The sequence below is a fragment of the Muricoccus nepalensis genome (genome assembly GCF_006438825.1).
Lineage (GTDB): Bacteria > Pseudomonadota > Alphaproteobacteria > Acetobacterales > Acetobacteraceae > Roseomonas > Roseomonas nepalensis.
On sequence record NZ_RCZP01000001.1, the window covers coordinates 449272 to 503008 of the forward strand.

The window sequence follows — 53737 nt, forward strand, 5'->3', positions numbered from 1 at the left end:
AGCGTCGTGACGTTCTAACTACTCCGCCGCGGCGGCGGCCTCCTCGGCGTCCGGCGCGACCATCATGGCGTTGGCGACCGCGTTCGCCTGGTCGCGGATGCGCTTCTCGATGCTGTCGGCCAGCGTCGGGTTGTCGCGGAGGAACTGCTTGGCGTTCTCGCGGCCCTGGCCGATGCGCTGGCTGTCGGCGGAGAACCAGGCGCCGGACTTCTCGACCACGCCGGCCTTAACGCCGAGGTCGATGAGCTCGCCGACCTTGGAGACGCCCTCGCCGTACATGATGTCGAACTCGACCTGCCGGAACGGCGGGGCCATCTTGTTCTTCACCACCTTCACGCGGGTCTGGTTGCCGACGACTTCCTCGCGGTCCTTGATCTGGCCGATGCGGCGGATCTCCATGCGGATGGAGGCGTAGAACTTCAGGGCGTTGCCGCCCGTGGTCGTCTCCGGGTTGCCGAACATGACGCCGATCTTCAGCCGGATCTGGTTGAGGAAGATCATCATGCAGTTGGAGCGGCTGATGGAGCCGGTCAGCTTGCGCAGCGCCTGGGACATGAGGCGGGCGTGGAGGCCGACGTGGCTGTCGCCCATCTCGCCCTCGAGCTCAGCGCGGGGGACGAGGGCGGCGACGGAGTCGATTACCAGGACGTCGATCGCGCCGGAGCGGACGAGGGTGTCGGCGATCTCGAGGGCCTGCTCGCCGGCGTCGGGCTGGGAGATGAGGAGGTTGTCGATGTCGACCCCGAGCTTGCGGGCGTAGGTGGGGTCGAGGGCGTGCTCGGCGTCGATGAAGGCGCAGGTGCCGCCCAGCTTCTGGGCCTCGGCGATGCACTGGAGGGCGAGGGTGGTCTTGCCCGAGGATTCCGGGCCGTAGATCTCGACCACGCGGCCCTTGGGGAGGCCGCCGATGCCGAGGGCCAAGTCGAGGCCGAGGGAGCCGGTGGAGATGACCTCCACCTCCTCGTTAATCTGCTTGCCTCCCATCCGCATGATGGAGCCCTTCCCGAAGGAACGCTCGATCTGGGAGAGAGCGGCCTCGAGAGCCTTGTTCTTTTCCATACTGGAAGTGCCCCTTGCGTTCGGTGGACGCGGTGTTTGCGTGCCACCGGCGGATGAGTGGATGGGTTGTTACACCACCGCCTCACGCGCTTGTTAAACGGCCGGGGCGGTTGCGCACAAGCGCCAAACGCCGCCCCGGTCCGTGATGTTCATATTATGTTCAGGGTTCCGGAATCAAGGGGAACGGCGTGGTTCAGGGGAGGCCCGCGACGGTTTCGACGAGCTCGGCGGGGCGGTAGGGCTTGGGGAGGAAGGTGGGGCGGGGGTGGAGGGGGGGGAGGCCCCTGCCCTGCCCCGCTGCGCCTTCCCCGCCCGGGGCCGGGCCCGTGTCGGGGGCGGCGAGCTCGTCGCGGAGCGAGGCCTCGGCGTAGCCGCTGACGAGGACGACGGGCAGGCCGGGGCGGCGGGCGCGGAGGGCGCGGGCGAGGGCGAGGCCGTCCATGCCGGGCATGGTGATGTCGGTGACGAGGGCATCGGGCTCGAGGCCGTCGTCCACGAGCTCGAGGGCGGTGTCGCCGTCCTCGGCCTGGGTGACCTGGTGCCCCGCGCGCTCGAGGGCGACGGCGGAGAGGCGGCGGAGGGGGGCCTCGTCGTCCACGAGGAGGATGCGGAGGCTCCTGGTGCGGGGCGTGGGCGGGGCGGCGCGGTTGAAGTTGGCGGGCTCGGGGCCGGGCGGGGGGGCGGCGGTCGCGGCGGGCGCCGCCGGCTCGGCCTCGTGGCGCGGAAGGGCGATGCGGAAGCGGGTGCGGCCCGGGCGGCTCTCGATCTGCAGGGCGCCGCCGGACTGGCGGACGATGCCGTGGACGGTGGCGAGGCCGAGTCCGGTGCCGCCCTGGGCGGCGCGGGTGGTGAAGAAGGGCTCGACGATGCGCTGGAGGACCTCGGGCGGCATGCCGGGGCCGGTGTCCGTCACCTCCAGCACCACCCAGCGGCCGGGCGGGAGGGGGTCGGGGATGCCCGGTTCCTCGCGCAGCGCGACGGCGGTGTCAGTCGCGATGGTGAGGCGGGCCTCGCCTTCCGGCAGGGCGGCCATGGCGTCGCGGGCGTTGGTGGCGAGGTTGAGGAGGACCTGGTCGAGCTGGACGGGGTCGACGCGGACGCGGCGGCCGAGGGCGTTGGGGCGAAGCTCGAGGGCGACGCGGGTGCCGAGGAGGCTGCGGAGCATCGGCGTCATGGCGGTGACGGTGTCGTCGAGGTTCACGACGCGGGGCTCGAGCTGCTGGCGGCGGGCGAAGGCGAGGAGGCGGCGGACGAGGGCGGCGCCGCGGCCGGCGGCGTCGAGGGCGGGCTGGAGGTCGGCGGCCGCCCCGGGCGCGGCGACGCGCGCCTGGTCGACCGCGGAGACGATGATCGAGAGAAGGTTGTTGATGTCGTGCGCGATGCCGCCCGCGAGCTGGCCGACGGCGCGCAGGCGCTCGCCGGCGGCGGCCTCCTCGCGGCGGCGCGCGCGCTCGGAGAGGTCCTCGACGAGGAGGAGGCGGGGGCCGTTTGGCAGGGGGGCGAGGCGGAGGGCGGCGAGGGTGGGCGCCTGGCCCTCGGGGCGGGCGAGCTCGGCCTCGAGGGCGGGGGCGCCGGGGGCGTCGAGCCAGGCGAGGAGGGCGGCGCGGTGGTCGGTGCCGACGAGGCTGGCGACGGGGGTTCCCGGGCGGAGCGGCACGGCGGGGCCGAGGAGGCGGCGGAGCGCCGGGTTGGCGTGGAGGAGCGCGTCGGCCTCGTCCAGGAGGGCGGCGCCCTGGGGGAGCGCGTCGAGGATCGCGAGGAGGCCGGATTCCGGCGCCCGCACCGACCGAGAGAGTCCGAGCGCGCGCCGGATGCTGTCCACCATGGGCGCATGCTTACCGCACGCGGGGGTTGTGTCCACGGGGGACGATGCGGGGGCGGAGCGATTTTGCCGGGGTGTGCGCCGGGTGTGCGCCGTGGGCCGGGCCGCTGCGGCGGGTTCGGCCAAGGCTTCGGCGCGGGCCTCGACTTTGGTCCGGCGGCGGCCAACCTTTGGCCGGGTCACGGCCCCCCGGAGTTCCCTCATGCACGACACGCCCACGGCGCCCCGCCCCGACCTCGACCTGCTGGGGGAGCTGGAGCGGAAGGTTCTCTGGCTGGCGACCTGGATGATCCACAACGCCAACCACCTGCGGGAGACGGGCGACGGGCTGAAGGTGGGGGGGCACCAGGCCTCCTCCGCCTCGATGGCGACGATCCTGACGGCCCTCTACCTTGCGGTGCTGCGGCCGGAGGACCGGGTGGCGGTGAAGCCGCACGCCTCGCCGGTCTTCCACGCGATCCAGTACCTGCTCGGCCGGCAGACGCGGGAGAAGCTAGAGAACTTCCGGGGCTTCGGGGGGGCGCAGTCCTACCCGTCGCGCACGAAGGACACGGACGGGGTGGACTTCTCGACGGGCTCGGTCGGGCTCGGCGTCGCGCAGACGCTCTTCTCCTCCCTCACTCAGGACTACCTGCGGGCGCGGGGCTGGGGCGGGGACGGGCCGGAGGGGCGCATGGTGGCGCTTCTCGGCGACGCGGAGATGGACGAGGGGAACATCTTCGAGGCCCTGATGGAGGGCTGGAAGCACGGGCTGCGCAACACCTGGTGGGTGGTGGACTACAACCGGCAGAGCCTCGACGCCGTGGTGCGGGAGGGGCTGTGGTCGCGCCTGGAGGCGACCTTCCGCAACTTCGGCTGGGACGTGGTGGTGCTGCGGCACGGCACCCTGCAGCGGGCCGCCTTCGCGGAGCCGGGCGGGGAGCGGCTGCGGGACTGGATCGAGGCCTGCCCCAATCCCCTCTACTCCGCGCTGACCTTCCAGGGGGGCGCGGCCTGGCGGCGGCGGCTGCTGGACGACCTCGGCGACCAGGGGGAGGTCTCGGCGCTGATCGGCCGGCGCTCGGACGAGGAGCTGGCGGCGCTGATGGGCAACCTTGCCGGGCACGACCTGCCGATGCTGCTCGACGCCTTCGAGGCGGCGCGCGGGCACGACCGGCCGACCTGCTTCATCGCCTACACCATCAAGGGATCGGGCCTGCCGCTGGCGGGGCACAAGGACAACCACGCGGGGCTGATGAACCCCGAGCAGATGGAGCGCTTCCGGCGCGGGATGCGCGTGCGCGAGGGGCACGAGTGGGACCGCTTCGAGGGGCTGGACGCGCCGCCCGCGCGACTGGAGAGGTTCCTGGCGGACGTGCCCTTCGCCCGGAGGGAGGCGCTGCCGGCGGCGCCCGCGGTCCCGGTGCCCGCGGCGCTGGCGGTGCCGATCGCGGCCTCGATGTCGACGCAGGCGGGCTTCGGGCTGCTGATGCACGAGATCGCCAAGGGGGAGACGGCGCTGGCCGCGCGGATCGTCACGGCCTCGCCCGACGTCACGGTCTCGACCAACCTCGGGGCCTGGGTGAACCGGCGGGGGCTCTTCGCGAAGGAGGAGATGGCGGACCTGTTCCGCAAGGAGCGGATCCCGTCGACCTTCAACTGGACCTTCTCGCCGTCGGGCCAGCACATGGAGCTCGGCATCGCCGAGATGAACCTCTTTACCATGCTGTCCGCGCTCGGCCTCGCGCACGACACCTTCGGGGAGCGGCTGCTGCCGGTGGGCACGCTCTACGATCCCTTCATCGAGCGCGCGCTCGATGCGATGAACTACGCCTGCTACCAGGGGGCGCGCTTCATCGTCGTCGCGACGCCGTCCGGCACCACGCTCGCGCCCGAGGGCGGCGCGCACCAGTCGATCCGGACCCCGCTGATCGGCCTGGCGCAGGACGGGCTCGACAGCTTCGAGCCGGCCTATGTGGACGAGCTGGCCGTCATCCTGCGCCACGCCCTCGCGCGGATGCAGGAGCCGGAGGGGGCCTCGGCCTATCTCCGCCTCTCCACGCGCGTCGTCGAGCAGCCGCGGCGGGCGATGACGCCGGCGCTGGCCGCGGACATCCTGGCGGGCGGCTACTGGATGCGCGAGCCCGGGCCGAACCCCTCCGTGGTGATCGCCTATGCCGGCACGCTGGCGCCGGAGGCGATCGAGGCGGTGGGGCTGATGGCGGAGGACCGGCGGGACGTCGGGCTGCTCGCGGTCACCTCGGCGGACCGGCTGCACGCGGGCTGGACGGCGGCGCAGCGGGCCCGCGAGGGCGGGGAGGCGGCGGAAAGCCATGCCGAGCGGTTGCTGGCCCCCCTGCCCCCGCACTGCCGGCTGGTGACGGTGCTGGACGGGCATCCCGCGACGCTCTCCTGGCTGGGTTCCGTGCACGGGCACCGCGCGCGGGCGCTCGGCGTTGAGCGCTTCGGGCAGACGGGGACGATCGCCGAGCTGCGGCGGCACTACGGCATCGACGCGCAGGGGATCGCGGCGGCGGCGCAGGCGGTGGCGCCGGGGCGGCCGATCCGGCACCTGCGCGTGGCTTGGTGAGAGGCGTGCGCGGCGCCCCACGTCCGGCGCTTTCCCCGGGCCGGGCGCCGGCCTAGCGTCAGGGGAAAGCGGGGGGAACGGGCATGCGGCGGGTGGCTTGGCTGGCGGGGCTGCTCGCCCTCTCGGCGCCGGCGGCGGCGCAGGTGACGCGGTTCGAGGTGACGGAGGACGTGCCGGCCTTCGAGGGGCGCGCCTTCGGGGCGGCGGGGAGCTACCGGCGGGTGACGGGGCGGGCGACGATCGCCCTCGACCCCGCGGACCCGCGCAACGCCGTCATCGCGGATCTGGCGGCGGCGCCGCGCAACGCGGCGGGGCGGGTGGAGGCGGTGGCGGACGTCGTCATCCTGCGGCCGGAGGACCCGCGGCGCGCGAGCGGCACGCTGCTGCTCGACGTGCCGAACCGCGGGCGCAAGCTCGCGCCGCAATTGTTCGACGACGCGCCGCAGCCGGGCGCGAACAACCTGGCGGCCGCCGCGGACGCGGGGATCGGCTTCCTGGCGGGGCGCGGCGCCACGGTGGCCTGGGTGGGGTGGCAGGCGGACATCCCCTCGGCGCCGGGGCAGCTCGCCCTCGCGGCGCCGGTGCTGCGGGGCGTGACGGGGACCGTGCGGGAGGAGTTCGTCTTCGACCACCGGCGGAACCCCGCGACGGCGACGCTCGCCTGGCCGCTGGCCGAGCCCGCGACTTTATCCGTGACGGTGCGGCAGGCCTGGGCGGACCCGCGCGCGACGCCGCCGGGGCTGGCCGTGCGCGCGCTGGACGCGCGGCGGATCGAGATCTCGCGGGCGGAGGCGGGTTTTGACGCCGCGGCGCTGCACGAGGTGACCTATGTGGCGCGCGACCCGGTGGTGCTGGGGATGGGCTTCGCCGCGGTCCGCGACGTCGTCGCCTTCCTGCGGTGGGACGCCACGGACGCGAACCCGCTGCTGGCGGGGGGGCGGCCGCTGGTGCACCGCGCGATCGGCTTCGGCGTGTCGCAGTCGGGGCGCTTCCTGCGCGACTTCCTCCACCTCGGCTTCAACGAGGACACGGCGGGGCGGATCGTCTTCGACGGGATGATGCCGCATGTGGCGGGCGCGCGGCGGATGGCGACGAACCTCCGCTTCGGCCAGCCCGGGCGCAACCCGCGCCACCCGCAGGACCCGGCCTGGCCGGCCGACGCCTTCCCCTTCAGCTACGCGGTGCTGGAGGACCCGCTCTCTGGCCGGCGGGACGGGCTGATGGGGCGCTGCCGGCTGAGCGGCACCTGCCCGCGCGTGATGCAGACGGACAGCGAGCACGAGTGGTGGGCGTCGCGCGCCTCGCTGCTCGTGACGGACACGGCGGGGAACCACCTCGACCTGCCGCCGGACGTGCGCGCCTACATGATGGCGGGGACGCCGCACTTCGCCGAGCCCGGGGAGGCGGACGGAGGCGGCGCGGCGATCGAGGCGATGGCGCTGCCGCGGAACCCCATGCACGCGGGGCCGCCGATGCGCGCGCTGCTGGCCGCGATGGAGGCCTGGCTGGCGGAGGGGCGGGAGCCGCCCGCGAGCCGGGTGCCGATGCGCGCCCACGGCACGCTGGTGCCGGCGGCGGCGGCGATGCCGGCGGTCATTCCCGGCCTGCCCTATGCCGGGATCCACACGGCCGCGGCCCTCTCCGACCACGCCGCGGTGCCGCCGCGCGAGATCGGGCGCTACCCCGTCTTCGTGCCGCGGCTGGACGGGGACGGGATGGCGGTGGCGGGGGTGCGGGCGCTGCCGCTCGCGGTGCCGCGCGCGAGCCTCACCGGGTGGAACCCGCGGGCGGCGGGCTTCGGGGCGGGCGCCCTCTACCCGCTGCAGGGCGCGAGGGTGCCGCTGGCGCCGACGCGGGAGGCGCGGCTGGCGGCGGGGGACCCGCGCCCGTCGCTGGCCGAGCGCTACGCGGACGGGGCGGGCTATGCCGCGGCGGTGGAGCGGGCGGCGGCGGAGGCGGTGGCCGAGCGGCTGCTGCTGCTCGAGGACGCGGCGCGGCTGGTCGCGCGGGCGCGGCTGGAAGGGGCGGCCCCGCCCCGCTGAGGCGGGCGGGGCGGCCCGGGGTCGCCGGGCGTCAGGGGCCGGGGTTCAGGGGTCAGGGGGTCGGGTCCCAGACCGCCACCTTCTCGCGCGGGACGATGCGGACGGCCTCGAGGTCGCCCTCGTCGAAGAGGAACTCGGCGAGCTGGTAGGGCGGGCCGTTCAGCCAGCGCGAGAGCTTGCGGGGGTCGGCCGCGCTCTCGTCGGTGGCCCAGGTCTGGGCCTCGCCGAGGGGGCGGGGCGTGACGACGCGGTCGATCCGCACGGCCGCGACGCTGCGGGTGCCGATGTCGGTGCAGCGCCAGAGGGCGCGGCCCGTGGAGAAGGCGGTGCCGATCCCGAACGCGGCGCCGTCGGACCGAACGAGGCGGGGCTGGCGCACCTGGGCGGCGCCGGCGAGGGCGATGCGGGCGATGCGCTGGAGCTCCGCGGGCGGCAGGGAGAGGCCGAGGTCGGGCGTCGTCGCCAGCAGGGTGGCGGCCGCCTCGATCTCCGCGTCGCTGACCGTGGGAGGCAGGTTCATGGCGGGGCTCCTGCGAGGTGGCCCCGGGGCGGCGCGGGCTGGCGCCGGAGGCCCGGGCGCCGCGGCCTTGCCCGGGGTCGGGTGGCGGACGGCCCCATCCTGGCGGGTTGCGGGCCGGTCGTGAACCGGCGGGGGCGGCGGGACGGCCCGGCGCGGGTGGATTGGCCCGGCAGCGGGTGTCCGGGGCGGGTGTCCGGGGCGGGTGTCCGGCGGGGTCCCGGGGGCGGCGTGGCGGCCACGGTGCTGGCCGCCCGGTGGTGCCGGGGGCGGGGTTTTGGCGAAAGGGGCGGTTTGGGCGGGGCGGCCGGGCGGGGCGTGCCGGTCAGGCCGGGGCGCGGCCCGCCTGGCCCTGGGCCAGCCCGCGCAGGCCCGGCTTGCCCGGCGCGTAGGGGGCGCCGGCCCAGCGCGCCTCGGGCTCCAGCAGGGGGGGCCGGCTGGCCTGGGCCGCGGCGCCCCCGGCGCGGGCGATCATCGCCGCGCGGGAGTTGACGCCGAGCTTGGCGAAGATGCGGCGCAGGTGGGTCGCCACCGTCCAGGCGCTGATGTCGAGCATCGCGCCGATGCACTTGTTGGGCAGGCCGTTGGCCACGAGGCGGATGATCTCCGCCTCGCGCGGGCTGAGGCGCACGTCGTCCGCCAGGCGCCGCCGCGTCAGCGCGTAGCGGAAGCCGTCGAGGTCGAAGCTCACCAGCGTCTCCTGCCCGTCCTCCTCGGCCGCCGGGGCGGGCGAGAGGGCGAGGCTGTCCAGCGCTTCCACGATCGTGTCGAGGATGGAGCGGGCCGGCCGGTCGGGCGCCGGCGCCTCCGCGGCGGGGAGGGCGATGGTGCCCTGCGGTTGCGCCATGGCTTTCCCTCCTTCGTTCTTCCCCGGCGGGGCCTTGCCCCGCGGCCGCCACCCGCCCGGGTGCTTTCCGGTCCGGACCATCCTGGCCCCGCGCCGGGGCCGCAAGAAACAATGACAGGGTTTCCGAGCCGGCAACTGTGCGTTGTGTCACGCGGCGGTTCCTAGTCGCTCATCCGTGCGAAGCACCCTTGGGCGAGACGCGGGCGTGTTCCCCGGCACGTGCGTCTCGCGCCGGCCCGCCGCGGCACGCTTTCATGCCCCGATCGAACCCAGCGGAGGCGGTGATGAGCACGGGGACCATGTACGAGCTTCAGGGCGAGTTCAGCCCGCTGCACGAGCGGCCGGATCCGGAATTCGGCCGCTTCCTGCGGCGCGCCTTCAAGACGCTGGCGCCGATGGCGGCGCGCCTGGTGGTGGGCGCGATCCCCGGCGTGGGCGCCGTCGCCGGGCCGCTCGCGGGGAACCTCGTGCGCTCCCTCACGCGCGAGCAGCAGGAGCAGCTCGAGGCCGCGCTGCACGAGCTGGGCTCGGGCGCGAGCGGCGAGGCCTATGGCGAGTTCGGGGAGTTCGGGGAGCAGGAAGGCGAGCTCAGCCCGGAGACGATGTACGGCGAGATGTCGGGCGAGATGACCCACGAGTTCGGCGGCGCCCCGGAGTGGAGCGGCGAGGCCGAGTTCGGCCAGGAGATGGCGGGCCTCGGCGAGTTCGGGGAGTTCGGCGAGGGCGGGTCGCAGCCGGAGGGCGAGATGGGCTTCGGCGGCGCGGGCGGCGAGATGGCGCTGATGGAGCAGATCGCGCACGAGGCCGCGGCGGCCCATAACGGGGTGGCGGCCGAGGCGCTGGCGGGAAGCCTGGTGCCGCTGGCCACGCGGCTCGCCCGCGCGGGCGCCCCGGCGCTCCGCCGCGCGACGCCCGCGCTGGCGATGGCGGCGGGGCGGCTGGCGGGGGCGATGCGGCGCAACCCGGCCACGCGCCCTCTGGTGCGCGTGCTGCCCTACGTGCTGACGCGCACGGCGCAGGCGATGGCGCGCGGGGCCGGCATGGGCCAGCCGATGCCGCCGCAGCGCGCGGTGCGGATCATGGCCGGGCAGACCTACCGCGTGTTCAGCAAGCCGGACATCGCGATCAGCATCCTCGTCCGCAGCGGCCGGCGCCCGCGCGTGACGATGCGGCGCGGCTACTGAGCGCCCCTCCTCAACGTAGCGCCCCCCAACGCCTTGCCCTGGGCAGGAGCCATGCCGAGCCTCGCCGCCACCATCGACCGAGAGGCGGCCGTCCCGCCGGGCGGCGCGGACGGGCGGGCGGGCGAGGCGGACCAGCTCGCGCGCTGGATCCGCCTGCAGTCCCCGACCGCGCTGCGCCACGCCGCGGCGCTGCGGCCCTTTCTGCGGGACGAGTTCGGCAGCGGGCCGGCGGCGCCGAGCGACGGGCACCTGGAGGCCGCCAACGCCCTGACCGGCGATCTCCGCCGCAACGTGCTCGCGATGTCGCGCGAGATCGCGCGCGCGGCCGCCGCCCCGGCGCCGGACCGCGCCGCGCTGGCCCGGCTGCTCGCCTCGCGCGAGGCGATGCTGAACTGGGTGCGGCGCGCCGAGGACATCTGGGGGTTCTACCTCGCGCTGTTCGGGCAGCGGCAGTCGCGCTTCGGGCCCATGCTGCTCGCCTGCGACCGCATCGCGCTGGACTGCTACCAGTACGTCTACACGGGGATTGGGCGCGCGAAGCCCGTCCCCTCCCCCGCGCCGTTCTGCTACATGGAGACGGGTCTTGGCCCGGCGACCTGGCGGCGCGGCATCGCCATGGCGAAGCTGGGGCGGCGGCCCAATCCCTTCCCGCTGATCCAGCTTCCGCACCACCGGCTGGTCAATCCCTGGACGCTCGGCGCCGTGCTGCACGAGAGCGGGCACAACCTGCAGTCCGACCTCGGGCTGTGGCAGGCCGTGCCGCTGGCGATCGCGCGGCGGCTGCTCGAGGCGGGGATCTCCCCGGCCGTCGCGCGGGTCTGGGCGCGCTGGCACCAGGAGACCTGGGCGGACCTCGTCGCGGTGCTGCTGGGGGGGCCGGAGATCGTGGCCTCGCTGATGGACGTCACCGCGCGCTCGGCCCGCAGCACGCAGCGCTTCGACCCCGCCGGCGTGCACCCGACGCCCTGGCTGCGCATCCCCATCAACATCGAGCTCCTGCGCCGGATGGGCTTCGAGGAGCGCGCGCGCGGGTTCCGGCAGGCCTGGGAGCGGCTCTACCCGCCGCCGCCGCCCGGCGCGATCCCGCGCGCGCTGCTGGAGAGCTTTCCCCGGGCCTGCGAGGCGGCGGTGGACGCGATCGCCTTCCAGCCCTTCCCGCAGCTCGGCGGGCGGAGCCTCGCGGGCTCCGTGCGCTTCGAGGCGCGCGACCAGGGGCTGGTGGAGGAGGCGGCGCGGCGCCTGGCGGAGAGCCGCGACCCCGGCATCGTGCCCGCGGTCTTCCTTGTCGGCGCCGCGCGGCATGCGCTCGACCGGCGCTGGGCGGCGCCCGGCACCATCGCGGGCAACTTCTACCGCGCGCTGGTCCGGAGATAGGCCGATGACGCTCGCGGGCGCCTTCGAGGCCGTGCTGCAGGCGCTGGAGGAGCTCCGCGCCTGCGCGGGGGAGCGCCTGCACTGGGCGGTGCTGCACGCGCGGCCCCAGGGCGGGGAGCACGTGCTGGCGGGGCGCTACGAGGACGGGGCGACGGAGATGCTCGCCCTGGCGGAGGAGGCCGAGGCGGCGGCGCTTCGCGGGGAGGCGGCGGCGGGGCTGGGCGCGGCGCTCGACCTCGGCGGGACCGCGGCGGCGCTGGTCGCGCTGCAGCGGGGCGTGCGGGGCCTGTCGCGGCGCCTGCACGGCCTGGCCTCGCCCGAGGCGCACGCCGCGCTGCAGGCGCTGGCGGGCAGCGAGGAGGGGCGGGACTGGGGTCCCTGGGCGCGCAGCGTGGCCGAGGCGCTGGGGCGCTGCCGCGAGCCGCTCGCGCGGCTGGAGGACCGCCTCGCGGGGGCCTGGGAGGAATGGGCGGAGCTCGCCCTCGCGGCCGCGGCCGAGCCGCGGGGCGCGCGGCGGCCCCGGGCGGCGGGGCGGGGCCCGCCGGGAACACGGCCACCCGGGCGCGGTCCGTCCGGGCGGGATACGGGGGCGCCCGCTTCGCCGGCGCCGGGATCATCATCAGGAGGGCAGCCCCATGTCGAGTAACACCAGCGGCGCGCCGGCGCCGGCCCCCCTCGGGTGGGACGAGCGCTCCGCCGCCGCGCTCGAGACCATGGCCTACATCGCCTCCACGCCAGCCGGCACGGGCGGGCTGCTGGCGGCGGGTGGCTCGCTCGACCTCGCGCGGCTGGCGCAGCAGAGTATGGCGCGGGTGCTGGGCCTCTCGGCGGGCGGCGATCCGCGGCGCGCGCTGGCGCGGCTGGCCGAGGTGTTCCCGGAGACGACGGAGCGGGGGGAGAGCGCGATCGGCTACCGCCCGCTCGGCGCGCAGCCGGTGGAGGGGCCGGCGGGGGCGCTGGTGGCGGGCGCCCAGGCCGTCTTCGTGCAGCAGGCGCAGGACCTCCGCCAGGGCATCAACGCCCTGCTGGACCGGCTGGAGCCGGTGGTGACCGACCCGGACGAGGAGGCGATCGAGAGCCTGGTGGCCGCGTACCGGCGCACCTTGGACATGGTGGTGGAGGAGTACGGCCGCGAGGGCGGCGGGGCGCCCGACCGCATCGAGCTCGGCGCCGCGCACCTGGGCAAGCTTCGCGGGGCGCTGGAGCGGGCGCTGGGGCTCTCCGAGGCCTTCGACCCCGACCGGCTGGACCTGGCGCTGCTGGAGAAGGAGGGCGTGGGGGAGACGATGCGGATGCTGCAGTCCCAGACGGACCAGCTCACCCAGGACCTGCGCCACCGCTACGTGGACAACGTGCTGGGCGGCGTCGGTACGCTCTTCGCGCGGCTCACCTGGACCGTGCGCGCCATCGCCCCTTCCGTCGCGCAGGCGCGGACGGAGTTCGACGCGCTGCGGATCGACGAGGCGGACCGGCTGCTGATCACGTTGAACAGCAGCAAGACGATGAACGCCGAGCTGCTGCTGCGCTGGTGTGAATCCGCCGCCGCGGGCTGGACCCAGGCCATGGCCGAGGGGCGCCGGATCAGCATCGGGCTGGTGCGGGCGGAGGCGGAGAGGCTGGCCGAGACGCTGGACGCGCTGCGGCGCCGGGTGGCCGGCCTGCCCGGCGGCGGGCGGATCGCGGCGGCCCTGCAGGAGCTGGGCGAGCACGTGGCGGCCGTCGCGGAGCTGGCGCAGGGGATCGAGGACAAGGGGAGCGGCGCGGGCACGGGGCGGGCGGCGCCGGGCCAGCGGCACGGCGCGCCGCCGCCGGGAGGCGCGGCGGCCCGGGCGGCTGCCTCGGCCCGGCCGGTCGTGCCGGCCCGCGGCAAGGCGGGTGGGCGGCCGCCGCCCGGCGCGGGCAACGGCCATCCTGACCCGCGGGTCGCCTCCTCCTCCTCCGAGCCGCCCGCCGGCGGCACGACGCCCTGAGCCGGGCGGTCCCTGCAACAGAAGCCCCGGAGACCAGGGCCATGCCCCTACAGAACGGCAAGCAGCAGTTCCTGACGGAGAGGAAGTACCAGCTCTCCCAACGGCAGATCGCGGCCTTCCGCCAGAAGCTGATCGACGAGAACGCCTCCGTGCTGGTGGCGAACCCGCAGCTCGCGGATGTGCTGAACGGCATGGTCAACTCCATGCTCGGCGCGCTGGAGGCGGAGGCGGACGCGGCGGCGCCGCCCGACAACGGGCTGGCCGGGCTGATCGGCATCGGGCCGGACGCCGGGACCGACCTCGGCCAGGCGCGGGTCACGCCCTCCGTGAAGCCCTATGACGAGCAGATGACGGCCGAGCGCGGCAGCGCCATGGCGGACTTCTACTACGTCCACCAGGCCGGGGAGATGGCGGGCACCTTCCGCGCGGTGATGACGCTGCAGGAGCTGTTCAAGGGCGGCGTGGTGCGGCTCTCGGACGGGCCGGGCGCCTACCGGCTGTACCAGTTCGACCGCAAGCAGGTGCTGCGCTACACCCAGCAGGAGCGGCTGCAGGCCTATCTGCGCGCCTTCGGCTACCGCGCGCCGGTGCACGGGATGGCGCCGGGCGCGACCGTGCCCCCCGCCCGCTGGGCGAGCCCGAACACGGAGTTCCACGGGCTGTTCAACGCCTTCGTCGCCGAGGTCGCGCGGTTCTTCCGCGACAAGCGCATCTCCGAGGTCGTGCGCGACCGCGCCAACGACCCGAGCTTCGGGAGCATCGCCACCGTCCGTCGCGCGGGGCTGGACCTGCGCTACAACGTCAAGAACTTCTCCTACGGGCATCTGAGCGTGCTGCGCGTGGAGACCTTGCAGCTGCTGGAGGAGGCCTTCGAGATCCTCCAGGCCGAGGACGTGCGCGCCCTGTTCGGCGCCGAGAATGCCTGGGACGTGGTGGAGGACGTGATGCGTCGCTACCACAAGGAGGCGATCAACGTCTCGCCGCGGAGCCGCATGGCGGTGGCGGGGCGGGACATCCTGCGCTGGCTGTCCCAGCCCTTCATCCTGACCGCGACGCGCGCGCAGTTTGAGGCGCTGGCGCAGGACATCGCCGAGGCCGCGGAGGAGTGGCTGGCGAGCGCGCAGACGGTGGGGGTCGCCGTCGCGGTGCCGGACGCGGTGCGCGGCACGGGCGGCCCGCGCGGCCCGCGCGCCCTGCTGGCGGGGTAGCGCGCCGTGCCGCTGGACGGGGCGCCGCGCGGGCCGGGCTCCTGGTCCGGGCCGGGCGCGGGGCCGGGGGCAGGCATGGGCGCGGGCGGGGTGGTCGACGCGCACTGCCACGCCGGCCCGGCGGACGGCCTGACCGATCCCTGGAACACCGACGCGCCGCTGGAGGACTACCTGCGGCGCGCGCGGGCGGCGGGGATCGCGCGCACGGTGGTGTTCCCGGCCTTCGACAGCGACTACCGCGTGGCCAACGCGCGGCTCGCCGGCATCGTCCGCCGCCACGCGCCGCGGCTGATCGGCTTCGCCTTCGTGCACTGCCGGCGCGACAAGGGGCGAATCGGCGACATGGTGGCCGAGGCGGTGCGCGAGCACGGCTTCCGCGGCATCAAGGTGCACGGCTACGAGGCGATGCTGACGCGCGAGGCCTGCGAGGCGGCGCGCGCCTTCCGCATCCCCGTGCTGTTCGACGTCGTCGGGCGGGCGGAGGTGATGGACATGATCGCCCCGCAGTACCCGGACGTGGACTTCATCGTGCCGCATCTCGGCAGCTTCGTGGACGACTGGCGCGCGCAGCAGCGGGTGGTGGACCAGATCGCGCGGCACCCGAACGTCTACGCCGACACCTCGGGTGTGCGGCGCTTCGACTACGTGGTGCAGGCGATCCGGCGCGCGGGGCCGGGCAAGGTGATCTTCGGGTCCGACGGGCCCTGGCTGCACCCCGGGCTCGAGCTGCACAAGGTGAAGCTGCTGGGTCTGCCGCCGGCCGCGGAGGCGCAGGTGCTGGGCGGCACCATCCGGCGCCTGCTGGCGCGGCACCGCGGGGGAGCGGGTCGGAGGGTTCCGCCGGGCTCTTCCTATGGCGAGGCGTTGGCGTGAGGGGTGGGCGATGAGGGGGGGTGAGCGCGCGCGGGTTTTGCGGGGTGGGGGTGGCGGGGGTGCAAGGCGCGCTTCCCTGCCTTGGCGGGTGTGGCGCGAGCGTTGCGCGCGGTGGTCGGGCCGGTGGTGCATCGGGGGGGCCGGCGTGACGGGCGGGGCGTCCCGGGTCTGAGGGGTGCCGGGCGGGCGCTTCGCTTTCTTGTTCGCGTCGTGCGACCGGTGCGGCGGTCGTGGATCATGCTTGGGGGGTGCTGCCCTTTCTCGCCGCCCCGAGACGCGGTGCGGGACGGCATGCGGCGGGAAACCGATCCATTCCGGCTCCCGTTGGCGAAGGCCGTCAGGGCCGTTTCCGCTTGCACAGGGCGATCAACGCGCAAGCTCAGGCGGGTGGGCGGCTGCGGGCGCGCCAGACGAAGGCGATGATCTCGGCGACGGCCTGGTAGTGCTCGGCCGGGATCTCGGTCTCGACGGGGAGCTTGAAGAGGGCGCGGGCGAGCGGCGGGTTGGAGACGAGGGGGACGCCGGCCTCGCGCGCCTTCTCGCGGATGCGGGCGGCCACCTCGTCGGCGCCCTTGGCGAGGATGGTGGGGGCGGCGGAGGAGCCTTCCTCGTAGCCGAGGGCGACGGCGTAGTGGGTCGGGTTCGTGATGACGACGGCCGCGCGCGGGACGGCGGCGAGCATGCGCTGGCGCGAGCGCTGCTGCCGAATGGCCTTCTGCTTCGCCTTGACGTGCGGGTCGCCCTCGCTGTCCTTCGCCTCCTCCTTCATGTCCTGGCGGCTCATCCGCAGGCGGCGGTGGTGGCGGAAATGGGCGAGGAAGACGTCCGCCCCGGCGAGCAGCCCGAAGGCGGCGAGGGTGGCCGCGACGAGGCGGAGCCCCTGGTCCGAGACGATGCCGAGCAGGGCCGAGGCAGGCTGGTGGATCACCGCCTCCAGCAGTTCGGGCGCGGCGCCCGCGTGCCAGATGGCGGCGCCGACGAGGGCCATCTTGAGCACGGTCTTGAGGAACTGGAGCAACTGCTCGGCGCCGAGGAGGCGCTTGAGGCCGGCGAGCGGCGAGAGGCGCGAGAGCTGCGGGGCGAGGCCCTTGGCGGAGACCAGGCCGCGGGTCTGGAGGAGGGTCGTCGCGACCGCGCCCAGGGCGGCGGCGGCGAGGACCGGCAGGAGGACGAGGGCCGAGGGGGCGAGCACGTCGAGCGCCTGGCGGGCGGTCAGCTCGTGGCCGCGTTCCAGGATGCCGCGGAGGGCGCGGAGGAGGTCCCGCCCCATGGAGGGCAGCGCCATGCAGGCGGCGAGGACGGCGAAAAGGAGGGCAGCGAAGCCGGAGGCCTCGTGCGAGTTGGGGACCTGGCCTTCCTCGCGCGCCTTCTCGAGGCGCCGGGAACTGGCGGCCTCCTGGCGGTCCTCGGCATCGCCCTCTTCCTCGGCCATGGGCTACCGGAGGCCCGGGAGGTTGGACCAGCCGGCCTGCAGCGCCTCGTGGAAGCTGGCGAGGAGGGCGGGGCCGACGAGGGCGAGCAGGGCCAGCCCGGCGAGGATCTGCCCGGGCGCCGCGACGAAGAAGACCTGCACGGCGGGCGCCACGCGCGCGACGAGGGCCATGGCGAGGTTGATCGTGACGGCCGCGAGGACGAAGGGGCCGGCGAGGCGGAGGGCGAGGGAGAGCATGGCCGCCCCGGCTTCCGCGATCTCGCCCGCGGCCTCGGCGGCGGGCCAGGGGGAGCCGGGGGGGAGGAGCGCGTAGGAATCGGCGAGCGCGCGCAGCGGCAGCGCGTGCAGGCCGCTGGAGAGGACCAGCACCGCGGCGGCGAGCGTGCCGAGGCGGCCGAGTGCCGAGGCGCCGCCGCCCAGCGCCGGGTCCGGCACGAGGATGGCCGCGAGCCCGAGCAGGGTGGCGCCCATCTGGAGGGCGACGGAGAGGGCGAGCGCCACCAGCCGCGCGAGGCCGCCGATCCAGAGGCCCGTCGCGACCTCCAGCGAGAGCAGGCGGACGGTCTCGGCGGCGGAATCGGGGGCGGCGGGGAGGCCGGGCGCGAGGACCGGGAGCAGCAGGGGCACGAGGGCGAGGGCGACGGCGAGGCGCACCGAGGCGGGGACGTCCCCCTCCCCCAGACCCGGAAGGATCATCGCGGCGGCGCCGAGGCGCGACAGGAGAAGCACGGCCTGGAAGGCGAGCGCCGGCAGGGCCTCGAGGAAGGCAGCCTCGCTCACGGCATGCCGCCGAGCGCGACCATCCGGTCGAAGAGGGTGACGGTCCAGGCGCGCAGGACCTCCACCATGAAGGGGCCGAGGAGGAGCATGCCGCCGCCGGCGACGGCGAGCTTAGGCAGGAAGGCGAGCGAGGCCTCCTGGATCTGGGTCAGGGCCTGGACGACCGAGACGGCGAGGCCCACGACGAGCAGCGCAATCAGCAGCGGCGCGCCCATCTGCAGGCAGATCCACAGCGCGTCGCGCATGGACTGCGCGACGAGTTCGACTTCCATCCGGCCCTCCTGGCCTTGTGCGTCGGGATGCGGGCTAGATCGGCATCCGCATGACTTCCTGGTACGCGGAGACCACGCGGTCGCGGACGGCGACGGCGGTTTGCAGGGCCATCTCGGCCCGCGTGACGGCGAGGACCGTCTCGGTGACGCCGACCTGGCCGGTGAGGGCGCCGGCGCTGGCGGCGTCGGCCTTGCGGCCGGCGTCGACCGCGCCCTCGATCGCGCGCTGGAGGACGCCGCCGAAGCCTTCCCCGCCGCCCGCGGCGGGGGTCGCGGCCGCGCCGCGGTAGGCGGCGACCGCGGCCGCGGCGCCGATGGGCGCGGGCATCAGCGCAGCGACTCGATCGTGCGGGTGAGCATGCCGCGCGTGGCCTCGAGCACGGAGAGGTTCGCGCTGTAGGAGCGCTGGGCCTCGCGCATGTCCATGACTTCGATGAGGCTGTCGACGTTCGGGGTCTTCACGTAGCCCTGGGCGTCGGCGGCGGGGTGCGAGGGGTCGAAGCGCTTGGGGAACTCGCCCTGCGCCTGGCCGATGCGGGCGACGTTCACGGTCTGCGTGCCCGTCGCGCGGTCGAGGCGGTTGGCGAAGCTGACGGTGCGGCGCCGGTACGGGTCGGCGCCCGGCGTCTCCCCCGTGCTGTCGCGGTTGGCGAGGTTCTCCGCGACCACGCGGAGGCGCGCGGACTGCGCCGCCATGCCGGCGGCGGAGATGCGGAGCGCCCGGTCCATGTCCATGCCGTTGATCCCCTTCCTGGCTAGCCGTTGCGGCCGAGGGCCGTGCGGAACATGCCCATCCATCGCCGGTGCAGGCCCATGGCGAGGGCGTGGGCGGTATCGGTGTCGGCGACCTTGAGCGCCTGCTCGTCGAGGGAGACGGCGTTGCCGTCGGGCGAGACCTCGGCCGCGGGGTCGGGGCGGGTGCCGGCGGTGGCGCCGCTGCTGGCGAGGTGGCGCGGGTCGGTGCGCGCCAGGCCGTCCGCCGCGCCGGCGCGGGCGAGGTGGGCCGCGAAGGGCGTCAGGTCGCGGGCGCGGTAGTTGGGCGTGTCCGCGTTCGAGATGTTGCGGGCCAGCACCTCCTGCCGGCGGTCGAGCCAGCGGAGGCGGGCCTCGGCGAGGTCGATCGGGCTTCGGGCGGCCGCCGCGAGAGGGCTGATTCGGTCCATGCCCGGCATTATCCGCCGGCTTCCCTGACGCTTCCTTAACGGGACGCGGGGCGGCGTTAACGAAGCGGAAGGGTTCGCGGTGCCAGACTGGGGGCATGACGAGCACGCCGCAAAAAGCCGTTCTCGCCGCCGTCGACGAGTTGCACGGCGTGCTGAGCCTTGCCGAGGTCCTTCTCCTGACCGGGAGAAGCCTCGACCTTCAGGGACTGGACAAGGAGGTGGAGACGATCTGCTCCGCCGCCGCCGCCCTGCCGCCGGAGGAGGGGCGCATCGCGCTCCCCGCCCTCGCGGACCTTCTCAAGCAGGTGGACGGGCTGCATGGCCGGCTTAGCGCGCGATGAGCGCCGCGGGCCGGGGGGGGGCGCATGAACGACGCCATGGGGCAGTGGGTGACCGTCGCGGGCGCGCTGGCGGTCGTGCTGGGGCTGCTCTGGCTGGTGGCCCGGCTGGCGCGGCGGGGCGGGCTGGCGGCATCGGGGCCGCGCCGGGTGCGGGTGGTGGAGGCGACGCCGCTCGACACGCGGCGGCGGGCGGTGATCCTGCGCGTGGACGGGCGCGAGGCGCTGGTGCTCACGGGCGGGCCGCAGGACGTCTTCGTCGGCTGGCTCTGACGGCCGGCTTCCTGCTGCTGCCCGGCGTGGCGCTCGCGCAGTCGGTGTCGCTCGACCTCGGCGCCTCCGGCTCGGGCAGCACGGCGCGGCTGGTTCAGCTGACGGCGCTCATCGGGCTGCTGTCGCTGGCCCCTTCCCTGCTGGTCATGGCGACGGCCTTCGCGCGGATCGTCATCGTGCTGTCGCTGCTGCGCAGCGCGATCGGCGCGCAGGGCATCCCGCCGAACCCCGTTCTCATCGGGCTCGCGCTGTTCCTCACCTTCTTCGTCATGCAGCCCGTGATCGAGGCCTCCTGGGCGCAGGGGCTGCAGCCGATGATCGCGGGGCAGATGGCTGAGCTGGATGGGCTCGCGGCCTCGGCGGATCCGTTCCGGAAGTTCATGGCGGCGAACGCGCGGGACTCGGACCTCGCGCTGTTCCTCGACCTGGCGCGGCTGCCGGCCCCGGAGAGCCCGGAGGCGACGCCCTGGCGGGCGCTCGTGCCAGCCTTCATGGTCAGCGAGCTGAAGCGGGGCTTCGAGATCGGCTTCCTCATGTTCCTGCCGTTCCTCGTCATCGACCTCGTCGCGGCGTCGCTGCTGATGTCGCTGGGCATGATGATGCTGCCGCCGAGCGTCGTGGCGCTGCCGTTCAAGATCATCTTCTTCGTGATGGTCGACGGGTGGCGGCTGGTGTCGGCGAGCCTCGTGCAGGGCTTCGCCGGGCAGTAGGCGGCGGGGGGCGGGATTCTCCCCGGATCAGCCGCGCGGCGGAAGGTGCTTCGCGATGTAGGGCGGCAGGTTGAAGGCGCCCGCGTGGATTTCCGGCGTCCAGTAGCCGGTGGTGCCGAGAATGCCGGCGCGTTCCGCGCGTCGCCGGATTTCTTCCGTGGGGACGGCGCGCAGGGCGGGATCCTTCCCGGACCAGCCGAGGGTCATGAGGCCGCCGACATAGGTGGGCACGGCGGCAACGTAGGCGGCGATGTCGGGGAAGGACTTGGCGCGGCGGAGGGAGGTCTCGGCCAGCTCCTCGGCCTGCATGGCGGGGACGCCGCACTGGTTCACGACCACGCCGCGGTCCGTCAGGAGACGGGCGGCGTTGGCGTAGAACTCGTCGGTGAAGAGGGCCTCGCCGACGCCGATCGGGTCCGTGCTGTCGACGATGACGACGTCGAAGGAGCCGGCCTCGGCGCGGCGGACGTAGTCGATGCCGTCGGCCACCAGCACCTCGGCGCGGGGGTCGTTCCACGCGTCTCCGGCGATGGCCGGCAGGAACTCCTTGGCGAGGCGGATGACCTCGCCGTCGATCTCCACCATCACCGCGCGCTCGATGTTGCGGTGCTGGAGGACGCGCCGGAGCACGCCGCCGTCGCCGGCGCCGATGATGAGGACGCGCCGGGCGTCGCCGTGGGCGAGCAGCGGCACGTGGGCGAGCATCTCCTGGTAGACGAACTCGTCCATCTCGGTGATCTGCACGGCGCCGTCGAGCAGCATGACCCGGCCGTGCGTCTCGGACTCGAAGATGAGGATGTCCTGGAAGTCGGAGCGCGCCCGGGCGAGCTCGCGCACGACGCGGAAGCGCTGGCCCCAACCGGCGTAGAGGGTCTCGTTCACCCAGATGTCGGTCGTCATTCGCGCGCTCCGGACAAGAAGAAGGGGCGGACCCTGGGATCCGCCCCCGGTCAGGTCAGGTTGTGGCCAGGTGTCAGGCCTGCATGCCGCGGCGGTGTTCCGCCAGCTGCACCCGCTCCGGCAGGAAGCCGCGCTTGAGCACGGGGATCGCCAGGTAGGGGTCGCAGGCGCCGCAGACGAAGATGTCGAGCGCGGCGTAGGCCTTCTCGGGCCAGGTGTGGATCGAGACGTGGCTCTCGGCCAGCACCAGCACGCCGCTCACCCCGCCGTTGGGCTGGAAGTGGTGGAAGTGGCCGTGCAGGATCGTGGCCCCCGTCTCGATCGCGGCGTCGCGCAGGATCTCGTCGATATGCGCGGGGTCGTCGAGATTCGTCGCCCCCCACAGATCGATGATCAGGTGAGTGCCGGCGAAGCGAATGCCGTTCTTCTCGACGAAGTAATCCTTCGTCTCTTCCGTCTGCAGGGCTTCGCTCGGGCTGAAATCCGAAACCATCCCCAGCGGAGCAACAAGAGTGTCCATGAGCGGGCCCCCCAATCCTCGACCGGCGATGACCAGGGCGATCGGGAATTCGATCAGGTCAACGGGGGGCGCATATGAGGCACGGTGCCCCCCCACGCAAGCGAAATTACGATTTTTCCGGCCGAAAAAAACGCGGCGCCCCCCCGCGTCCGGCGCGCAGCTCAGCGCGAAACTGCGGCCGCGGTCCGGAAGGCCTCCAGCCCTGCGGGAATTCCCCGGAAAAGGTCCAGTTCGCGGGTGAGGCGGGGGAGGTCGGCCAGCCCTTGCACGGGGTCGGTGGTGAGCAGGCGGAAGGCCTCGGCGAGCGGCCCGGTGCCGAGCTGCGCGCCCCATTGCTGGCGGAGCGCGGCGAGGCGCGCGGCGTCGCGCGCGAGGGTGGCGAAGGCGGCGGCGCGGAGGACCTCGCGTGGGGTGGAGGGGTCCTCGGGCCGGGCGGCAGCGAGGGCGGCCGCGGCGTCGGCGGCGCTGGCCCAGTCCTGCCGCTCGGCCAGGAGGGCCGCCAGGGCGGGCAGGCCGGGCGTGCCGAGGCCGCGGAGGATGGCCGCGGCGCCTTCCGCGTCCCCCAGGCGGCCCTTCGCCCGGGCGGCGAGCAGGCCGCGCGCGACCGCCTCGTCGGGCCGGCCGGGCATCGTCTCGAGCGCGGCCAGGGTGCCCGGCGCGTCGCCGGCGGCGAAGCGGAGCGCGGCGAGCTGGGTGGCCAGCGCCGGGCGCTGGGCGGCGGGCGCGCGGTCGTAGGCGCGCTGGGCGAGCGCCGCGCCGCGCTCGGGCAGGTCCATGGCGGCGAGGCGCTCGGCCAGGCCGGAGAGGGCCTCGGTCGCGCGGGAATCGCGGGGGATGAGGGACTCGTTGGCCTCGAAGAGGGCGACGGCGATCGTCGGCTGCTCGGTGGCCAGGGCCTGGAGGAGCGCGGTCTCCTGCGCGGCGCGGAGGGCCTCGGCGCGTTCGGGGAAGGCCTCGCCGGTCTCGCGCAGGAGGTCGAGCGCGGCGCGGTTGTCGCCGGCGGCCTGGCGGAGGCTGGCGATGCGGAGGCGCGTGCCGAACTCCTCGCCGTCGCCGCGCCAGGCGAAGAGGCCGGCCTCGAGCGCGGCGGCGGCGCGGGCGGGGTCGAGGGCGCCGGCGGCGAGGCGGAGCTCCACGGAGCGGCGGATGGCCCGGGCGCGGGCGAGGCGGTCCCTCCCCTCCCCCACCGCGGCGTAGAGGGCGAGGGCCTCGGCCTGGCGGCCCTCCGCCTCGGCGAGGCGGGCGCGGGCGTAGGCGAGGTCGGGGCGCTCGCCGGCCGCGCGGAGGAGGCGGCGGGCGGAGACGAGGTCGCCGCCCTCGAGCAGGGCCTCGGCGGCCATGGGGAGGAGGCGGGCGCGGACCGGCTCGGGGTAGGTGAGGACGAGGGGGAGCGTCGCCGCGAAGCCGGGGGCCGCGTCGGGCTCGCCTTTCATGGTGGCGAGCACCGCGCGCCAGAGGGTGAGCTCGTCGCTGGCGGGCAGGCTGGGGGCGAGGAGGCCCTGGGCCTCGGCCGGGCGGTTCGCGAGGAGGGCGGCGGCGCCGTGGACGAGGAGCGCCTGGGGGTCGGTGGGGGCGCGCGAATCCTCCTGGAAGGAGAGTCGCATCATCGCCTGGGCCTCGTGGGCCATGCCGAGGGCGAGCATCCCCTCGGCCGCCGCGCGGCGAATGGGCAGGCGGGCAAGCGGGGGCGCGTTGGCCAGGCTGCCGGTCTGGGCGCGCAGGCGCTCCTGCGCGGCGCCCGGGTCCAGGGCGGGGAGCTCCATCAGGCGCGACATGGAGGCGGCTTCCGTCGCGTCGGGAAGGGTCGCGACGCCGGTGACGCCGGAGAGGAGGAAGCGGTCGCCCGCGCGGCGAAGGGCGGCCGTGTCGGCGCGGGCGAGGGCCGCGACGCCGAGCTGGGTGGGGAGGATGTCGAGCTGGGCGAGGCTGCGCGCCGTGCCGACGGCCTGGCCAGGCTCGCGGACGGTGCCGAGGAGGAGGGGAAGGCCGGTCTCCGGGTCGGCGACGGGCACCGGGCGGCCGGGGGCGGCGACGCGCATCACGAGGCGGCCGCCCTCGGCTTCCGCGAGGATGGAGCGCTCGCGCTCCGGCGCCGGGACGGGGGTGAGGATCCAGCGGCCGCCGTCGCGGCGCGCGCGGAGGGCGCCGGGCGCGGCGAGCGGGAGGCGGAGGATGGTCGCCTCGGGCTGGGTCTCGACGGTCAGGCCGGCGAAGACGGGGTCGTTGCGGAGGGCGGCCGTGTCGAGCTCGTGCGGCTGGTCGAGCACGAGCAGGAGTGTGTCGCCGCGGCGGAGGATGGCGAGGCCGGTCTCGGCCGGCAGGGGCAGGACCAGGGCGCGGGCGCCGCCGTCCGCCGCCACGCGGAGCGGCGTGCCGGTGGGCGCGGGCGGGGGGACGGCGACGGGCGCGGCGGGCGCCGGCTCGGGCACCGGGGCGGGTGCGAAGGGCTGGGCGACGGGGGTGGCGGGCGGCGCGGGCGCGGCGGCCTCCACCGCGGGCGGCGGGGCGGCGGCCGGGCGCGCGGTCGCGCGGGTCGCCGAGGGCGCGGGGCCGTCCATCAGGTCGAGGACGAGGCGGTTGCCGCTGCGCTGGGCGCGGAGGTGGGAGCCGGGGCGGAGGGTGAGCAGCAGGCCGTCCGCGTTGGCCTCGAGGCCCCGGAGGTTGCGGGGCAGCCGGCGGCCGGCGGGCAGGTCGAGCGCGTGGTCGGGGCCGAGGCGCACGAAGGTGCCCCTCGGCCATTCCTCGATCTGGTAGGGGATGGTCGGCGCGGCGAGGTCCAGCACCACCCGGCCGTGGCCGGGCTGGTCGCTCAGGCGCACCCCCACGCGCTCCGCCAGGGCGGGCGAGGCGAGGAGGAGGAGCGCGAGGCCGGCCGCCGCGCCGCGCATCAGTCGAAGCTCGCCAGCAGCGCGTCGATCTCCGCCTGGGAGGAGGCGGCGGCGACGGGCTGGGGGCCGTTGGCCAGGCGCTCGCCCTCCGTGCGGGCGGGGGCGCTGCGGGCCGGGAGCGAGGCGGCCGGGGCGTAGCGGCCCGTGGTCTCGCGCACGCGCTGCTCGATCTGCTTCAGCGCGTTCACCACCTTGCCGATGCGCTGGCCGGTGATGTCCTGGAAGGCGCAGGCCTCGTAGATGCGGGTGACGCAGACGGCGACGGTGTCGGCGGCCTCCGGGGCGAGGGTCGGCTGGAGGTTCTCGAGCGTCTCGCAGACGTCGAGGATCTCGTTGGCGGCGTTGGCGGTGCTCTTGACCACCTCGTCCAGCTCGTCGGTGGCGGCGGGGAGGTGCGTGGCGTCCACGTTCTCCACGCGCATCGCCGCGATCTCCTCCTTGGCGGCGGAGACGAGGCGGCCGAGGGCTTCCAGCTCCTGCAGGAGGGTCGCTTCGGTCTTGTTGAGGCCGGACATGACGTTCAGGGCGATCTGGGCTCGGTCCACCTTAAGCATGGGCCATCACCTTCTCGATCTTCTCGCGGAGCGTCTCGGCGTTGAAGGGCTTGACGATGTAGTTCGAGACGCCGGCGGCCCGCGCGGCGACGACGTTCTCGGTCTTGCTCTCGGCCGTGATCATGATGAAGGGGATCGGCTTCAGGCGGGCGTCGGCGCGCACCTCCTTCAGGAGGTCGAGGCCGGTCATCGGCTCCATGTTCCAGTCGGAGATGATGAGGCCGAAGTTGCCGGCGCGCAGCTTGGAGAGCGCCTCCTGGCCGTCGGTCGCCTCCTCGACGTTGTTGAAGTCGAGCTGCTTCAGGAGGTTTCGGATGATGCGCAGCATCGTCTTGTAGTCGTCGACGATGAGCACGTTGGTGTTCTTGTCCATCGTAATGGCTCTCCTTTCAGTCCGTACGATTTGTCGCGGCGCGGAGCCGGGCCAGCTCCGCGGTCAGGCTTCTTGCCCGATCGGGCCGCATGGCGCCGATCACGGGGGCGGCCTTCGCCTCCCGCATGCGGTTCACGATCTGGACGAGCACGGGCATCTCCAGGTCGTCGAATACGGTGGCGGCGTCGCGCGGGCGCATCGCCTCGTAGGTCTTGACCAGCCCGCGCCAGCCGGCCTCCTCGCGCTCGCCGCGGCCGCGCTCGAGGGCCTCAAGGCGGGACTGCAGGGCGGCCATCTCCTCGAGGCGCGCGGTCAGGCGGCGCTCGGCCGCGGCGAGGACGGATTCGCGGGCGGCGAAGGCGGCCTCGCGCGCCTCGATCTCGGCGCGGCGCTCGCGCAGGCGGCCGAGCAGCGCGCGCTCCGCCTGGTCGACCGGGTCGGGCGGCGGCGGGGGCGCGGGGGCGGCGGCCGGCGCGGGCGCGGCGGGGGGCGGCGGGGCCGGGGTGGAGGCCGCGGCGCCGGAGACGATCGCGCCGCCGTCGGGGACCGCGCGGATGAGGGCCTGCGCCTTCACCAGCGCGAGGCCGGCGCAGGTGGCGAGGATCACGGGGAGGAGGCGCGGCTTGCGGCCGACCAGCCCCGCGCCCAGGCGGCGCCGGAGGGTGGGAAGAGGGCTCAACGGGCCATCCTCAGCGCCTGAAGGAGGTCGCGCTCGGCCTGGCTGCGCGGCGCTTCCTCGGAGGGCGCGGCGACGACGCCCGGGACCGGCGCGAGGGGGCGGCCCTGGCGGACGCCGGCCTCGAGGCGGTCGGCGAGGCTCTCGGCGCGCTCCACGAGGAAGCGGAGGTCCTCGCGAAGGGCCTCGGCGGCGGCGGTCTGGCGGGCCTGGACCTCGAGGGAGGCGCGGAGCGCGGCGAGCACCGACTGCGCGCCGCGGGCGGCGGCCTCGAAGCCCTCGGCGCCGTCGTTTAGCGCGGCGCGGTCGCGGCGGATGGCGGCCAAGCCGCGCTCGAGCCGGACGGCGAAGGGGATGGCGGCGAGGAGGAGGAGCAGGAGCGCGCCCTGCAGCAGCCACTCGATCACGCCCAGGCTGGCGAGGCTCATGCCGGCTCCTCCGACTTCATCCGCTTCAGCTCTCGCTCGATCCGGACGGCGAGGCGGTTCTCGCGGCGCCCGAGCATAGCCTCGAAGAGGGGGACCTCGCCGCAGCGCAGCAGGACGGGGGCGCCAGGGCCGACGTTCAGGGTGAGGCGGTCGCCTGCCTTGAGGTTGACGATGGTCGAGAGCGGCAGGGGCTGGTCGTCGAGGACGACGTCGAGCGCGACCTCGGTGTGGCGGAGCTCGTCGGCGAGGTGGTTCTCCCAGATGGAGTCGCGGCCGAACTTCTCGCCCATGAACTGCTGGAGCAGGAGCTCGCGCACGGGCTCGAGCGTCGCGTAGGGGAGGAGCAGCTCCATGCGGCCGCCGCGGTCCTCCATCTCGATGCGGAGCTTTACGAGGATCGACGCGTTCGACATGCGGGAGATGGTGGCAAAGCGCGGGTTCACCTCCAGGCGCTCGAACTGGAACTCGACGGGGCAGAGCGGCTGGAAGGCGGCGGAGACGTCGCGCAGGACGACGCTGATGAGCCGCTCGACGAGGGTGCGCTCGATCGTGGTGTATGGACGGCCCTCGATCCGCATAGCGGCGGTACCGCGTCGGCCGCCGAGGAGCACGTCCACCACGGAGTAGATCATCGCGGAGTCGACGACCATCAGCCCGTAGTTGTCCCACTCCTTCGCCTTGGTGACGGCGAGCATGGCGGGCAGCGGGATGGAGTTGAGGTAGTCGCCGAAGCGGAGCGAGGTGATGCCGTCGATCGAGACCTCGACATTGTCGGAGGTGAAGTTGCGAAGCGTGGTGCTCATCAGCCGCACCAGCCGGTCGAAGACGATCTCGAGCATCGGCAGGCGCTCGTAGGAGACGAGGCCGCTGCTGATGATCTGCTCGATGCCGGACTTGGCCTCGCCCTGCGGGCTGTCGTCGAAGCCGAGGAGGCTGTCGATCTCGGCCTGGTTGAGGACGCGGGCAGCGTCGGCGCCGCCGACGGCGGGGGCGCCGCCGACGGCGGGGGCGCCGCCCTCCGCGTCCCCCTCCTGCTCCTCCTCCTCGAGGGAGGCGCCCCAGGCGGCGGCGAGGTCCTCGTCCTCGGTGCTCATCGGCCGGCGCTCACTGGACGATGAGTTCGACGAAGAGGACGTCGAGCACCTTGCCCGGACCGACGGCGAGGCCGGCACGGTTCCGGAGCTCCTCGCGCAGGCGGTAGGTGCCCTGGCTGCCGCGCAGCTCCTCCGGGCGCATCTCGCGGAGGTAGGTCTGGAAGAGGTCCAGCAGGCGGGGCATCGCGGCGTTGACGGCGGCGGTGTCGCCCTCGGCGGAGAGCTCGAGCTTCGCGCGGAGGCGGATGAAGGTCGCGCGGCGGCCCGTCACGTTGAGGTTGGTCAGGATCTCCGGCATGTCCATGAAGACGGGCGGGCCGGCGGGGCGCGGGGCGGCGGCGGGCGCCGCGCCGTGTCCGGCGGCCGCCCCGTGGCCGGCGGAGGCGCCGTGGCCGGCGGCGGGGGCGCCGTGGGCGGCCGCGGGGGCGACGTGGCCTTCCGCGTGGTCGGCGGACTTGCCGAAGGGCAGGAGGCCGCTGAACCAGAGGCCGGCGCCCGCGCCGCCGAGCACGAGCGGGACGAGGGCGATGAGGATGAGCTTCTTCTTGCCGCCCTTCTTGGGGGCTTCCTCCGCCTCGCTGACCGTGGTTGCCGCGCTGGACATCGCTGCCGGGTGCTTCCTGCCGTTCCGATGGGGGGATCATGGGGGGGCGGCCCTTAAGAAAGGCTTTCGGGCGGCGGGGATGGGCGCCCGGGCGGCAGATTTTGCCCGGGCCCCGGCAGGGATGGCGCCGCCGGGCCCGGGAAAGGGGTGGCACGGGGGTTGCGCAAAGGGTTTCGAAACCCTGGCGCCGCATGATGGCGCTCCCGACGGCAGGAGGCAGGCGGCAGCGATGGACAATCCCGGCTACATCGCGCTCTCGCGGCTGGTGGCGCAGAACAGGGCCACGGCCGTGCTGGCCCATAACATGGCGAACGCGGAGACGCCGGGCTTCCGGGCGTCGCGCCCCGTCTTCGCGGACCACCTGGAGCGCCAGCGTGGGCTGCGGCCGGCGCCAGGCGGCGAGTCCCTCCACTTCACGCAGGACCGCTCGACCTGGCGGGACGAGCAGGCGGGGCCGGTGCAGACCACGGGCAACCCGCTCGACGTCGCGATCTCCGGCGAGGGGCTCTTCTCCGTCCAGACGCCGCGCGGGGAGCGCTACACGCGGGCGGGGCGGTTCAGCCTCGGCCCCGAGGGCGGCATCGTCGACATGGAGGGCAACGCGCTGCTCGACGCGGCGGGGAACCCGCTGCGGGTCTCGCCGAACGACACGCGGCTGACGATTCGCGGCGACGGTACGCTGTCGAGCGAGAACGGCGAGATCGGGCGGATCCGCGTGGTGCGCTTCGCCGAGCCGCAGCGGATGCAGGCGGAGGGCGACCGGCTGCTGGCGGCGGCGCCCGGCCAGGCGCCGGAGCCGATCGAGCGGCCGGCGGTGGTCCAGGGGGCGCTCGAGGGCAGCAACGTGCGGCCGGTGATCGAGCTGACGCGGCTGACGACCGAGATGAGGGAGTTCCAGTTCATGGCGCAGTTCGTCGAGAAGGAGGGCGAGCGGGTCTCGTCCGCCGTCGAGCGCATCCTGCGGAAGCGCGGCTGATGCGGCGCGGGCGGGCGGTGGGCCGGGCGGCGCGGGCGGAGGGGGCTCCGGGCCTGCGCCGGGGCACCGGGTGGGCTTCATCACATCACGGCCGGCGCCTGCCGGCCTGGGAGTACTAGGCGATGCGCGCGCTCTGGACGGCCGGCACGGGCATGATGGCCCAGCAGACCAACGTCGAGGTCATCTCCAACAACATCGCGAACATGAGCACCACAGGCTTCAAGCGCCGGCGCGCGGAGTTCCAGGACCTCATGTACCAGAACATGCGGCGGGTGGGGTCGCAGTCGTCGGACACGGGCAGCACGCTGCCGTCCGGCGCGCAGGTGGGGCTCGGCGTGCGGGCGGCGGGGGTCTACCGCATCCACGAGCAGGGCAGCCTGCAGCAGACCGAGAACAAGTTCGACGTGGCCATCCGCGGCAACGGCTTCCTGCAGGTGCAGCTTCCCTCGGGCGAGACGGCCTACACGCGGGACGGCACGCTCGGCCTCTCGCCGGAGGGCGTGATCGTGACGGCGGAGGGCTTCCCGGTGCTGCCGGGCGTGACGGTGCCGCCGAACGCGCGGGACGTGACGATCAACGGCAACGGCGAGGTGCTGGTGAAGCTTGACGGGCAGACGGCGCCGCAGAACGTGGGGCAGTTCCAGCTCGCGATCTTCGCCAACGAGGGGGGGCTGGAGGCGGTGGGCGACAACCTGCTGATGGCTTCCAACTCGTCGGGCGCGGCGCAGCAGGGGGCGCCGGGCTCGCCCGGCTACGGCAACCTGATGCAGGGCTTCATCGAGACCTCGAACGTCAACGTCGTGCAGGAGATCACGAGCCTGATCACGGCGCAGCGGGCCTACGAGATGAACAGCAAGGTCATCACCGCGAGCGACGAGATGCTCAGCACCGTCGCGCGGCTGCGGTGACGGCCGTGCGGGGCGCCCTTCTCGCGCTGCCGCTGCTCGCGGCGCTGCTCCTGCCGGGGGCGGCGCGGGCGGATCTGGCGATGCTGCGGCCGCACGCGGTGGTGGAGGACGCGGCGATCCGGCTGTCGGACCTCTTCGAGGACGCGGGGCCGAACGCCGGGCGGGTCGTGGGGCCGGCGCCGGCGCCGGGGCGGCGGATCGTGGTGGAGACGGCTCAGCTCTATGCCATCGCCCGCGCTCACGGCGTGATGTGGCGGCCGCTCACGGCCGCCGACACGGTGGTGGTGGAGAGGCCGGGGCGCGCGGTGCCGCGCGACGAGGTGGCGGACCTGCTGCGGGGCGAGTTCGGGCGGCTCGGGCTCGATCCCGCGGCCGAGCTCGAGATGCCGGGCTTCCAGCCGCCGATGGTGCCGCTGTCCTCCTTCACGCAGCTCTCGCTCGAGCAGCCCGCCTTCGAGGCGGCGACGAATCGCTTCTCGGCGACGCTGGTGGTGGTGGCGGAGGGGATGCCGACGCTGCGGATGCGGATCGCGGGGCGGGCGGTGGCGACGGCGGCGGTGGTGGTGGCGACGCGGCGGCTCGGGCTCGGCGACGTGGTGCGGGCGGAGGACCTGCGGCTGGTGCGGCAGCGCTCCGAACGGGTCCGGCCGGGGGTCGCGACCGACCTCGGGCAGGTCGTGGGCAAGGCGCTCCGGCGGCCGGTGGCGGAGGGGCTTCCCTTCGCGCTCGTCGACCTCTCGGCGCCGGCGGTGATCGAGCGGAACGCGATGGTGCTGATGATGATCGACGGGCCCGGCATCAGCATGACGGCCCAGGGGCGCGCGATGGCCTCGGCCGCGCGCGGCGAGACGGTGCCCGTGATGAACCTTGCCTCGCGCAGCGTGGTGGAGGCGGAGGCGCTCGGCCCTGGGCGGGTGCGGGTGGCCTTCGGCAGTGTTCCGGTCAGCCGGTGAGGAAAAAATCCATGCGGATCGCCTGCCTGTTCCTGGGGGTTCTTCTGTCGGGCTGCGGCTCGGTCGAGCGGCTGGCGCGGATCGGGCACCCGCCGGACCTCGCGCCGATCGCGGACCCGACGCGCAGCCCGGACTACCGTCCCGTCTCCATGCCGATGCCCGCGCCGCAGGACGCGCGCAACCTGGCGGCGAACAGCCTCTGGCGGCCGGGCAGCCGGACCTTCCTGCGCGACCAGCGGGCGGCGGCGGTGGGGGACCTGATCACGGTGCTCGTCGCGATCAAGGACACGGCGCAGCTCTCCAACTCCTCCGAGCGGTCGCGCGACAACTCGGAGAACATGGGGATCCCGCGGCTGCTGGGGCTCGATTCGAGCTACATGCGGTTCCTGCCGAACAGCATCGACCCGTCGCGGCTGGTGCAGGCGAACTCGGCGAACAGCTCCTCGGGCGAGGGAAAGATCCAGCGCAACGAGGCGGTGACGATGCGGATCGCGGCGACGGTGAACCAGGTGCTGCCGAACGGGAACCTCGTCGTCGGCGGGCGGCAGCAGGTGCGGGTGAACGCGGAGATGCGGGACCTGACCATCGCGGGGATCATCCGGCCGCAGGACATCGCGAGCGACAACACGGTGCAGCATGACCGGCTGGCCGAGGCGCGGATCGCCTATGGCGGGCGGGGCACGGTGAGCGACGTGCAGCAGCCGCGCTACGGGCAGCAGGTGCTGGACACGATCCTGCCGTTCTAGGATGGGGACGGGATGTGGCGATCGTTCCCCTTACCCCTCGCGCATCCTCTGGCGCGGCGAGACGCGTGCCTTCGTCAACGGGGTGACGAACGCGTGTGCGGAGTGGAAGCCGCCCGCGCGTTTTGCTGGGAAGTTTGGAGGCATCACAGCGTGCCGATCCACTTGTGTGTCTCGAGGGTATTTCTGGGGGATCAGGGAATAGGCGCTTCGGTCCGGTGTCTAGACCCGGACGACCACGAAGCAGGGGAACCCGGCGATGATGACGACGCTCAACGATGGTCCTTTCGGACTCGGCAAGGGTCGGCTCGCGGCGGTAGGCAGGCTGGCGCTGGTCGCCTTGCCGCTCCTCATGGCTGCCGGTTCCACCCCGCATCCGTCGGGGGCCGAGGCCATGGCTCCCGTTCCGTCCCAGGGGCGCGACGCCGCCATGGCCCGGATGGATCCGCCATGGACCTGGGCCGAGAGGTACTATTTCACCAGCTAGTCAGGATGCTGGCCTTCTCAGCCGGTGGAGCTCCCTCCCGGCTACCCCGTGCATGGTGCCAAGACGTCCGGCTTGAACCGGCGGTGATGGGACGGCAGCCGCCCAAGAACATGGGTTCTCCGGCGGCTGTGTCGCCAGCCACCGCGGGAAGGCTGGCGGCGCTCAGGCCTTTCTCATCTGCCGGCGGACCTCGTCGGCCAGCGGGTGCAGGGCGGTCGCCGGCAGCGCGCCCACCAGGCTGTAGCCGTTCCCCTCGGACGACCAGGTGAAGGCACCGACCGCGCCGCGGGCGTGGTGGGCCATGGAGGTGTCCCGATCCACCGCCATGCCGCGCGTGAGCAGCACCAGCCGCGTGCCGTGATCGTTGTCGAACATGAACATCGCGGCCGGGCCCTGCGGGGTCGGGACCACGCGCCCGCCCATGAGCCGGTAGCCGGCGGCGGAGAGGTCGGGTGGCGTGACCGGCCGGCCGAGCCGCTCGGAGGCCCAGGCCACCAGCTCGGCCCGGCTGCTCGCGCGCAGCTCGACCGGCCGCTCGCGATCGGACGCGTAGACGGCGTAGCTGTCGGCCGCCTGCTGGGACAGCGCGGCGATGCCCTGGGTTGGTTCCTGCACGGCCGGCGCCGCCAGGCCGTGCAGGCCCCAGCCGCCGGCGCCCCCGAGGCCGAGCATCAGCAGGGCGGCCGCGGCCGCGCGCCAGCCGGCCAGGGCGGGGCGGCGCCGCGCCGCGACGAGGCGCCCGATCGCCATTCCGGGCGGCAGCGGCTCCTCGGCGACGGGCGCCAGCGCCTCCCGCAGGGCCGCGCGCTGGAGTCGGTAGCCCGCGACGCGGGCCGCGACCTCGGGATGCAGGGCGAGATAGGCCTCGACCTCGGCCTGCCGCGACGCGTCGAGGCGCCGGTCCACCAGCCCGTGCAGATCGTCCTCGGTGACCGGGCGCGTGCTCATTTGACCCTCCGAAGATGCGGGGTGCCGGCCGCTTCGGCGGCGGGCGCGCCCTCCATGGCCAGCCGCAGCCTCTCCCTCCCCCGGGACAGGCGCGACATCACCGTGCCGATGGGGATCTTCAGCGCCTCGGCCACCTCGGCGTAGGAAAGATCCTCGACCGACACGAGCAGGACGACGCTGCGCTGCTCCTCCGGCAGCGCCTGCAGCGCGCGCAGGAGGTCCCGGTGCTGCCATGCCTGCTCCTGGGCGGGCGTGCCGGCGCCGACGCCGTCGGCGGCCTCCAGCGGCAGGTGCGGGCCGCGTCGGCTGGACTGGCGCATCCGGTTGACGGCGAGGTTGTGCACGATGGCGAAGAGCCAGCTGCGCGCGCTGCCGTCGGCCCGGCGCTGGTGCCAGCGGCCCACGGCGCGCTCCAGCCCGTCCTGCACGAGGTCGTCGGCGGCGGCGCGGTCGCGCAGCAGGGCGCGGGCGTAGCGGCGGAGGGCGGGGATGAGCGGCTCGATGAGCTGCGCCATGTCGTTCATGGGGAGGCGGTCCCGGCCGGGGCGAGGGCCCGCCCGGCGGCGCCCGGACGGGCCCGCCGCATCAGGGCTGCTGCACCTGCACGGGGGCGCCCAGCCCGTCCGCGCCGCCCGGGGCGATGACGAGGTAGCGGCGCCCCGTCCGCCCGTCCTGCGGCGCCCCGCCCCCCAGCACCTGCCGGATCGGGCCCACGGTGTTGACGATGGCCGAGCCCGCGGGGTTGGTCGTGAAGGCGGCCAGCGGCTGCAGGGTGCCGCCTCCGTCGGCGTGCTCCGCCAGGGCCAGCGTGTAGGGCCGGCGCGGCGCGAGCCCCGTGACGGAGGCCTGCAGCACCTGGGTCAGCCCCTGGTCGAAGAGCGAGACGCTCGTCGGCATGCCCGCGCCGTCCGGCTCGCCGAGCGTGATGTGGGCGGTCTGCCCGGCCAGGCCCAGCGGCTGGAGGTTCGCCCTTCCGTCGCCCTCGGGCACCGCGCCCGGCACATAGGCCAGGGCCTGCGGCGCCTGCCCGACCGGCACGTTGCCGATGACCGCGTTCGTCGCCGTGTCGATGACCGCGAGCGCGTCCGCGTTCTCCAGCCCGACGTAGATCCGGCTGCCGTCGCCCGAGGGCCAGAGCCCGTGCGGCAGCTTGCCGACCGGGATGGTGGCGACCGGGGAGAAGTCGTCGGTCCGCAGCACCTTCACCTCGTTCAACCCGCCCACCGTGACGTAGGCGAAGGTGCCCCGCGGCGTGCGGGCAAAGTTGACGTGGTTGGTGATCGGGCCGGTGTCCATGGTGCGGATGATGTTGAAGGGCGGGCGGGCGTTGAACACCATGGTCCGGCCAACGTCCTTCAGCGTCATCCAGACCTGGGTGCCGTCCGGCGTCGCCGCGATGTTCGGGCAGAAGGGGCTCTCCTGCTTCACGCGGCCGACGATCTCGTGGCTGGCCGTCGCGACCACGACCGTCTCCGGGTTGAAGGAGGAGCAGACATAGCCGTAGGCCCCGTCCGGCGAGAAGATCGTCATTCCCGGGCCGGCGGGAACGCGGATGCGGGTCTTCTCCGCGTAGGTCGTCGCGTCGAGGACGGCGACGTAGTCCTCCCCGCGGACGGTGACCCAGACCTCGGAGCCATCCGGCGTGAAGAAGGCCTCGTGCGGGGAGCGGCCGACATAGGTCGTGTGCTTCACCGCGTTGGTGGCGGTGTCGACGAAGGTGACGGCGTTGCTGCCGATGGAGACCACGGCGAGGGTGCGGTGGTCGGGCGAGAAGCCCATGCCGTGCACGAGCACCTGCCCGCGGTAGAGCGGGCTGAAGTTGCCGGGCTGCGGGTCGCCGAGCCGGATCACGCCGAGCAGCGCGTTGCTCGCGGGATCGGTGACGGAGACGGTGTTGGAGAACTGCTCGGCCGCGTAGACGCGGTCCCGGTGGGAGACCGGCGTGTCGGGCGCGGAGGCGGCCGCCGGCGCCTGGCCGGCGAAGGCCGCGGGCGCGCCGAGGGCCGCGAGAAGGCTTCCGCCCAGGCAGGCGGTGGCGAGAAGGCGTGCGTTCATCGGGGCTGTCCTAGCGGTCGGAAGCGGGCGTGGCCTGGGTGGGTGCCGGGGCGGAGGGCGGGGGCGCCTCGCCGAGGGCGAGTTGCATGGCCGCGATCTCCTGCTGCTGCGTGACGATGATCTCCTGCGCCAGGCGGCGCAGCGTCTCGTTGCCGCCGTGGCGCAGGAGAGCCGTCGCCATGTCGATCGCGCCCTGGTGGTGAGGGGCCATCATCGCGACGAAGTCCCGGTCGATGTCGCCCGTGGGGCGGGCGGCCATGGCCTCCATCATCCTCGTCATGGCCGCCTCGTTCTCGGCCAGGAAGGCGGCCTCCCCGGCGGGGGCTGCCGCCGGCGGCCCGTGGTGGTGCCCCTCATGCGCCAGCACGGGGCTCGCGAGCAGGACCATGATCAGGGCGGCGGCAGCGCCCTTTCGCTTCAAGCATCCGGTCACGGCAGGTCCTTTGCACGGGTGTCGATGCGGGGGAGACGCTGGGGGCGGTGGTTTATTCCCGGGAGCCTGAAAGAAATTCCGCTCGATGACCGCCAGCCCGGGGAAGCGCCGGGGGTGGGAGCCGGTGGCCGGCGTGGCGGCGGGCACCGGCCGGGGGTTGGGTTACAAGAGGTCGAGGGGTCCCCGGTTGCGCCAGGCGGGCCTTGCCGCGGCGCCGCGGCATCCCGATCCCGCGGTCAAAGCTTGGGGAACTCCCGCGCCATGTGGTCGATGAGGGCGCGCACGGCGGGCGGCAGGCCGCGACGGGTCGTGAAGACGAGATGGACGATACCGGCCTTGCTCCGCCACTCCGGGAAGACGCGGACGAGCCTGCCGGCGGCCATCTGCGCGGCGCAGGCGTGGTCGGGCAGGAAGGCGACGCCCAGACCGTCCGCGGCGGCGTCGCCGAGAACGGCGTAGTCGCCGCAGGTCATGCGGGGCTCGTGGCGCAGCGCGTGGATCGTCCCGTCCTCGCGCTCGAGCGTCCAGGTGGCCTCGCCCGCCTCGTCGCTCGTGCCGAGGGTCGCGAGGGAGGCGAGGCCCGCGATATCGGTGCCGAGCTGGCTCGCGGTCTGCGGGCTGGCGACGAGGATCCAGCGCGAGTGGCCGAGCGAGCGCATGGTGAGGGAGGCATCGCTCGTCAGCTCGCGGCGGACGCGGAGGGCGAGGTCGACGCGCTCCTCGATCAGGTCCACCGCCCGGTCCGTCACGACGAGCTGGAGCTGGACCTTGGGGAAGCGGGCCAGGAAGCCGCGCGCGATGCCGGAGACCACCTTGACCAGGTTGGGCGGGCAGCTCATCCGGATGCGGCCGTGCGGCTCGGCCTGGGCCTCGGCGACGAGCGCTTCCGCCCGCTCGGCCTCCAGCATCATGGCGCGGCAGCGCTCGTAGAAGGTCTGCCCGACCTCGGTGACGCGGAAGCGGCGGCTGGAGCGCTCGATGAGGCGCACCCCGAGGCGGGTCTCCAGCGCCGCGACGCGGCGGCTGAGCTTCGACTTCGGCTCGCGGAGCGCCCGGCCGGCGGCCGCGAAGCCCCCGTGGAGGACGACCTCGGCGAAGATGACGTAGTCGTTGAGGTCGTGCCGCATCATCGTTCCTTGTGTGGGACGCTGCGTACCATAACTGCCGCCTGCAAGCAGCATCGTTGCCGGCGCATCTCCCTTGGCATCCGAGAGCAGGCCGTTGGGCCAAGGAGACGCGCGATGACCAACAGGTTCCAGGACAAGGTGGTGGTGGTGACCGGCGCCACGAGCGGCATCGGCCTCGCGACCGCCAAGGCCTTCTCGCAGGAGGGGGCGTCCGTCTTCATCACCGGGCGCCGCCAGGAGGCGCTGGACGCGGCGGTGAAGGCGATCGGCGGCCGCGTGACGGGCGTGTGCGGCGACATGGCGGAGCTGGCCGACATCGACCGCCTCTACGACGCGGTCCAGCGGAGGCACGCGCAGATCGACGTCCTCTTCGCGAACGCCGGCGGCGGCGGCTTCGCCCCGCTCGGCGCCATCACCGAGGAGCAGTTCGACGAGACCTTCGGCACCAACGTGAAGGGCACGCTCTTCACCGTCCAGAAGGCCCTTCCGCTCCTGAAGAATGGCGGCGCGGTGGTGCTGACGGGCTCGACCGCCGGGAGCGAGGGGACGCCGGCCTTCAGCGTCTACTCCGCCAGCAAGGCGGCGGTGCGCAACTTCGCCCGCACCTGGATCCTCGACCTGAAGGAGCGCCGCATCCGCGTCAACGTCGTCAGCCCGGGCGCGACGCGCACGCCGGGCCTCGTCGGCCTCGCGGGCGAGGATGCGGCGAAGCAGCAGGGCCTTCTCGATGTCCTGGGCGCGCGCATTCCGCTCGGGCGCGTCGGCGAGCCGGAGGAGATCGCGAGGGCGGTTCTCTTCCTTGCTTCGGACGAGGCCAGCTTCGTCAACGGCGTCGAGTTCTTCGTCGACGGCGGGCAGGCGCAGGCCTGACCGGCGGGGCGGATCATCGCCGGCTCGGTCGGCCGGTTCAGTAGGTGGGCGGGGTGATGGCGCTGACGATCTCGCTGACCCCTGGGTCGACGTTGCGGAAGCGGTGGGGCTGCTGGCTGTCGAAGTAGTAGGCGTCGCCCGCCCGCAGCACCGCCTGGCGCTCGCCCACCGTCACCTCCACCGCGCCGCGCGTGACGATGCCCGCCTCCTCCGCCCGGTGCGTCACGCTCGCCTCCGTCGCGGCGCCCGGCGCGTAGCGCTCGGCGAGCATCAGCATGCGGCGGTTAGGGTAGTCCATCCCGACGAGGCGGTAGGAGACCCGGTCGGGCCGGCCGATCTCCACCAGCTCGTCGGCGCGGTAGAAGGGGCGGCTCGGCTGCCCGCTCTCCAGTTCCGCGAAGAAGGAGGACAGGGTGGTGCCGAGGGCGCCCAGGATGGCGCCGAGCGTGTCCACGGAGGGGCTCATGCGCTCCCGCTCGATCAGCGGGATCGCCGAGTGCGACACGCCCGACCGCGCCGCGAGTTCCCGCAGGCCGAGGCCGCGCCGCGTCCGCAGGGCCTTCAGTTCCGTGCCGACCATTGCTATGGGGCGCCTCCTGCCAGGGACAGGCGTTGAGGATAATCGACAGCGCCGTGCCTGCCTACTTCCGGCCGGCGGGATGACGCGATGCCGTGGCGCGAGAGCTCGCTGGTGGACGGGATGGGGGTCGCAAGGAACCGAGGGAGTGCGGCTCCCGGCGACGGGTGTGGGCTGGCCGTGGGAGCGGACGGGCCCAGGCGGCCGGGCCGGCCGCCCTGCCCTAGCCTTCCGCGGGGAAGAAGGTCTCGAGGTCGTGCTCGTGCTTCACGAAGACCGACTTGATCACGACGTAGGAGAAGTACTTCTCGATCCCGATGCTGAGCGCCAGCATGTGCTCGATCCGCTCCTGGTAGTGGGCGATGGAGCGGGTCATGAACTTGAGCAGGTAGTCGTAGCCGCCGCTGACGAGGTGGCACTCCACCACCTCGCTCATGCCGCGCACGCTCGCCTCGAAGCGCTTGAAGTCGGCGCTGCGGTGGTCGGAGAGCGTGACCTCCGTGTAGATGGTCACGGTGTCGCCGAGGCGCTGCAGGTTGATGTGCGCGCCGTAGCCGGTGATGTAGCCCGCCTTCTCCAGCCGCTTCACGCGGGTGAGGCAGGGGCTGGGCGAGAGGCCGACCGCGTCCGCGAGGTCGACGTTGGTGGCGCGGCCGTGGCGCTGGAGGTGCGCGAGGATCCGAAGGTCGATCCGGTCGAGTTTCGGGACACCAGCCACCATGAAGTAACCATCCGGGCCGGGATGGCCGTGCGCGGGGCCGACGCTAGCTTGCCCGGGCGCCGGGTGACAAGGCGGGCCGGGCGAGGCCGTTGCCGGAGCGACGGGCGAGGCCGTTGCCGGGCATGCCGGGACGCGCCCTCCCCTAGTAGCCCCGGCTGCGGTTGACGAGGCCCAGCATCGGCTCGCCGCGGCGGTGGCGGCGGATGTTCTCGACGAGGGCCTCGCCGCCCGTGTCGGCGTGGGTCGTGCTCGCGACGTGCGGGGTGAGCCAGATGCGGGGGTGGGACCAGAAGGGATGGTCCGGCGGCGGCGGCTCGGGATCGGACACGTCGAGGATGGCCGCCGAGAGGTGGCCGGAGTCGAGCGCGGCGAGGAGGTCGGCCTCCACCAGGTGCCCGCCCCTCCCCGCGTTCACGAGGCCGGCCCCGCGGGGGAGCGCGGCGAGGCGCGCGGCGTCGAGCATGCCCCGCGTCTCCGCCGTCAGGGGCAGGAGGCAGACGAGGATGTCGAGGCCGGCGAGGAAGGCGGGAAGCTCCTCCGTCCCGGCGAAGCAGGTCGCGCCGGCGACCTCGCGCCGCCCGCGGCTCCAGGCGGAGACGGGGTAGCCGAAGCCCTGGAGGGCCTTCACGGCGGCCAGGCCGAGCACGCCGAGGCCGAGCACGCCCACGCGCCGCCGCTCCGCCCGCAGGCCCTTCGTCGCCGCCCAGACGCCGCGCCGCTGCTGATCGAGGAAGAGCGGGAACTCGCGGTGGAGCGCGAGGACGGAGAGGGTGACGTACTCCACCATCCCCGCGGTCAGCCCGGGCTCCACCATCCGCACCACCTGCACATGCGGCGGCAGGGCGCGGAGGTCGAACTGGTCCACGCCGGCGCCGACGGAGAACAGCACCTCGAGCGCCGGGAAGCGGGCGGCGAGGTCCTCCGGCGGCTGCCATGCGGCGAGGTAGCGGACGGCCGCGGGGTCGCCTGTCTCGGGCCAGAGGTGGAAGGGGAGGTCGGGCAGGGCCTCGGCGAAGAGGCGCTGCCAGGCGGCGCCGCGGAGCGGCTCGGACTTGTAGACGATGCTCATGCCGCCCCTACCCCAGCGCCTGGCTAACGAGGGCGAAGGAGAACCGGGTGCTGTCGCCGCGCGGCGGCGCGCCGCGGACCATCACCTCCCCGCCGCCCACCTGCGCCACGCCGAGCGCCTCGAGCCAGGGCGAGAGGCCGCTCGCCCCCGGCACGTCGATGCGGATGAACTGGCCGGGGCGCGAGCCGAGCCAGTGCGCGATCAGCGCCCGCGCGCCCGCCGCGTCCGGCGCCACCACGGGGCCGATGACTTGCCCGTGCCCGAAGCGGCGGATGAGCGAGAAGCCGATCGCCTCCCCGTCGCGGTCCAGGACCACGCCGTCGGCGACGGGGAGCAGGGCCCTCATCAGCGCGTCGCGCGGCACGCCGAGGGCCCGGGCGTCGAGGGCGGCGAGGGCGGGCGTGTCGCGGCGGCCGGCCGGGCGCAGCCGCTGGCCCGGCGGCAGCGCGACAAGGCCGGCCGAGAAGCTGCTGCCCCCGTGCTGGTGCACCCGGCCCGTGCCGGCGAAGCCGAGGCTGGCGTAGAGGGGGCGGCCGATATCGGTCGCGCAGAGGGTCACGCTCCGCTCGCCGAGGAAGGCGAGCACGCCCTCGGTCAGCGCGCGGCCGAGACCCCTGCCCTGCGCCGCGTCCGCCACCACCACGAAGCCGAGCGCCCCGGCCCTCGCGCCGTAGCGCCACGCCATCGCCGTCCCGGCCAGGCGGCCGTCGATCTCCGCGGCCAGGCCCTGGCCGAGGGCGAGGGCGAAGGCCCAGTCCTCGACCCGGTGCGGCCAGCGGAGCGCGGCGGTCAGCGCCTGCGCGGCCGGGAGATCCGCCTCCGCCAGCGGGCGGAGCCGCGCGGCCTCCCCCGGCGTTCGGGCTGTTCGCGTCGTCATGCCGGCCTCGTCCCCCTTCCCGTTCGCGGCGCAGGGTTGCAGGGGGCGGGCGGCACGAGGTTCCGAACTGGGGGCGGATTCGGCATCTTCGCCCGTATCGGTCGGGCCGCCGCCGGTTGTGCCGCGCGGCCGGCGCGAAACGGCATGATCTTCGCTACGCGCCCGCCGGCCGGTGCGATCGTGCCAGCCGCCGCCCTCTAGCATGGCCCCTCCCCGGCGGCGCCGGGCCGGATCGAAGGATGCCCCGATGACCCCCCTGCGGCCCAAGTTCATCACCTTCGACTGCTACGGCACGCTGACGAACTTCCAGATGGGCCCCCTGGCGCGGGAGCACTTCGCGGGCCGGGTGCCGGCGGAGCGGATGGAGGCCTTCCTCGGCGACTTCACCGCCTACCGGCTGGACGAGGTGCTCGGCGCCTGGAAGCCCTATGCCGAGGTTCTGGACAACGCGGTGCGCCGCGCGCTCGCCAAGCACGGGGTTCCCTACGAGGAGGCCGACGGCGCGCGCTTCTCCGACGCGGTGCCGGGCTGGGGGCCGCACCCGGACGTGGCCGAGCCGCTGGCGCGCGTGGCGAAGGAGTTCCCGCTCGTCATCCTGTCCAACGCCGCCAACCACCAGATCCACGCGAACGTGGCGAAGCTGGGGGCGCCCTTCCACGCCGTGTTCACGGCCGAGCAGGCGGGGGCCTACAAGCCGCGGATGCGGGCCTTCGAGTACATGCTGGGCGAGCTGGGCGCGCGGCCGGAGGAGCTGCTGCACGTCTCCTCCTCCTTCCGCTACGACCTGATGACGGCGCATGATCTCGGCATCCGCGACAAGGCCTGGGTCAACCGCGGGCACGAGCCGAGGGGGAACGCCTTCTATGGCTACCACGAGATCCCCGACATCGGCGGCCTGCCCGGCCTGCTCGGCCTCTGATCGCCCGCAACCGCACCGGAGCACCTGCCCATGTCGCCGCCCGTCGATCCCGTCACCAGCGACGCGAAGCTTCCGGCCGAGGTGGACGTGGCCATCATCGGCGGCGGCATCGCGGGGGTGACGGCCGCCTACTTCCTCGCCCGGGCCGGGCAGCGGGTGGCGGTCCTCGAGAAGGGCGTGATCGCCGGCGAGCAGTCGAGCCGCAACTGGGGCTGGTGCCGCGTGCAGAACCGCGACGAGCGCGAGATCCCCGTCATGCTCCGCAGCATGGAGCTGTGGGACAGCCTGCCGAAGGAGGCGGGGATCGACGTCGGCTTCCGCCGAACGGGGCTGGTCTACGCGACCCGCAGCGAGAGCGAGCTGGAGAGCTGGCGCCGCTGGGTGGAGATGGCGCGCGGCTACCAGTTCCACAGCCGCCTCCTCTCCGCCGAGGAGGCGCGGGGGATGGTGCCGGGGGCGGCGGATGGCTGGATCGGGGGCGTGCACTCCCCGCATGACGGCCGCGCCGAGCCGCGCAAGGCGGCGCCCGCCATCGCCGGCGCCGCGCGCAAGCTCGGCGCCACGATCCACCAGCGCTGCGCCGTGCGGGGCCTCGACATCGAGGGCGGGCGCGTCGCCGGCGTCATCACGGAGCACGGCCGCGTCCGCGCGGCGCAGGTGCTGGTGGCGGGCGGCGCCTGGTCGTCGATGCTGCTGCGGCGCCACGGGCTCGACCTGCCGCAGTCGAGCATCCGCTCGACCGTCTTCCTCACGGAGCCGGCGCCGGAGATCACGCCGGGCGGCCTCTACACGCCGGACATCACGATCGGCCGGCGCGAGGACGGCGGCTACATCGTGGCCGCGAACAACCGCGGCCAGATCGAGATCACGCCGCAGGGGATGCGCTACGCCCGCAAGTTCTGGCCGACGCTGGTCGCGCGCCGCAAGATGGTGAAGTTCGGGATCGGGGAATCCTTCTTCCGCGGGCCGCAGGCCTTTCCCCGCCGCTGGCGCATGGACCGGCCGACGGTGTTCGAGCAGGAGGACATGCGCGTGCTGGATCCCGCGCCGAAGGCGGGGGTCGCCGAGCCCGCGCTGAAGCAGCTCGCCGCCTCCTACCCCGCGCTGGCGGGGGTCAAGATGGGCAAGATCTGGGGCGGCTGGATCGATTCCACGCCGGACGCGGTGCCCGTGATCTCCCCCGTCAGCGCGCTGCCGGGCCTATACCTCTCGACGGGCTACAGCGGCCACGGCTTCGGCATCGGGCCGGGCGCCGGGCAGCTCGCGGCCGAGATCATCCTCGGCGGGCGGACGGGGGTCGACCCCTCCCCCTTCCGCTACGAGCGCCTGGTGGACGGGTCGCGCATCCAGAAGCCCGGGATGATGTGACGATGCGGATGGTGCCCTACTGGCTCGACACCGCCACGCCCTTCGCGGGCGCGGAGACGGGGCCGGTGGAGGGCGAGGTCGACGTGGCGGTGGTCGGCGGCGGCCTGACGGGACTGTCGGCCGCCCTCGCCCTGGCGCGCGGGGGGGCGAGCGTCGCCGTGCTGGAGGGGGGCAAGGTCGTCGGGCAGGCCTCCGGCCGGAACGGCGGGCACGTGAACAACGGCACCGCGCACAACTTCGCCGCCCTGGCCGCGAGCCTCGGCCTGGACCACGCCCGCCGGCTCTACCACGCCTTCGACGACGCCGTGGACACGGTGGAGCGGATCGCGCGGGAGGAGGGGATCGACTGCGACTTCCGGCGCTCGGGCAAGATCAAGCTTGCGGCCAAGCCCGCGCATTACGACGCCCTCGCGCGCGGCTTCGAGCTGCTGCAGCGGGAGGCCGACCCGGAGGCGCGGCTGGTCCCGCGCGAGGCGCTGCGCCAGGAGATCGGCTCGGGTGCCTTCTTCGGCGGCGTCCTGTTCCCGAAGAGCGCGCAGATGCATGTCGGCCGCTTCGGGGCGGGCCTGGCCGAGGCCGCGCGGCGGCGCGGCGCCCGGATTTTCGAGGACACGCCGGTGACGGCGCTGCGGCGGGAGGCGGGCGGGCACCGCGTCGCGACCGCGCGGGGGACGCTGCGGGCGCGGCAGGTGCTGCTGGCCACGGGCGCGAGCGCGCTGGGGCCGATGTACTTCCGCCGCCGCCTCGTGCCGCTCGGCTCCTTCGTCGTCGTCACGGAGCCGCTGGGGGCGGAGCGGATCGCGGCCATCATGCCGACGGGGCGCACGGCGACCACGACGCGGATCATCGGCCACTACTTCCGCACTACGCCGGACGGGCGGCTCGTCTGGGGCGGGCGGGCGCGCTTCGCGCTCCCCTCCCTCGCCTCCGACGCGAAGAGCGGGCGCGTGCTGGAGCGGGGGCTGCACGACGTCTTCCCGCAGCTCGGCCCCGTGCGGGTCGACTACTGCTGGGGCGGCACGATCGACGCCACGCAGGACCGGCTGCCGCGCGCCGGCGAGCGGGACGGCCTCTTCTACGCCACCGGCTACAGCGGGCACGGCGTGCAGATGTCGGTGCACATGGGGCAGGCCATGGCGGCGGTGATGGGCGGGCGGGCGGAGGCCAATCCCTTCCGCGACCTGGAATGGAAGCCCGTGCCCGGCCATTTCGGGCCGCCCTGGTTCATGCCGGCGGTCGGCCTCTACTACCGCGTCAAGGACCGCTTCGCCTGACGCGCCGGGACGTGGGGAGCGGGCCGTGGGCGGCGGATTTCGTCGTTGCGCGGCCCCGGAAACGGCAGGACGCTGCGGCCTTGGGCGCCGCCGGATCCCGCCGGGGCCGCCACGAGGGCGCAAGGCAACCGTGCATCCGGCGCCGCCAGGGCGACCGGGGCCGCAGAAAGGGGACTTCGCAGCCATGGACGAGATCCGTCGCACTCTCCCACGCCCCGCGCTGCCACGGCGCGGGCTCCTCGGCCTCGGCGCCGGCGCCGCGGCGGGGCTGCTGCCCGCCGGCGCGCGGGCCCAGGCGCGCCGCCCGGTGCCGCCGCCGCCGGCCGCCCGCAAGGGCCAGGTGGTGGTCGGGATCTCGCAGGAGCCGACCGTCTTCAACCCCCTGATGCCCGGCATCGAGGTGGACGAGACGGTCTGGATGAACGTGTTCGGCACCCTCTGGTACCCGACGCCCGAGGGCGAGCTGGTGGCGGACCTCGCGCGCGAGGTGCCCTCCGTCGCCAACGGCGGCATCTCCGAGGACGGGCTGGCCTGGACCGTGACGCTGCGGGAGGGCGTGGTGTGGCACGACGGCGCGCCCTTCACCGCCGAGGACGTGCGCTACTCGCTCGAGCTGATCAACAACCCCTCCTTCCGCGCCCGCACGCGGGTGGGCCACAGCCTCGTGCGCGAGATCGTGGTGAAGGGGCCGCACGAGATCGCCTGGCGCATGGAGAAGGCCTTCGCGCCCTATCTCGCGCTGATGGCCAACACCTACATCGTGCCCAAGCACGTCCTAGGCGCCGCGGCCGACCCGAACAGCGCGCCCTTCAACAGCAGCCCCGTCGGCACCGGGCCCTTCCGCTGGGACCGCCGCGTGCCGGGCGACCACATCCAGCTCGTCGCGAACGACAAGTACCACGGCGCCGGCCCCTATCTCGAGCGCGCGATCCTGAAATACGTGCCGGACCAGACGGCGCTCTACGCGCAGTTCCGCACGGGGTCGGTGGACGCGATCATCGGCACGGGCATCCCCGCCAACTTCTTCGCCGAGGCGCAGCGGCTGCCCGGGCGGCGCGTGGCGACCTCGCCCAACGCGTCGCTCGAGGTGCTGATGCCGAACCTCGAGCACCCGGCGCTCGCCGACAAGGCGGTGCGCAAGGCGCTCTACGCGGGGATGAACAAGAAGGGCATCATCGACGTCATCTTCTACGGCATGCACAAGCCGACGGAGTCCTTCGCGCCGCAGGAATCCTGGGCCTACAACCCGGGCCTTCCCGCCCACCGCTACGACCTGGCCGAGGCGAACCGGATCCTCGACGGGGCGGGCTGGGCGCGGGGCAGCGGGGGCGTGCGGCAGAAGAACGGCGTACCGCTGGAGTTCGCGGTCTCCACCACCACGGGCGCCGCGCTGCGCGAGCAGGTGCAGCAGCTGCTGATGCAGGACTGGGGCAAGATCGGCGTCTCGATGAAGATCAACAACATGCCGGCGGCGGTGATCTGGGGCGACTTCTACGTGCGCTCGAAGTTCCAGATGCTGATGGTCGGCACCGCCTTTCGCACGGGCATCGACCCCGACCCCGCGACGCGCTTCGCCTCCGACGCCATCCCCGTGCGCGGCGGGTCGGGCGGCAACTACATGCAGTGGGTGAGCCCCGAGGCGGACCGGCTGCTGGCGGAGGGGCAGAGCAGCTTCGACCAGGAGCGGCGCAAGGCCATCTACTTCCGCCTGCAGGAGATCGCGCGGGAGGAGCTGCCGATCCTGCCGATCTACCAGTACGCGACGGCCGAGGGCACGAAGGACACGCTGATCGGCTTCCGCCCGAACGTGAACGCGCGGCAGAACACCTGGAACATGCGGGAGTGGTACTGGGCGAGCTGAGGGCGCGCCCTCAGGCCGGGGCGGGCTCGGGCTGCAGCACGGCGTCCCCGTGCCGCAGCGATCCCGCCCCCTCCACCTCGCAGTAGAGGCCGAGGTCGCGGCCGAAGCGGTGGAGGAGGGCGCGGAACACCTCGCGGTCCTCGGGCAGCCCCGGCTGGGCCAGCGTCGTGAAGGCGCAACGGGCGCAGGGGATGGTGCCGCGCAGGGTGACGCCGCCGATCCGGAAGCGCCGGCCGCGCAGCGCGTATTCGGGGATGCCGTCCAGCTCCTCCGGCGTGTCGACGAGGATGTTCGGGCGGAAGCGGCGCGCGTCGATCACGCTGTCCGGCAGGATCGTCTGGAGGGTGCGGAGCGCGCTGGTCGTCAGCAGGTGGATGGGCGCGCGGTTGTAGCGGGGCCGCGGCCCCTCCCCGGCGTAGCGGCGGACCCGCGCGGGGAAGCCGAGGAAGGCCGAGAGGGCGGCGGCTTGGCGGGGCCCGGCGGGGTCGCCCCAGATGCTTCCGTCCGTGCTGACCTCCAGCGCGCCGTCGGCGCGGAGGCGGGAGAGGGCGCGCGGCAGGGCCGCCCAGCGGCGGTCGCGGCCGGGATAGGCGATCTCGCCGCTCTCGGCGTGGAAGACGCCGTGGGTGCGGTCGCCCTCGATGCCGGCGGCGGTGAGCGCCGCGCGCTCCAGACGTTCCCCGCCGAGCGAGCTGATGGGGAAGCGCCAGAGCGCGGCGACGCGCCCGAACGGGACCTCGCTCACGCGGCGCCGATCGCCGACGCGAGCGCGAGGTCGTCGCGGATGCAGGCCTTGAAGTGGCCGGGCGCCACCTCGCGCAGCGCGGGGGGCTCGGCGGCGCAGGCCGGGAGCGCGTAGCGGCAGCGCGTGCGGAAGCGGCAGCCGGACGGCGGGTCGAGCGGGCTCGGCACGTCGCCCGCGAGGACGATCCGCTCCCGCTTCACCGTCGGGTCCGGGATGGGCACGGCGGAGAGCAGCGCCTCGGTGTAGGGGTGGCGGGGCGTCGCGAAGAGGGCGCGGGTGGGCGCGACCTCCACGAGGCGGCCGAGATACATCACGGCGATGCGGTCCGAGATGTAGCCGACGACGGCGAGGTCGTGCGAGATGAAGAGGATGGTGAGGCCCAGCCGCTCCTTCAGCTCCAGCATGAGGTTCACGACCTGCGCCTGCACGGAGACGTCGAGCGCCGAGACCGGCTCGTCGGCGATGAGGAGCTCCGGCCGCAGGATGAGCGCGCGCGCGATGCCCAGGCGCTGGCGCTGGCCGCCCGAGAACTCGTGCGGGTAGCGCGCGGCGTGGGAGGGCAGCAGCCCGACGAGGGAGAGCGCCTCCTCCACCCGGCGCCGGCGCTCCGCCGCCGGCGTCGCGGGCTCGTGGATGTCGAGGGGGGCGCCGACGATCTCCTCCACGGTCATCTTCGGGTTCAGCGAGGCATAGGGGTCCTGGAAGACGAGCTGCATGCGCCGGCGGAAGGGGCGCAGCGCGTCGCGGCCGAGGGCGGTGATGTCCGCGCCGCCGAAGCGGATGCTGCCGCCGTCCGGCCGCATGAGGCGCAGCACAGTGCGGCCCACGGTGCTCTTGCCGGAGCCGGACTCGCCGACGAGGCTCAGCACCTCGCCGCGGCGGATGTCGAAGGAGACGCCGTCCACGGCGCGGACCCTCGCCCGCGGGCGGAAGGGGCCGGGGCGCGGGCCGGCGAACCACTTGCGGAGGTCCCGCACCTCCAGCAGGGCGGGGTCGGCGGCTAGCCCGTCCATCAGATCGTTCCCGCGGCCAGTTCGGGCCAGCGCACGCACCGCACGAGGTGCTCCGGCGCTGCGTGCTCGAGGGGGGGCATGGCGGCGTCGCACCGGCCGGGCTCGAAATGGCCGCAGCGGGGCGCGAAGCTGCAGCCGGGGGGCGGCGCCAGCGGGTCGGGCACGCTGCCGGGGATCGCGGCGAGGCGTTCCCGCCCGAGCCCCGCCAGGTCCAGGCGCGGGACCGAGCGCAGGAGGCCGCGGGTGTAGGGCATCAGCGGCGCGCCGAAGAGCGGGCGGACCGGCGCCTGCTCCACCACGCGGCCGGCGTACATCACCATCACCCGGTCCGCGATCTCGGCCACGACGCCGAGGTTGTGGGTGATGAAGATGACGGCCATGCGCGTCCGCTCCTGCAGGCGGCGCAGGAGGTCCAGGATCTGGGCCTGGATGGTCACGTCGAGCGCCGTCGTGGGCTCGTCCGCGATGAGGAGCTGCGGCTCGCAGGAGAGGGCGATGGCGATCATCACGCGCTGGCGCATGCCGCCGGAGAGCTCGTGCGGGTAGCTCGAGAGGCGGCGGCGCGGGTCGGGGATGCCGACGAGCTCGAGCAGGCCCGCGGCCTTGTCCAGCGCGGCGCGGCGGCCCAGGCCCTCGTGGAAGCGGACGGCCTCGGCGATCTGGTCGCCGATCCGGTGCACGGGGTTGAGCGAGGTCATGGGTTCCTGGAAGACCATGGCGGCGTCGCGCCCGCGCACGTCCCGCATCTCGGCCTCGGGCAGCGTCACGAGGTCGCGCACGCGCCCGTCCTGCCCGCGCAGCAGCACCTGGCCGGTGATGCGGCAGAAGGGCGCGCGGGGGGTGAGGCGGAGGATGCCGAGGCTGGTGACGCTCTTGCCGGAGCCGGATTCCCCGACCAGGGCCAGGGTTTCGCCCCGGCGGAGGGTGAAGGACACGTCGCGGACGGCGGGAAGCTCGCCGATGCCCGTGCGGAAGCCGATGGAGAGGTCGCGCACGGCGAGGACCTCGTCCTCGGCCAGGGCGGCCGGCGCCGTGCTGGGGGCCCGGTCGCGCTCCATCGTCGCCTCGAGCATCACCGCCCCCCCGAGCGCGGGTCGAGCGCGTCGCGCAGGCCGTCGCCGATGACGTTGAAGCTCGTGACCGCGAGGGTGATGGCGGCGCCGGGGAAAATCGCGAGCCAGGGGGCGCTGGTGAGGTAGCTCTGCGCGTTGTCGAGCATGTTGCCCCAGCTCGGCGTCGGCGGCTGGATGCCGTAGCCGAGGAAGGAGATGTAGGATTCCGCGAGGATGGCGTGGGCGACGTTCAGCGTGGCCGCCACGACGATGGGGGCGATGGCGTTGGGCAGGAGCTCGCGCAGCATCACCCGCGCGTCGCTCGCGCCCAGCGCCTCGGCCGCGACCGCGAAGTCGCGCGCCTTCAGGGCGCGGATCTGCGCCTCCACGATGCGCGCCACCTCCATCCAGGAGGTGATGGCGATGAGCACGATGATGGAGCCCACCGCCGGCCCGACGAGGGAGGAGACGGCGAGGAGGAGGAAGATGCTGGGGAAGCAGAGCATGGCGTCCACGAAGCGCATCAGCACCGTGCCGAGCCAGCCGCCGTAGTAGCCGGCGACGAGGCCGACGGTGATGCCGATCAGCATGCTGATCACCATGGCGGCGAAGCCGACGGAGAGGGAGATGCGCCCGGCCATGAGGATGCGCGCCAGGATGTCCCGCCCCAGCGGGTCCGTGCCGAGGAGGTGGACCCCCGAGAAGGGCGGCGCGAAGCGCTGCATGATGTCGATCTCGGTGTCGGTGAAGGGCAGCAGGAGCGGCCCGATCGCGCAGGCCAGCGCCAGCAGGGCGATCACCGCGGCGCCGAAGACGGCGAGGCGGTGGCGCATGAAGCGCTGCAGCGGCCCGTCCCGCCGGCGCGCCGGGCGCGGGCGGGCTTCCTCGACGACCGCCGATCCCAGCGGTGCCCCGCTCGCGCCGCTCATGCCCCGTGCGCCCCCAGGCGCGGGTCCGCGACGTGGTAGAGCAGGTCCGCGAGCAGGCTTCCCAGCAGCACCAGCACCGCCGTGAACATCAGGATGCCCATCACCACCGGGTAATCCCGGTAGGAGATGGAATCGAGGAAGAGGCGCCCCATGCCGGGCCAGGTGAAGACCGTCTCCGTGACGAGCGCGCCGCTGAGCAGGCTGGGCAGGTGCAGGCCGGTGATGGTGATCATCGGCAGGAGCGCGTTGCGCACGGCGTGGTGGATCAGGATCCGCCGCTCCGGGATGCCCTTGGAGCGGGCGGTGCGGATGTAGTCCTGGTGGATCACGTCGAGCATGGAGGAGCGCATGTAGCGGCTCCAGACCGCGGTGCTGACGAGGGCGAGCACGATGCAGGGGCCGACGAGGTGGTGGAGCTGGTCGAGGAAGGATTCGTCCCCGATCGTGTAGCGGTTGCCCGCGGGCAGCCAGCCGAGCCCCACCGAGAAGACGTAGATCACCACCAGCCCGAACCAGAAGGTGGGGATGGAGAGGGCGACCATGGCGCCGATCGTCGCCAGCGCGTCGAAGAGGGAGTAGCGGCGGATGGCGCCGAGGATGCCGACCCAGGCGCCGATGGCCATGGCGAGGAGGGTGGAGGTCAGCATCAGCTCCATCGTCGCGCCGACATGGGAGCCGATGACGGAGAGGACCGGCTGCTGGTCGCGGAAGGAGAGGCCCCAGTCGCCGCTCAGCATGCGCCAGAGCCAGTCGAGGTACTGCACCGGCAGCGGGCGGTTCAGGCCGAGCTGCTCGGCCAGCCGGTCCAGGTCCTCCTGCGTCATGTCGCCGCCGGCCGCGAACTGCGAGAGCGGCCCGCCCGGCGCGAGGTGCAGGATGGCGAAGCCGATCATGGAGACGATCAGGAGGAGCCCCGCGGCCTGCAGCAGCCGCCTGCCGACATAGCCCCCCACGGTCTCAGGCCCCGCGCCGGCGGGCGGCGTTCCCGCCGCGGGGCGGGAGGGCGGCTGCCGGTGGGTGGCGCACGGGATGGCTCGGGTCGCTCATGCCCATCTCCTCTGTCGCCGCGGCGGGTGCCGGGCCGCGGGGACGGGCCAACGGTTCATTATACTGAATAGGGGGTCAAGGAGGATTTCCGCCTCGCCGGTCCGTGACATCGCCGCTTCCGGCGCGAGAGTCCGCTGACTGACCAGGAACGGGGCAGGGTTGTGCGCGGCCTGGGCAGGCGGCTTTTCCATTGCGAAGATACAGCATAATGAACGGCGGGCGGGTGTGCGGCGCCCCGGTGGAGGATCTCTCGGCATGACCCTGGCGAAGCCGGCCCGGTCCGCGCAGGACGGCGCGAAGCAGGTGGGCGCCCGCCTGCGCCGCCTCCGGGCCGAGCACGGGCTGACCATCCTCGAGCTGGCGGCCAAGGCCGGCCTTTCCGCCGGGCTGATCAGCCAGATCGAGCGCGGCCATTCCAACCCGTCGATGCGGACGATCCAGCGGCTGCGGGCCGCGCTCGGCGTCAACATCTGGGAGTTCTTCGGCCAGGCCGCCGCGGCGAACGAGGGCGAGCCGGGTTTCGTCCGCCGGCGCGAGCAGCGCGCCCGCCTGGTGGTCGGCGGCAGCCGGCTAGTCAAGGAGCTCCTCTCCCCGCAGGGCGACAGCCCGCTCCGCTTCATGCTGATCACCCTGCCGCCGGGCGGGGCCAGCGAGGATGTGCTGGTCGGCCGCGGGGAGAAGGGCGGCTACGTCCTCTCGGGGCGCGTCGAGCTGACGGTGGACGGGCGCCGCGCGGCGCTGGCCGAGGGCGACAGCTTCCAGTTCGGGAGCCACCTGCCCCACCAGCTCGCCAACCCCTCCGCCGAGGAGGAGGCGCTCGTGTTCTGGATCATGAGCGTGCCGCCGGGCCATTTCTGACGGGCGGCGCCCCATAACCCCCGGCTATGGGGTTGCGACGGATTAGGGGATGGCCGGGCGGCGCGCGCGCTCCATACTCCGGCGCATCGGGAACGGGGTAGCGGGCATGGGCTTTCGCGTCGGCGTCGACATCGGCGGCACCTTCATCGACTTCTGCCTCTGGAACGAGGAGACGGCGGAGCTGCACAGCCTGAAGGTGCTGACCACGCCCGCGACGCCCGGCGCCGAGCTCCTGCGCGGCCTCGAGATCCTGGAGGAGCGGCACGGCGCCGCGCCGGCGCGGATCACGGGCTTCGTGCACGGCACGACGGTCGGTATCAACACCGTGATCCAGCGCAAGGGCGCGCGGCTGGCGATGCTGGCGACGGCGGGCTTCGAGGACGTGGTGGAGCTGGCCCGGCTGCGGATGCCGGAGGCCTACAGCCTCTTCTCCCGGCGCGGCGCGCCGCTCGTCTCGCGCGACTGCGTCTTCGGCGTGGGCGGCCGCCTGCTGTCCGACGGATCCGAGGAGGCGCCGCTGGACGAGGCGGGCGTGCGGCGGGCGGCGCGGGCCGCCCGGGCGAAGGGCGTGGAGGGAATCGTGGTCTCCCTCCTCAACGCCTACCGCAACCCCGCCCACGAGGAGCGGGCGGCCGAGATCCTGCGGCGGGAGGCGCCGGAGCTCTTCGTCTTCCGCTCCACCGAGGTCTGGCCGGTGATCCGGGAGTACGAGCGCACCACCACCGCCCTCATCAACGGCTACGTCCATCCCAAGGTGCGGGACTACCTCGACAACCTCATCGGCGGGCTGCGGTCGCGCGGCGTGCCGGCGGAGCCGCTGATCACGAAGTCGAACGGCGGCGTGATGTCGGCGGCGCTGGGGCGGCGGAACTGCGTGAGCATGGTGCTGTCCGGCACCGCCTCGGGCGTCATCGGCGCCGCCTTCCTGGCGCGGCAGGCGCGGCAGGACCGGGTGATCACGCTCGACATCGGCGGCACGAGCGCGGACGTGGCGCTGATCGTCGACGGCCGGCCGCAGTTCGGCCTCGGCGAGAAGATCGGCGACCTGCCGCTCTACATCCCCTCGGTCTCCGTCACCTCCATCGGCGACGGCGGCGGCTCCATCGCCTGGGTGGACGAATTCGGCGTGCTGAAGGTGGGGCCGGAGAGCGCCGGCTCCGATCCCGGGCCGGCCTGCTACGGGCGCGGCGGCACGCGGCCGACCATCACCGACGCCTTCACGGTCTGCGGCTTCCTCGGCCAGCACGAGCTCGCCTATGGCGCCCTCCGCCCCGATCCCGTGCTGGCCGAGGCGGCCATCGCGACGGTGGCCGGCCCCATGGGCCTCTCGACCGAGGCGGCGGCGGAGGCGATCATCCGCGTCGCCATCTCCGGCATGTTCGTGGAGGTGAACAAGCTCGTCGCCCGCTCCGGCGTGGACCCGCGGGACTTCGCGCTGCTGCCCTTCGGCGGCGCCG

56 protein-coding genes (1 of these 56 cut by a window edge) are annotated in these 53737 nt (G+C 74.2%); 23 read left to right on the top strand and 33 right to left on the bottom strand.

From position 1 onward, the window contains the following. Positions 1-18: 18 nt before the first annotated feature. Together recA and EAH89_RS01970 are read right to left on the bottom strand one after the other, a co-directional pair. Positions 19-1059, bottom strand: coding sequence for a recombinase RecA (gene recA, locus EAH89_RS01965; protein WP_140881066.1), 1041 nt, complete (start codon positions 1057-1059; stop codon positions 19-21). Between the two features lie 193 nt (positions 1060-1252). After that, positions 1253-2884 (bottom strand): ATP-binding protein, encoded by a 1632-nt coding sequence (locus EAH89_RS01970; protein ID WP_140881067.1) that lies wholly within the window; start codon positions 2882-2884, stop codon positions 1253-1255. 199 nt (positions 2885-3083) lie between these two features. Between EAH89_RS01970 and EAH89_RS01975 the strand changes: the two genes are divergently transcribed. Together EAH89_RS01975 and EAH89_RS01980 are read left to right on the top strand one after the other, a co-directional pair. Further along, complete coding sequence (locus EAH89_RS01975; RefSeq protein WP_140881068.1) at positions 3084-5450, top strand: transketolase; 2367 nt, start codon at positions 3084-3086, stop codon at positions 5448-5450. 83 nt (positions 5451-5533) lie between these two features. Continuing rightward, positions 5534-7492 carry an alpha/beta hydrolase domain-containing protein gene (locus EAH89_RS01980; RefSeq protein ID WP_140881069.1) on the top strand — a complete coding sequence of 653 codons (1959 nt, stop codon included), beginning with the start codon at positions 5534-5536 and terminating at the stop codon, positions 7490-7492. Positions 7493-7544: 52 nt separating this feature from the next. Here EAH89_RS01980 and EAH89_RS01985 read toward each other — a convergent pair whose 3' ends face one another. After that, positions 7545-8012, bottom strand: a complete 468-nt coding sequence (locus tag EAH89_RS01985; RefSeq protein ID WP_140881070.1) for a hypothetical protein — start codon at positions 8010-8012, stop codon at positions 7545-7547. Positions 8013-8334: 322 nt separating this feature from the next. After that, positions 8335-8856 (bottom strand): helix-turn-helix transcriptional regulator, encoded by a 522-nt coding sequence (locus tag EAH89_RS01990; protein WP_140881071.1) that lies wholly within the window; start codon positions 8854-8856, stop codon positions 8335-8337. Positions 8857-9140: 284 nt separating this feature from the next. Here EAH89_RS01990 and EAH89_RS01995 point away from each other — a divergent pair, with 284 nt between their 5' ends. The 6 genes from EAH89_RS01995 to EAH89_RS02020 are packed head-to-tail and all read left to right on the top strand — an operon-like array spanning position 9141 to position 15465. After that, complete coding sequence (locus EAH89_RS01995) at positions 9141-10040, top strand: hypothetical protein (protein WP_140881072.1); 900 nt, start codon at positions 9141-9143, stop codon at positions 10038-10040. Between the two features lie 51 nt (positions 10041-10091). Next, entirely contained in the window at positions 10092-11414 is a 1323-nt protein-coding gene (locus tag EAH89_RS02000; RefSeq protein ID WP_206667423.1) for a hypothetical protein, read from the top strand. A 4-nt stretch (positions 11415-11418) separates the two neighbouring features. Next, a complete protein-coding gene (locus tag EAH89_RS02005; RefSeq protein WP_140881073.1) occupies positions 11419-12060 on the top strand; it encodes a hypothetical protein in 642 nt (213 codons plus the stop codon). Beyond that, positions 12050-13384, top strand: coding sequence for a hypothetical protein (locus tag EAH89_RS02010; RefSeq protein WP_140881074.1), 1335 nt, complete (start codon positions 12050-12052; stop codon positions 13382-13384). The genes EAH89_RS02005 and EAH89_RS02010 overlap by 11 nt, the downstream gene beginning before the upstream one ends. A gap of 41 nt (positions 13385-13425) precedes the next feature. Next, positions 13426-14592, top strand: coding sequence for a hypothetical protein (locus EAH89_RS02015; protein WP_140881075.1), 1167 nt, complete (start codon positions 13426-13428; stop codon positions 14590-14592). A gap of 6 nt (positions 14593-14598) precedes the next feature. Next, the gene (locus EAH89_RS02020) at positions 14599-15465 is read left to right on the top strand and encodes an amidohydrolase family protein (protein WP_206667424.1); all 867 of its coding nucleotides are present in this window, start codon (positions 14599-14601) and stop codon (positions 15463-15465) included. A 379-nt stretch (positions 15466-15844) separates the two neighbouring features. On the opposite strand, the gene EAH89_RS02025 is transcribed toward EAH89_RS02020, so the two are convergent. Genes EAH89_RS02025 through EAH89_RS02050 form a run of 6 tightly spaced genes read right to left on the bottom strand, consistent with a single transcriptional unit; the run spans position 15845 to position 19112 of the window. Next, positions 15845-16897 (bottom strand): EscU/YscU/HrcU family type III secretion system export apparatus switch protein, encoded by a 1053-nt coding sequence (locus EAH89_RS02025; RefSeq protein WP_140881076.1) that lies wholly within the window; start codon positions 16895-16897, stop codon positions 15845-15847. A gap of 3 nt (positions 16898-16900) precedes the next feature. After that, complete coding sequence (locus tag EAH89_RS02030; protein ID WP_140881077.1) at positions 16901-17677, bottom strand: flagellar biosynthetic protein FliR; 777 nt, start codon at positions 17675-17677, stop codon at positions 16901-16903. Next, positions 17674-17949, bottom strand: a complete 276-nt coding sequence (locus EAH89_RS02035; protein WP_140881078.1) for a flagellar biosynthetic protein FliQ — start codon at positions 17947-17949, stop codon at positions 17674-17676. Before EAH89_RS02035 ends, EAH89_RS02030 begins: the two co-directional genes overlap by 4 nt. Before the next feature lie 34 nt (positions 17950-17983). Beyond that, on the bottom strand, positions 17984-18277 hold the full coding sequence (locus EAH89_RS02040) for a flagellar hook-basal body complex protein FliE (RefSeq protein ID WP_140881079.1): 294 nt from the start codon (positions 18275-18277) through the stop codon (positions 17984-17986). Then, positions 18277-18684 (bottom strand): flagellar basal body rod protein FlgC, encoded by a 408-nt coding sequence (flgC, locus tag EAH89_RS02045; RefSeq protein WP_140881080.1) that lies wholly within the window; start codon positions 18682-18684, stop codon positions 18277-18279. The genes EAH89_RS02040 and flgC overlap by 1 nt, the downstream gene beginning before the upstream one ends. 20 nt (positions 18685-18704) lie before the next feature. After that, complete coding sequence (locus tag EAH89_RS02050) at positions 18705-19112, bottom strand: flagellar basal body rod protein FlgB (RefSeq protein WP_162861302.1); 408 nt, start codon at positions 19110-19112, stop codon at positions 18705-18707. Between the two features lie 95 nt (positions 19113-19207). Between EAH89_RS02050 and EAH89_RS02055 the strand changes: the two genes are divergently transcribed. From EAH89_RS02055 to fliP, 3 genes are read left to right on the top strand one after another with little or no spacing between them, the layout of a single operon-like run. After that, complete coding sequence (locus EAH89_RS02055) at positions 19208-19453, top strand: hypothetical protein (RefSeq protein WP_140881082.1); 246 nt, start codon at positions 19208-19210, stop codon at positions 19451-19453. A 24-nt stretch (positions 19454-19477) separates the two neighbouring features. Next, entirely contained in the window at positions 19478-19723 is a 246-nt protein-coding gene (locus EAH89_RS32410; protein ID WP_241666800.1) for a FliO/MopB family protein, read from the top strand. Positions 19724-19749: 26 nt separating this feature from the next. Beyond that, entirely contained in the window at positions 19750-20433 is a 684-nt protein-coding gene (gene fliP / locus EAH89_RS02060; protein WP_408906277.1) for a flagellar type III secretion system pore protein FliP, read from the top strand. 27 nt (positions 20434-20460) lie between these two features. Here fliP and speE read toward each other — a convergent pair whose 3' ends face one another. From speE to EAH89_RS02105, 9 genes are all read right to left on the bottom strand, one after another. Next, complete coding sequence (speE, locus tag EAH89_RS02065) at positions 20461-21333, bottom strand: polyamine aminopropyltransferase (protein ID WP_140881084.1); 873 nt, start codon at positions 21331-21333, stop codon at positions 20461-20463. A 73-nt stretch (positions 21334-21406) separates the two neighbouring features. Further along, the gene (gene speD, locus EAH89_RS02070; protein ID WP_140881085.1) at positions 21407-21853 is read right to left on the bottom strand and encodes an adenosylmethionine decarboxylase; all 447 of its coding nucleotides are present in this window, start codon (positions 21851-21853) and stop codon (positions 21407-21409) included. Between the two features lie 161 nt (positions 21854-22014). After that, the gene (locus tag EAH89_RS02075) at positions 22015-24741 is read right to left on the bottom strand and encodes a fantastic four family protein (protein WP_140881086.1); all 2727 of its coding nucleotides are present in this window, start codon (positions 24739-24741) and stop codon (positions 22015-22017) included. Then, positions 24741-25295 (bottom strand): protein phosphatase CheZ, encoded by a 555-nt coding sequence (locus EAH89_RS02080; RefSeq protein WP_140881087.1) that lies wholly within the window; start codon positions 25293-25295, stop codon positions 24741-24743. The genes EAH89_RS02075 and EAH89_RS02080 overlap by 1 nt, the downstream gene beginning before the upstream one ends. Then, positions 25288-25668, bottom strand: coding sequence for a chemotaxis response regulator CheY (locus tag EAH89_RS02085; RefSeq protein WP_408906278.1), 381 nt, complete (start codon positions 25666-25668; stop codon positions 25288-25290). The genes EAH89_RS02080 and EAH89_RS02085 overlap by 8 nt, the downstream gene beginning before the upstream one ends. A gap of 16 nt (positions 25669-25684) precedes the next feature. After that, a complete protein-coding gene (locus EAH89_RS02090; protein WP_140881089.1) occupies positions 25685-26347 on the bottom strand; it encodes a MotE family protein in 663 nt (220 codons plus the stop codon). Further along, the gene (locus tag EAH89_RS02095; RefSeq protein WP_140881090.1) at positions 26344-26772 is read right to left on the bottom strand and encodes a DUF6468 domain-containing protein; all 429 of its coding nucleotides are present in this window, start codon (positions 26770-26772) and stop codon (positions 26344-26346) included. The genes EAH89_RS02090 and EAH89_RS02095 overlap by 4 nt, the downstream gene beginning before the upstream one ends. Then, a complete protein-coding gene (gene fliM / locus EAH89_RS02100; protein WP_140881091.1) occupies positions 26769-27866 on the bottom strand; it encodes a flagellar motor switch protein FliM in 1098 nt (365 codons plus the stop codon). Before fliM ends, EAH89_RS02095 begins: the two co-directional genes overlap by 4 nt. A 10-nt stretch (positions 27867-27876) precedes the next feature. Next, entirely contained in the window at positions 27877-28470 is a 594-nt protein-coding gene (locus EAH89_RS02105; protein ID WP_140881092.1) for a flagellar basal body-associated FliL family protein, read from the bottom strand. Between the two features lie 229 nt (positions 28471-28699). Between EAH89_RS02105 and EAH89_RS02110 the strand changes: the two genes are divergently transcribed. From EAH89_RS02110 to EAH89_RS02130, 5 genes are all read left to right on the top strand, one after another. After that, complete coding sequence (locus EAH89_RS02110; protein WP_140881093.1) at positions 28700-29446, top strand: flagellar hook basal-body protein; 747 nt, start codon at positions 28700-28702, stop codon at positions 29444-29446. A gap of 122 nt (positions 29447-29568) precedes the next feature. Beyond that, positions 29569-30354: a flagellar basal-body rod protein FlgG gene (gene flgG, locus EAH89_RS02115; RefSeq protein WP_140881094.1), complete on the top strand. Its 786-nt coding sequence runs from the start codon at positions 29569-29571 to the stop codon at positions 30352-30354. A gap of 5 nt (positions 30355-30359) precedes the next feature. Then, the gene (gene flgA, locus EAH89_RS02120) at positions 30360-31307 is read left to right on the top strand and encodes a flagellar basal body P-ring formation chaperone FlgA (protein ID WP_140881095.1); all 948 of its coding nucleotides are present in this window, start codon (positions 30360-30362) and stop codon (positions 31305-31307) included. Between the two features lie 11 nt (positions 31308-31318). Further along, positions 31319-32053, top strand: a complete 735-nt coding sequence (gene flgH / locus EAH89_RS02125) for a flagellar basal body L-ring protein FlgH (RefSeq protein ID WP_140881096.1) — start codon at positions 31319-31321, stop codon at positions 32051-32053. A 256-nt stretch (positions 32054-32309) separates the two neighbouring features. Then, positions 32310-32537, top strand: a complete 228-nt coding sequence (locus EAH89_RS02130) for a hypothetical protein (protein ID WP_140881097.1) — start codon at positions 32310-32312, stop codon at positions 32535-32537. 162 nt (positions 32538-32699) lie between these two features. Here EAH89_RS02130 and EAH89_RS02135 read toward each other — a convergent pair whose 3' ends face one another. The 5 genes from EAH89_RS02135 to EAH89_RS02155 form a co-directional block, all read right to left on the bottom strand. Beyond that, positions 32700-33485, bottom strand: a complete 786-nt coding sequence (locus EAH89_RS02135) for an anti-sigma factor family protein (RefSeq protein WP_140881098.1) — start codon at positions 33483-33485, stop codon at positions 32700-32702. Further along, positions 33482-34009, bottom strand: a complete 528-nt coding sequence (locus EAH89_RS02140; RefSeq protein WP_140881099.1) for an RNA polymerase sigma factor — start codon at positions 34007-34009, stop codon at positions 33482-33484. Before EAH89_RS02140 ends, EAH89_RS02135 begins: the two co-directional genes overlap by 4 nt. 61 nt (positions 34010-34070) lie before the next feature. Next, positions 34071-35540, bottom strand: coding sequence for a YncE family protein (locus EAH89_RS02145; RefSeq protein ID WP_140881100.1), 1470 nt, complete (start codon positions 35538-35540; stop codon positions 34071-34073). A gap of 10 nt (positions 35541-35550) precedes the next feature. After that, complete coding sequence (locus tag EAH89_RS02150; protein ID WP_241666801.1) at positions 35551-35973, bottom strand: DUF305 domain-containing protein; 423 nt, start codon at positions 35971-35973, stop codon at positions 35551-35553. A gap of 236 nt (positions 35974-36209) precedes the next feature. Next, positions 36210-37100, bottom strand: a complete 891-nt coding sequence (locus tag EAH89_RS02155) for a LysR substrate-binding domain-containing protein (RefSeq protein WP_206667425.1) — start codon at positions 37098-37100, stop codon at positions 36210-36212. Between the two features lie 114 nt (positions 37101-37214). Here EAH89_RS02155 and EAH89_RS02160 point away from each other — a divergent pair, with 114 nt between their 5' ends. Beyond that, the gene (locus EAH89_RS02160) at positions 37215-37970 is read left to right on the top strand and encodes an SDR family NAD(P)-dependent oxidoreductase (RefSeq protein ID WP_140881102.1); all 756 of its coding nucleotides are present in this window, start codon (positions 37215-37217) and stop codon (positions 37968-37970) included. Between the two features lie 37 nt (positions 37971-38007). Here the strand turns inward: EAH89_RS02160 and EAH89_RS02165 are convergent, their stop codons facing one another. From EAH89_RS02165 to EAH89_RS02180, 4 genes are all read right to left on the bottom strand, one after another. After that, on the bottom strand, positions 38008-38550 hold the full coding sequence (locus EAH89_RS02165; protein ID WP_241666802.1) for a cupin domain-containing protein: 543 nt from the start codon (positions 38548-38550) through the stop codon (positions 38008-38010). A gap of 220 nt (positions 38551-38770) precedes the next feature. Then, positions 38771-39268, bottom strand: coding sequence for an Lrp/AsnC family transcriptional regulator (locus tag EAH89_RS02170; protein ID WP_140881104.1), 498 nt, complete (start codon positions 39266-39268; stop codon positions 38771-38773). A 142-nt stretch (positions 39269-39410) separates the two neighbouring features. Then, positions 39411-40337: a 2-hydroxyacid dehydrogenase gene (locus EAH89_RS02175; protein ID WP_140881105.1), complete on the bottom strand. Its 927-nt coding sequence runs from the start codon at positions 40335-40337 to the stop codon at positions 39411-39413. Positions 40338-40344: 7 nt separating this feature from the next. Beyond that, a complete protein-coding gene (locus tag EAH89_RS02180) occupies positions 40345-41214 on the bottom strand; it encodes a GNAT family N-acetyltransferase (RefSeq protein WP_140881106.1) in 870 nt (289 codons plus the stop codon). Positions 41215-41461: 247 nt separating this feature from the next. Between EAH89_RS02180 and EAH89_RS02185 the strand changes: the two genes are divergently transcribed. The 4 genes from EAH89_RS02185 (at position 41462) to EAH89_RS02200 (ending at position 46636) form a co-directional block, all read left to right on the top strand. Continuing rightward, the gene (locus EAH89_RS02185; protein ID WP_140881107.1) at positions 41462-42133 is read left to right on the top strand and encodes a haloacid dehalogenase type II; all 672 of its coding nucleotides are present in this window, start codon (positions 41462-41464) and stop codon (positions 42131-42133) included. 30 nt (positions 42134-42163) lie between these two features. Further along, a complete protein-coding gene (locus EAH89_RS02190; protein ID WP_140881108.1) occupies positions 42164-43501 on the top strand; it encodes an NAD(P)/FAD-dependent oxidoreductase in 1338 nt (445 codons plus the stop codon). Between the two features lie 2 nt (positions 43502-43503). Further along, entirely contained in the window at positions 43504-44775 is a 1272-nt protein-coding gene (locus tag EAH89_RS02195; protein ID WP_140881109.1) for an NAD(P)/FAD-dependent oxidoreductase, read from the top strand. 184 nt (positions 44776-44959) lie between these two features. Further along, complete coding sequence (locus tag EAH89_RS02200) at positions 44960-46636, top strand: peptide ABC transporter substrate-binding protein (protein WP_140881110.1); 1677 nt, start codon at positions 44960-44962, stop codon at positions 46634-46636. A 10-nt stretch (positions 46637-46646) separates the two neighbouring features. Here the strand turns inward: EAH89_RS02200 and EAH89_RS02205 are convergent, their stop codons facing one another. From EAH89_RS02205 to EAH89_RS02225, 5 genes are read right to left on the bottom strand one after another with little or no spacing between them, the layout of a single operon-like run. Beyond that, positions 46647-47381 (bottom strand): MOSC domain-containing protein, encoded by a 735-nt coding sequence (locus tag EAH89_RS02205; protein WP_161993452.1) that lies wholly within the window; start codon positions 47379-47381, stop codon positions 46647-46649. After that, complete coding sequence (locus tag EAH89_RS02210; RefSeq protein ID WP_140881111.1) at positions 47378-48394, bottom strand: ABC transporter ATP-binding protein; 1017 nt, start codon at positions 48392-48394, stop codon at positions 47378-47380. Before EAH89_RS02210 ends, EAH89_RS02205 begins: the two co-directional genes overlap by 4 nt. After that, complete coding sequence (locus EAH89_RS02215; protein WP_241666803.1) at positions 48394-49467, bottom strand: ABC transporter ATP-binding protein; 1074 nt, start codon at positions 49465-49467, stop codon at positions 48394-48396. Before EAH89_RS02215 ends, EAH89_RS02210 begins: the two co-directional genes overlap by 1 nt. Then, complete coding sequence (locus tag EAH89_RS02220) at positions 49467-50375, bottom strand: ABC transporter permease (RefSeq protein WP_140881112.1); 909 nt, start codon at positions 50373-50375, stop codon at positions 49467-49469. Before EAH89_RS02220 ends, EAH89_RS02215 begins: the two co-directional genes overlap by 1 nt. Next, complete coding sequence (locus tag EAH89_RS02225; protein WP_140881113.1) at positions 50372-51328, bottom strand: ABC transporter permease; 957 nt, start codon at positions 51326-51328, stop codon at positions 50372-50374. Before EAH89_RS02225 ends, EAH89_RS02220 begins: the two co-directional genes overlap by 4 nt. A gap of 349 nt (positions 51329-51677) precedes the next feature. On the opposite strand from EAH89_RS02225, the gene EAH89_RS02230 reads away from it, so the two are divergent. Next, positions 51678-52280 (top strand): cupin domain-containing protein, encoded by a 603-nt coding sequence (locus EAH89_RS02230; RefSeq protein ID WP_140881114.1) that lies wholly within the window; start codon positions 51678-51680, stop codon positions 52278-52280. Between the two features lie 49 nt (positions 52281-52329). Continuing rightward, positions 52330-53737, top strand: the 5' portion of a protein-coding gene (locus tag EAH89_RS02235) for a hydantoinase/oxoprolinase family protein (protein WP_241666804.1). Its footprint extends 707 nt past the window's final position; the window shows 1408 of its 2115 coding nt (coding positions 1-1408); it begins with the start codon at positions 52330-52332; its stop codon lies off the right edge, out of view.

What these genes read in the sequence shown, in the direction of transcription:
- EAH89_RS02085 (WP_408906278.1), bottom strand. Translation starts at nt 25,668, where the DNA reads ATGGACAAGAACACCAACGTGCTCATCGTCGACGACTACAAGACGATG.
- EAH89_RS02055 (WP_140881082.1), top strand. Translation starts at nt 19,208, where the DNA reads ATGACGAGCACGCCGCAAAAAGCCGTTCTCGCCGCCGTCGACGAGTTG.
- EAH89_RS01990 (WP_140881071.1), bottom strand. Translation starts at nt 8,856, where the DNA reads ATGGCGCAACCGCAGGGCACCATCGCCCTCCCCGCCGCGGAGGCGCCG.
- EAH89_RS02050 (WP_162861302.1), bottom strand. Translation starts at nt 19,112, where the DNA reads ATGGACCGAATCAGCCCTCTCGCGGCGGCCGCCCGAAGCCCGATCGAC.
- EAH89_RS02095 (WP_140881090.1), bottom strand. Translation starts at nt 26,772, where the DNA reads ATGAGCCTCGCCAGCCTGGGCGTGATCGAGTGGCTGCTGCAGGGCGCG.
- EAH89_RS02185 (WP_140881107.1), top strand. Translation starts at nt 41,462, where the DNA reads ATGACCCCCCTGCGGCCCAAGTTCATCACCTTCGACTGCTACGGCACG.
- EAH89_RS02135 (WP_140881098.1), bottom strand. Translation starts at nt 33,485, where the DNA reads ATGAGCACGCGCCCGGTCACCGAGGACGATCTGCACGGGCTGGTGGAC.
- flgC (WP_140881080.1), bottom strand. Translation starts at nt 18,684, where the DNA reads ATGGACATGGACCGGGCGCTCCGCATCTCCGCCGCCGGCATGGCGGCG.
- EAH89_RS01975 (WP_140881068.1), top strand. Translation starts at nt 3,084, where the DNA reads ATGCACGACACGCCCACGGCGCCCCGCCCCGACCTCGACCTGCTGGGG.
- EAH89_RS02200 (WP_140881110.1), top strand. Translation starts at nt 44,960, where the DNA reads ATGGACGAGATCCGTCGCACTCTCCCACGCCCCGCGCTGCCACGGCGC.
- speD (WP_140881085.1), bottom strand. Translation starts at nt 21,853, where the DNA reads ATGGACACTCTTGTTGCTCCGCTGGGGATGGTTTCGGATTTCAGCCCG.
- EAH89_RS02210 (WP_140881111.1), bottom strand. Translation starts at nt 48,394, where the DNA reads ATGGACGGGCTAGCCGCCGACCCCGCCCTGCTGGAGGTGCGGGACCTC.
- EAH89_RS02160 (WP_140881102.1), top strand. Translation starts at nt 37,215, where the DNA reads ATGACCAACAGGTTCCAGGACAAGGTGGTGGTGGTGACCGGCGCCACG.
- EAH89_RS02010 (WP_140881074.1), top strand. Translation starts at nt 12,050, where the DNA reads ATGTCGAGTAACACCAGCGGCGCGCCGGCGCCGGCCCCCCTCGGGTGG.
- EAH89_RS02155 (WP_206667425.1), bottom strand. Translation starts at nt 37,100, where the DNA reads ATGCGGCACGACCTCAACGACTACGTCATCTTCGCCGAGGTCGTCCTC.
- EAH89_RS02025 (WP_140881076.1), bottom strand. Translation starts at nt 16,897, where the DNA reads ATGGCCGAGGAAGAGGGCGATGCCGAGGACCGCCAGGAGGCCGCCAGT.
- EAH89_RS32410 (WP_241666800.1), top strand. Translation starts at nt 19,478, where the DNA reads ATGAACGACGCCATGGGGCAGTGGGTGACCGTCGCGGGCGCGCTGGCG.
- flgG (WP_140881094.1), top strand. Translation starts at nt 29,569, where the DNA reads ATGCGCGCGCTCTGGACGGCCGGCACGGGCATGATGGCCCAGCAGACC.
- EAH89_RS02165 (WP_241666802.1), bottom strand. Translation starts at nt 38,550, where the DNA reads ATGGTCGGCACGGAACTGAAGGCCCTGCGGACGCGGCGCGGCCTCGGC.
- flgH (WP_140881096.1), top strand. Translation starts at nt 31,319, where the DNA reads ATGCGGATCGCCTGCCTGTTCCTGGGGGTTCTTCTGTCGGGCTGCGGC.
- EAH89_RS02005 (WP_140881073.1), top strand. Translation starts at nt 11,419, where the DNA reads ATGACGCTCGCGGGCGCCTTCGAGGCCGTGCTGCAGGCGCTGGAGGAG.
- EAH89_RS02080 (WP_140881087.1), bottom strand. Translation starts at nt 25,295, where the DNA reads ATGCTTAAGGTGGACCGAGCCCAGATCGCCCTGAACGTCATGTCCGGC.
- EAH89_RS01985 (WP_140881070.1), bottom strand. Translation starts at nt 8,012, where the DNA reads ATGAACCTGCCTCCCACGGTCAGCGACGCGGAGATCGAGGCGGCCGCC.
- EAH89_RS02180 (WP_140881106.1), bottom strand. Translation starts at nt 41,214, where the DNA reads ATGACGACGCGAACAGCCCGAACGCCGGGGGAGGCCGCGCGGCTCCGC.
- EAH89_RS02035 (WP_140881078.1), bottom strand. Translation starts at nt 17,949, where the DNA reads ATGGAAGTCGAACTCGTCGCGCAGTCCATGCGCGACGCGCTGTGGATC.
- EAH89_RS01980 (WP_140881069.1), top strand. Translation starts at nt 5,534, where the DNA reads ATGCGGCGGGTGGCTTGGCTGGCGGGGCTGCTCGCCCTCTCGGCGCCG.
- EAH89_RS02140 (WP_140881099.1), bottom strand. Translation starts at nt 34,009, where the DNA reads ATGAACGACATGGCGCAGCTCATCGAGCCGCTCATCCCCGCCCTCCGC.
- speE (WP_140881084.1), bottom strand. Translation starts at nt 21,333, where the DNA reads ATGACGACCGACATCTGGGTGAACGAGACCCTCTACGCCGGTTGGGGC.
- EAH89_RS02000 (WP_206667423.1), top strand. Translation starts at nt 10,092, where the DNA reads ATGCCGAGCCTCGCCGCCACCATCGACCGAGAGGCGGCCGTCCCGCCG.
- EAH89_RS02215 (WP_241666803.1), bottom strand. Translation starts at nt 49,467, where the DNA reads ATGCTCGAGGCGACGATGGAGCGCGACCGGGCCCCCAGCACGGCGCCG.
- fliM (WP_140881091.1), bottom strand. Translation starts at nt 27,866, where the DNA reads ATGAGCACCGAGGACGAGGACCTCGCCGCCGCCTGGGGCGCCTCCCTC.
- EAH89_RS02220 (WP_140881112.1), bottom strand. Translation starts at nt 50,375, where the DNA reads ATGAGCGGCGCGAGCGGGGCACCGCTGGGATCGGCGGTCGTCGAGGAA.
- EAH89_RS02170 (WP_140881104.1), bottom strand. Translation starts at nt 39,268, where the DNA reads ATGGTGGCTGGTGTCCCGAAACTCGACCGGATCGACCTTCGGATCCTC.
- EAH89_RS02040 (WP_140881079.1), bottom strand. Translation starts at nt 18,277, where the DNA reads ATGCCCGCGCCCATCGGCGCCGCGGCCGCGGTCGCCGCCTACCGCGGC.
- EAH89_RS02190 (WP_140881108.1), top strand. Translation starts at nt 42,164, where the DNA reads ATGTCGCCGCCCGTCGATCCCGTCACCAGCGACGCGAAGCTTCCGGCC.
- recA (WP_140881066.1), bottom strand. Translation starts at nt 1,059, where the DNA reads ATGGAAAAGAACAAGGCTCTCGAGGCCGCTCTCTCCCAGATCGAGCGT.
- EAH89_RS02130 (WP_140881097.1), top strand. Translation starts at nt 32,310, where the DNA reads ATGATGACGACGCTCAACGATGGTCCTTTCGGACTCGGCAAGGGTCGG.
- EAH89_RS02195 (WP_140881109.1), top strand. Translation starts at nt 43,504, where the DNA reads ATGCGGATGGTGCCCTACTGGCTCGACACCGCCACGCCCTTCGCGGGC.
- EAH89_RS02175 (WP_140881105.1), bottom strand. Translation starts at nt 40,337, where the DNA reads ATGAGCATCGTCTACAAGTCCGAGCCGCTCCGCGGCGCCGCCTGGCAG.
- EAH89_RS01995 (WP_140881072.1), top strand. Translation starts at nt 9,141, where the DNA reads ATGAGCACGGGGACCATGTACGAGCTTCAGGGCGAGTTCAGCCCGCTG.
- EAH89_RS02145 (WP_140881100.1), bottom strand. Translation starts at nt 35,540, where the DNA reads ATGAACGCACGCCTTCTCGCCACCGCCTGCCTGGGCGGAAGCCTTCTC.
- EAH89_RS01970 (WP_140881067.1), bottom strand. Translation starts at nt 2,884, where the DNA reads ATGGTGGACAGCATCCGGCGCGCGCTCGGACTCTCTCGGTCGGTGCGG.
- EAH89_RS02110 (WP_140881093.1), top strand. Translation starts at nt 28,700, where the DNA reads ATGGACAATCCCGGCTACATCGCGCTCTCGCGGCTGGTGGCGCAGAAC.
- EAH89_RS02105 (WP_140881092.1), bottom strand. Translation starts at nt 28,470, where the DNA reads ATGTCCAGCGCGGCAACCACGGTCAGCGAGGCGGAGGAAGCCCCCAAG.
- EAH89_RS02075 (WP_140881086.1), bottom strand. Translation starts at nt 24,741, where the DNA reads ATGCGCGGCGCGGCGGCCGGCCTCGCGCTCCTCCTCCTCGCCTCGCCC.
- EAH89_RS02230 (WP_140881114.1), top strand. Translation starts at nt 51,678, where the DNA reads ATGACCCTGGCGAAGCCGGCCCGGTCCGCGCAGGACGGCGCGAAGCAG.
- EAH89_RS02015 (WP_140881075.1), top strand. Translation starts at nt 13,426, where the DNA reads ATGCCCCTACAGAACGGCAAGCAGCAGTTCCTGACGGAGAGGAAGTAC.